This is a genomic window from Paenibacillus sp. A14 (assembly GCF_036864815.1).
GTDB lineage: Bacteria > Bacillota > Bacilli > Paenibacillales > Paenibacillaceae > Fontibacillus > Fontibacillus sanfengchensis.
In genome coordinates, this window is the sequence record NZ_JBAGJD010000015.1 from 1 (window position 1) to 57671 (window position 57671).

Consider the following 57671-nt stretch of genomic DNA (forward strand, 5'->3'; position numbering starts at 1 on the left):
TTCCAGTCCGCCGTCCAGATACAGGTCCGCTCTGTCTCCATTCAAGGTTCCGTAGCCGGTTGTAAACATACCGCTCGACACGCGGACTTGTCTTGCTATGCGGCCATCCAGGGCCTCACGTACAATGACGTCCCCCGTTCCCCACTGCACCGGTTCGTTAAACGTCATGCTCAGCCCTGAAACTAACATCGCTCCGCTGCCTTCCGGACTCTTGCTCACCATCTGCGGGGCCGTTTGGTCCGCCGTCCGGAAGCTCCACAATCCGGGTCCATAGATGCCGCCAAACCCTTGCCCCGCTCCATCCCGGAACATCCCCGAGCTCACTTGGACGTAATACGAAGTGTCATCCGCCAGCGGACCATTCAAACTGATCATCGCCACGCTTCCGCTCAGACGCACGTTCCCGCCGCTCAGACGTTCCACCACCTGGTTGTCCGATTTCCGGTTCACCGTAATCTCTCCGCTCCCAAGCCGAATCGCTTCGCTAAAGAGAATGGTCAGTTCCGGCTGTAATGTCGCACCGCTGCTTTGCGGCGACAGGCTCGTATAATACGGGGCCTCATCCCAGGTCGTAAACGTCCACTCGCTCGACCCCAGGATGCCCGCAAACGGGTTGCCGCTGTGGTCCATAAGCGTTCCCGGCGTCACTTCCACGTAGTACGATGTTCCGCTTTCCAGTCCGCCGTCCAGATACAGGTCCGCTCTGTCTCCATTCAAGGTTCCGTAGCCGGTTGTAAACATACCGCTCGACACGCGGACTTGTCTTGCTATGCGGCCATCCAGGGCCTCACGTACAATGACGTCCCCCGTTCCCCACTGCACCGGTTCGTTAAACGTCATGCTCAGCCCTGAAACTAACATCGCTCCGCTGCCTTCCGGACTCTTGCTCACCATCTGCGGGGCCGTTTGGTCCGCCGTCCGGAAGCTCCACAATCCGGGTCCATAGATGCCGCCAAACCCTTGCCCCGCTCCATCCCGGAACATCCCCGAGCTCACTTGGACGTAATACGAAGTGTCATCCGCCAGCGGACCATTCAAACTGATCATCGCCACGCTTCCGCTCAGACGCACGTTCCCGCCGCTCAGACGTTCCACCACCTGGTTGTCCGATTTCCGGTTCACCGTAATCTCTCCGCTCCCAAGCCGAATCGCTTCGCTAAAGAGAATGGTCAGTTCCGGCTGTAATGTCGCACCGCTGCTTTGCGGCGACAGGCTCGTATAATACGGGGCCTCATCCCAGGTCGTAAACGTCCACTCGCTCGACCCCAGGATGCCCGCAAACGGGTTGCCGCTGTGGTCCATAAGCGTTCCCGGCGTCACTTCCACGTAGTACGATGTTCCGCTTTCCAGTCCGCCGTCCAGATACAGGTCCGCTCTGTCTCCATTCAAGGTTCCGTAGCCGGTTGTAAACATACCGCTCGACACGCGGACTTGTCTTGCTATACGGCCATCCAAGGCTTCATGTACAATGACGTCACCCGTTCCCCACTGCACCGGTTCGTTAAACGTCATGCTCAGCCCTGAAAGTGAAATCGCTCCACTGCCTTCCGGACTCTTGCTCACCATCTGCGGGGCCGTTTGGTCCGCCGTCCGGAAGCTCCACAATCCGGGTCCATAGATGCCGCCAAACCCTTGCCCCGCTCCATCCTGGAACATCCCCGAGCTCACTTGGACGTAATACGAAGTGTCGTCCGCCAGCGGATGAGTCAGACTGATCATCGCCACGCTTCCGCTCAAGCGCACGTTCCCGCCGCTCAGACGTTCCACCACCTGGTCGTCCGATAGCCGGTATACCGTAATCTCTCCGGTTCCAAGCCGCAGTTCCTGATCGAACAACAAACTAAGCAAGGGGGTCAATGAAACCCCGCTTCCGTGTGGGAGTGTTTGCAAAAGCTCCATCGGATCGCTCGACATCATATAAAAAGTTTGAGGGATGTCATGAGGTAAATCATACGTCGAGTCCGTAACAGTTAATGCGCGGTCCGAGTAAGATTGATTTGCTTGATCTTGTTCTATCTTCCCACTCGCGCTGGCATAAAATGGGCTTGTCAAATTTATCACTTGAGTAGTCAACAAAGTAACTTTTATAATATGGTCTACTTTCTCCAGCTTTCTTTTTCTTCCGGCCATTACTATGTCTCCTAACCCCTATTGGAAATATGAAAACGACTTATAATATCTTTGGACTGCGCATAGTCCTGCTGACAGCTCCACACGAAATCCCCGAAATGTAAAACAACTTTTTGAGCCCTACTTAAAGCTTGGCGCTCATTTCTAATAGAATTCATCTTGCTGTATAAAAACTCGTAACCCGACCGATTTCTCGGTAATATGTATAACTTGAAGTACGGATTGCCTATCATCTCCGCAAATAGATCGTCGAACTCAGCCAAAGCCACATTCACCTTCTCATCCAGCCCAAACTTAACCCAATTAGCCAATTCCATCAACTTCTGCTGCAGTTGTCCAAAAATCTGCTGAAACAGCTCCCCCTCCCGCTGTAGTTTATCTAAGCTTCTCTTAAACTGAGCTATATCGTAACCGGAAGAAGCGTTGTCGAACATCCATGCGGCATCGACTGTTTTTGCTTGGAGCCTCAGTTTGATAACCTCATCCAGATGAAGGAATTTTGTTCCTGTAATTTGAGCGCCATCCCGGGTTGTATTAATAAACTCAATCCCCGGACTAGAATGAATGTAAAACTCCATTTCTCTCTTCATTTTTATAAAAGACGGGTTGCTGATGACCTCCCCCCCGTTTACGCCTTCCATTTGGGTCATTCCTTCCCCGTAGGGAATGCCTGTTGAATTCGTTATTCCGGATGCATAGTACTTCCGGTTGCGGTAAGCCAAGTTTTGCCCAACCAGAATAATCAGTCCCGCCTTCATACGAATCATACATTGTAACGCAATCACTGCGACTGAAGGAGCATCATTGATAAGAGGAGGCGTTTCGCCGGATTTGCTGCGAAGCAATTGCATCGATACTTCATCCTGGGTAATAATAACGTGCATTTTGGGGCCCGGATAAGAATCCAGCGTATTTCTGCCTACCGTACTTCCAAAAACGATAGGGATCTTATCTATCCGTTTATCAATTATTTTCTTAATTACATCAACATTATAAGGATTTGGATCGTAGCTGAAAGTAGCATGCGGGTAAATCCCATGTTCTATTAATGCATTCACGGCCGAACCTACCGAAAAAATATAGGCAAGCCCTTTCTCCTTAATCGTTCGGAGATGCTCTATTTCATCATTCAGTGAAGGCCCGGCGGAAACGATGACTACGGGCTTGCCTTCAAGGTGAGACTCACCCTTTTTCAGAAAATTGGGGGTATTCAATACAAAAGGCATATTATGTAAGCTGTTTAAGGCCCATTCTTTTTCATAGAACTGATTGACCTTGATTCTATGTTGCTTATAATTCACCAGTTGTCGAAGAGTATTATTAAATTGCTCGAGTTCTTTCGGAAACATCCGCATATAGGCGGGCCAAACGACAACCAGGATTCTGGAAACGCGGTCGATCAGCCCTGCAAGCGCCGGCGCGGCTTTCTCAAACGGGTCACCCAACATGATTTCATCAACCGATGATAAAATCTCCCACTCATTTGGAGAACTATGCTCTAAGAAAGCAGACATAATACCTGGACATGGCTCAAACACGGAAAAGGGAATCTCAGGATGCTTTCGTCGAAATGCCGAGATATGACCTCCAAGACCTACACCAAAAAATAGGACATGCGATTCCTTCATCACATGTTCAAATTGGGTCATCCAATTCGCTATTTCTACCTTGGGACTCACTTGGTCGTACATATAGTTTTCGACACCCTTATGAACCATCATCAAATTGCAGTCTCCCTTGCCCGCAGGGAGAATTTGAATTTCATCATTAGATTTCAACTGTAATAAGTGTGGAAACCTCTGCTGAATTATGTATTTAGGTTTAATTTCCATCGTCCGTGATTCTCCTTTGTATTCCATAAAAACAGTAAAACTGACTCACTCGCTGAATTTGACTTTACCCCATTTGGTAATTTCGACCTATTTCGAAAAAATCCCTTCTTTTTCGCGCTTATTTTTAACGACTCATTTTACAGAAAGCGATAAGAGACTATTTCCCTGAAAGCCTAGTGTCTTTAGTGATCATTTTGGCGAGTCAGTTGGCAATGGACTGCTGCCTGAATGGTCTTTCTCGCCCCCCAAACAAAAAAACCTCCTCTCCCTCCCGCAAAGTGCGGGACGAAAAAGAAGGTTGCGGTTTTCCGGGCGAGGCCTTTTGGATCACCGTCAGATTTTTAACTCCCCAAGCTTGATCAGCTCGACTACCGCTTGCGCACGACCCTTGACGTTAAGCTTTTGCATAACATTGGAAATATGGTTCCGGACGGTTTTCTCGCTGATAAACAGCTGGCCCGCAATGTCGCGCGTCGTTTTATCCTGCACGAGGAGTTCGAAAACCTCCCGTTCACGATGTGTTAACAGATTGCTGTTCCGATCGCTGCTCTTCAAAATGCGTCACCCCTCCTTGCTCGGGTTTTATGGTTTAACAAGGTTAAGGGATACAGTCAACACATCTTATGAAGAAACGGAGGCAACGGTGCCGTAACCGGATAAAATGGGCGGAGCACTGCGGAAATCCGCGCTGCTCGGAATGGACGATCTCCCCTTTGCTTCCTTCTCCACCCGACGAATGACGAAATCGCTGCCTGCACTACTCTTTTTCCGGCCGGGCCTGGGAATAGGTCTTCCGGAGAAAATCAACCGATTGGCGAATCAAAGCCTCCAGAATCTCTATACGAATATCCGCCACCTTACTAATATAAACGCATCCTTTCCCCGCGGTATGCTTGCCGAATTGCTGCAAGAGCCGTTCCCGCTCCGGATCCCCGGTCGCAAAATACAGGCTGATCTTGGACTTCCTGGGCGAGAAGCCGACGAGCGGCGCGTCTCCTTCATGTCCCGATGCGTACTTGTAATGATAGGAGCCGAATCCGATGATGGAAGGCCCCCACATTTTGGCCGGATACCCGGTCGTTTCCGAAAAAATAGCCAACAGCTTCAGGGCGTCCTCACGTTTACCCGGATGCTCCACATTTTCAATAAACTCCAGCACATCCTGGTCGGTTTCCTTCGTCTTTGGTTCATACATTCGCGATGTCCTCCTCCGGAACAATAGGCATGCCGATCTCCGGCATGAAAAAAGCTTGCCGAAAGCCAGGCAAGCCGCTCTATTCCGTTTGTGGTTTACGCCTCTTCGCCGTCCGGTTCGTCTCCTCCGGCAAATTTCTCTATCACGCCGATCAGCACTTCGAGCTCATGAGGCTCCAGGCCCGAAAGATACGATTTGAGCACATTACGCGACCGTTTTCTCGCCTCTTCGTATACCTCGTCACCGAGTTCGGTCACTGACAGCAGCACCGCTCGCCGGTCCTGGTCATCATGCCTGCGCTCCACGTATCCGCTCTGAACGAGACGGTCCGCCATCACCGTAATCGCGCTGGGCTTGACCTCCAGCTTGTCCGACAAATAGCTGACATTGCAGTTTTTGTTCTTGGCGATCAACGCGAGCATATGAAATTGAGGTCCGGTCAGCCCCAATTCCCGGTGGTGCATAATCTGGCTTTGCATTTTGCGGAACGTTTTGGACCACGCGGACAAGAGCCGCTCAATATATTCATCAAGATTAGAATCCACTATCCCTTTCACCTCTTCGGTTCATTGATGCTTACACTCAGTGTAGTATGCACCCGATGAAATGACAAGAAAATCTGTGAGTTTCCAGGAAAATCTTGCTTTCCGCCAGAGAAACGATTATGATGAAATCGAAATAATTTTCATTGATTTATAATAATAACCAAAAATAATTTTCATATCCGAAAAGAGGCGACGCCTTTTGCAGACACCCATCCTGCACGCGCTCTCCAACCATTTGGAAACGCTGCCTCCCCAGGAAAGACGGCTGGGGGAATATATTTTAAAATCACCGGCCTCCGTCATCCACCTCGGCATCACTGAGCTGGCTTATACCTGTGGAATCAGCCCCTCAACGGTGACCCGATTCTGCAAAACATTTCATTTTAAAGGATTTCCCGATTTTAAAATGAAGTTGGCCGGGGAACTGGCGCATCAGCCTTCGCAGGCCCAGTATCAGGATGTGATCGCGGGAAACGACCTGCACAAAATCGTGCAGGCGATGGAAGCCAACCATCTGGCCTCCATCACAGATACGACGCGCCTTCTCGACATGAACGAGCTGCGCCGCGCCATCGACGCCCTTTGCCGGGCCGGACGCATCGACCTTTACGGCGTCGCTACCTCATCGATCATCGCTCAGGATTTTTATCAGAAGCTGGTGCGGATCGGGAAGCACGCCACGGCGTTCGCCGATTCCCATATGCAGATTACCTCCGCTTCCTCACTCGGGAGCGGCGATATCGCTTTTGCCGTCTCCTACAGCGGCGAAACGCCGGAGACGATCGATGCCCTTCGCTGCGCCAAAGACAGCGGGGCTTTGACGGTATCGCTGACCCAGTATGGGAGCAATCCGCTCGCCTCCCTGGCCGACATATCGTTATTCTCCTCATCTTTGGAAGAAGGTATGCGCCGGGGAGACATGGCTTCGCGAATCGCGCAGCTGCATGTGATTGATATTTTATTTACGGGAATGGTAAGCATGGAATTTGAAGATTTCATTCCGAAGCTGGAAACTTCTTACCAGAACGTGCAAATATACAGAAAACAAAGGGAGGGCAATACGCATGCTTAACATTATCAAGGTAAAAGACGAACTGCAGTTCAATGAAACCGGGGCCGGCATTATCGCCAGTCTGCTTCAATCGAATCCCCGGGCCATTCTGGGACTCGCTACAGGGAGCACCCCGGTCGGAGTGTACGGCAAATTGATCGAGCTTTACCGGGAGGGCGTGGTCAGCTTCAAGCAGGCCAGCAGTTTTAACCTGGATGAATATATCGGGCTCGATGAGCAGCATCCGGAAAGCTATCGCCGGTTTATGAACGAAAAGCTGTTCAATCACATCGATATCCTGCCGGAAAATACCCATGTTCCCTCCGGAAGCTCGTCCGATCCCGAACAGGCGGCCGCAGGGTATAACCGGCTGCTGGAACAGGCCGGGCAAATCGATCTTCAACTGCTCGGCTTGGGGCATAACGGCCATATCGGCTTTAACGAACCTGCCGAGGAATTGACCGGGCCGACGCATATCGTCAAGCTGGAGGAAAGAACCCGCCAGGCCAATGCCCGGTATTTTCCTTCGATCGATGAAGTACCGACCCATGCGATCACGATGGGGATCGGTACCATTTTGCAGGCCAAGCAAATTTTGCTGATGGCCAAGGGAGCCGATAAAGCGGAGGTCGTGGCCCGGGCGCTGCGCGGACCGATCACCACCAAATGCCCCGCCTCGCTGCTCCAGACACACCCCAATGTCGTCGTGGTGCTTGACCAAGCTGCGGGAGGGCTGCTCTGATGCGGCCGGGAGCGGTGCAAATCATCCATGCTAACATCGTAACGCCCCGAGGGCGCATATCCGATGGAGCCGTCACCGTCAAGGACGGCGTCATCACCTACGTCGGCTCGACCGCCGGCGCGCCCGCGGAAACCCCCGGCTCCGTGGAAGTGGTCGATGCCCAAGGCGGCTTCGTCCTGCCCGGCTTCATAGACGTCCATGTCCACGGCGGCATGCTGCATGATTTTTCCGAACCGGGACAAGAAGCCTTCGACGCGATCACCAAGCTTCATTGCAGCCAGGGAACGACCTCGATGCTGGCCACGACGATGACGTTACCGAAGCCGGTCATCGAACAGGTGCTGGAGGAGGTTCAGCGCTACATCGAAAACGGAATGCCTTATGCCAAACTGGCAGGCGTCCATTTGGAAGGCCCCTTTATCAGTCCGAAATGGCCGGGGGCGCAAAATCCCGCACATATCGTTCCGCCAAACGCCGAGTGGATCGAGGCCTGGGAGGAGCGGTACCCGGGATTGATCAAACAGGTTACTTTTGCTCCGGAGCGTGAGGGAGCCCATGACTTGATCCGGTTTTTACGCAAAAAAGGAATCGTCGCGGCGGCGGGTCATACTGACGCGACCTACGAGGAAATGATGGCTGCCGTTGAAGTCGGACTGCATCACGCCGTGCACACGTTCAATGCGATGACGCCGCTGCATCACCGCAAACCCGGCGTAGTCGGGGCGATCCTCAGCTCTCCCGCCATCAGCGGGGAGATCATCGCCGATGGTATTCATGTGCATAAAGCCGGAATCCAACTGCTTGCCAGCGTAAAAAAGAACCATAATCTGATCCTGATTACGGACGCGATGTCCGCGGCAGGTCTCGGCGACGGCGAATATAAACTGGGCGATTTGCCCGTTGTCGTCAAGGATCATGTTTGTACGCTGCGTGACAGCGAGGGAACGCTGGCCGGCAGCACCTTGACGATGATCCGCGGGTTCCGGCATCTCGTCCGGGAAATCGGGCTTTCCGTTGAGGAAGCCTCGGAAGCCGCCAGTTTTAACCCGGCCAAACTGATTCGAATCGACCACCTTACCGGGTCGATCGAAACCGGAAAGCTCGGCGATCTGCTTCTGCTGGACCGGGAGCTTGAACTTCAACAGGTCTGGGTCGAGGGACGTAAGTTCAAAGAATAAGTTTAAAAGCGTGGCCGCAAGGGATATCTTTTCCCGCAGGCCACGCTTTTGCTTTAAATCGCCAGTTACCTTGTGACCCCGCCGGAGAAGCCGCCCGTATTCATCCCGCCGCGGTTCGCACCGCCGGTAAATCCGTTAGGCGTCGTAGGCGCATACCCGTTCGGCCCGGTCATCGTGCCGGCACGTCCCGGAAAGATCCGGTTGATCATGTTCTCAAAATCAGCAATATATCCTCTCAGCGTATCTCCCGTTCCCCCGTCGCGGGATTGGGTGGCGTAATTCCCGACCTGCGTCACGAAATCGGAGTTGCCCGAAACGTAGACGTTGCGGATATGAGGGGCTGTTCTTTTGACGGTTTCCGATATTTTGTCTTTGAGGCGCTGCGGTACATTGTCCGTCACCTGGCCGGCTTCGGTACCGTTGCCCAACCCGTTAAACGTACCGGTACCGGTTCCCGTTCCGAATCCGCTCATCCGGCCAGCCCCCGATCCGTATCCGCCCATCCCCATACTTCCATATCCTCCGGTCCCCGCCGTTCCAGGCGTACCCGCTCCGTTCATGTCGTTCAATCCCATGTTTCCGTTCGTGCCGCGCATCCCGGTTCCGGTAGTGCCGTCCATCAATCCGTTGCCCCGGGTCATATCGAACAGGCTGCCGGCGGTCCCCGAACGGCCCGTCAATCCCAAAGCCAGGCCATTGTCCCCGGCGCCGCGGGTTCCGTAATCGGCACCGTAAGGCCCGCCCATATTCGCGGTTCCCCGGTTGCCGCCGATACCGGTCGACATGCCCGTGGACATGCCGGTCATGTTGCCGCCAAGGCCGCCGGCGTTACTTGCACCGTGCATTGTAAGCGCCACATACGCATCACGGTCGGTGACTACAACGTGGGCCGTCTGCACGTCCCGAAGCTGGGCTACCTTGTTGCTCAAAGCAGGACTGTATCGGAGCGATTTAATCCGCTCACTCTGACCGTTACCGGCGCTGCGGGAAAAGTTTCGGTTGCCCTCAGGCAGGGAGTTCACGTCAAAGTTGCGCGCATTTTGCTGACGCAGGCCCTGAGTCCGGACATTGTTATTGTCCGTTCGGTTCCCGCAGCCCGTTATCCCCACCATACCGGCGATCATTGCAGCGGATAATGACAAGCTTACGATTTTGGCTCCTCGCATGAAGTCATCCCCTATCCATATAAAATTATGATGAACAGGACTTAGGATGCACCTCCGGGTTCTCCGGAATACAGGTAAACTTACCCGATCTCCTCTGTTGTCCCATGCCAAATTTAACCTTCGTTCATACGATACGTATTATGCGCTCATTCAAGGGAGGCCATGGGAATTGAAGACCGCAGTCGTTACCGGCGGAGCGGGATTTATCGGTTCGCATCTCGTCAACCGGCTAATCCGCCAAAACTTGAAGGTCATTGTCATCGATAACTTAAGCACGGGGCAAAGGAAAAACGTGCCGGAGCAGGCAACGCTTCATGTCGCGGATATCCAAAGCGAACGCACCCGGGAAATCATCCGGGAATCAAAGCCGGATTTGCTGGTCCACCTGGCGGCCCAGATTGATGTCCGGCAATCCATCGACCGGCCGTTTTTCGATGCCGATGTTAATGTGGCCGGCACCTTGAACCTGTTGGAGGCTTGCCGGGAAAACAAGGTGAGCAAGTTCATTTTCGCTTCCACTTCCGGTGTATACGGAGACCTTGCCAAAGAGGTGCTGACCGAACTCGATCCGGTGAAGCCGATTTCTTTTTACGGGCTGTCCAAATGGACCGCGGAACAATACATCAGGCTCTATGACAAATTTTACGGCATCCCCTACACCATCTTGAGGTTTGCCAATGTGTACGGGCCCGGACAAACCATAAAGGGAGAGGGCGGTGTGGTTGCCATATTTATGGACCGGCTTAAAAAAGGGCTTCCTCTTCCCATTTTCGGAGACGGAGAACAAACGAGGGACTTCGTTTATGTTCGGGATGTCGCGGAGGCCATTCTCGCTGCGGCGGAACACGGGTCGCGGGACACCATCCATGTGAGCACCGGAAAAAAGACTTCGCTGAATCAACTGATTGCGTATCTGCATGAGCTGCATCCCGAAGAAGTCGAGGTGCTGTACCAAGCGGGGAAACCGGGAGATATCCGGCACAGCTGCCTATCCAATCTTAAGGCACGCAACGACTTACACTGGAAGCCCTCATACGCGATTGAGGAAGGCCTCGCGGAAACCTACGCGAACTGGCCCGCTTTGCCCTCTTTATAATCCGTAAACATACCAAAAGGCTGACTGTCGCGATTCTGCGGGAGTCAGCCTTTTGGTATCAGCTTACGGGGAATACCGACCCTTGAAGCGAGTACGGCCCTGTAATGATGGCCCTGCTGTCCGGGGAACACGCGGTCAAATAGAAGTGCTGAACCGGGACGCTCCCGGTTTCCGTCACTATCTCCATCGTGTAGGCTTTTTCAAGACAAGTTTCCAGCGTCCGATAGATCACGGAACCATCGTGGGTATCCTTGCGAATCCTCAGCTCGATTTCCCCCTTATCCCATTGAACCGGCTTCTTCCACCCCACATCCAGCCTTAGAGTAACCCGGTCGCCGGGCGAGATGCTCATCAAAGTCACCGAAGTTAACACAATTTCCTCCTTGCCCACCAAAAAGGGCGGAAAGGTTCCGGCTGCCGTCCCTACTTTATGCGTATATTTCAAAGACCGTTCCCCTCCTTCCTTAAAGAATTTGGTCGAGCATACCGATAAAATTCCGGCAGTATACCTCCGCGTTAAACTCCGTCTGCACATGCAGCAACGCGGCCGCTTGGATATTTTGACGAAGCGGGCCGTTATCCATCAGTTCGATGGCTTCCCTGACCGCATGGTCGACATCCCCCAGTTTATAGTTCTTGCCGGTGACATTGTGAACAACGGAGGCAAACACGCCGTCACAATCCGCCGCCAGGACGGGGCACCTGCAGCTCATCGCTTCCAAAATGGCCAACGGGGAGCCTTCCGCTTTCGAGGTAGAGCACAGGAATCCGCCGGAATCTCCGATCTGTGAAAAGTAATGCATCATATGATCATTAGGCACATTGGAGCGGAGGATCAACCGGGGACTCAATTGCAAAAGCTCCACAATGCGGTCGAACTGTCCCCTTTCCTCCGGATTGGCTAAATTGGAATCTTCGAACATCCAAAGCTTGAGCTTGGGATAATGCTTCAGGAGTGAATACCCGATATACAAAAATTCCCGCCAGTTTTTGTTGTCTTCAATTCGACCCAGCCAGGCCATGATCGGCGAATCCATATGACGACCCGCCTGCTCCCGATAAGTGAACCGCTCATAATCAAAGCAGTTGTTAAATTGGAACAACGGGATTGCCGGATACATTTCCTGCAATAAAAAAGCGATATGAGGCGTATTGGGGTTGATCAGGGCGGAAGCATGGGGCTGGATCGACGAAGCTCCCTCCGTCAGCCTGTGACGAGCCAGCTCCGGCGGGCCGTATCCTTGAATTTCCAGCGCCATTTTCCCGTTGTAACCCAATTTTCTGAAACGCTCAAAACAAGTATAGTCCGAAGTCACGACGATAAAGTCATAGTTTCTTGACCGAAGAATATGCGCGGTTTCTTGGTCATCCCGGGTCAAGTAGACCGGAAAATCCTCCAGGCTTTGAAATCCCGCCCCCCAGTCGTAATACAGGCAGTCCGCCTGGATCCCGTTTCGACGCAGGGCGAGGCAACGCTGACGGTTTAAGGAATGGACGCCGCCGCTGGGTACGTAAAAAACGAACAGCACCTTCACCATCCCACCTCCCTGATGTTAAGTTTCCCGTATCGCATCATCCTGAGTAAAGATGGCCACGGTTTCTTGCTGGTTTCGGGCGAACATGGTCAAAGCGGTCGTGTGATAATCCAACGCGTTGGTGACCACGAGGATTTCAAAGGGAGCATATCGGGTCTTGATCGTCGGAATCGTCACGGTATCTCCCTGCCCCAAATGATAAAGCCCACGGTGAATCAGCCCTTGCGGCGCATATCCCAACAGTAAAAATTCAAAGCTGTCCCCTCCCAAATTGGTCAAAGATATGTCAACAGCTTGAATATATCGAGAATCGATTTTTCCGTTTTCCATCGCCTTGATTCTTAAAGTAGACATGCCAGCCCTCCAATGCAGATGTGCTTCTATAAGCCATGTTATGCTTTTCCTCTTCAAAGGGAAGGGCTCCGTCCCGCCCGGGTACAACCTTTTCTTCAGAGGCGTAACTCTTCTTCGGATGCGGGGATTTAATAGAACGACTTCGGAGTGCCAGTGGAAAGTAAACCCCCAGGCTGTCCCTGATGACGGGTTCAGACTGGGGTTTTTCGCTCAAAGATTTAGCGGGTGAGCTCCAAAACCTCCGAATCGTAGAGTGTATACTTTTGTGGAAGATTCTCCAGGATCCGGTTCCACACCGCGGAATCGACCAAAATTTCAGGATGAGCGGAGGGGACCGCAAAAATCCGGTTGTATAGATCGCCGCTTACTTTATGAGAATTGATAGGAGGGCTTGCAGCTTTCTCCGTCCGCTTATGGATAGGTTCAATTAGCGCCAAATGATAGACGGACAGCAGTCTTTGAATCATTTCATTCATCGACCAATGGACATTCCCCCAGGTCTGTGCGTTTCTTCCAAGTTCCCTGCGGAGGGCTTCATTTTCCAGCAGAAGCGACAACTGGGAGGCCAGGTTAGCGGGATCGTTTACCGGCGAGATCAAGCCGGTCTTCCCGTGTTCCACCATCTCCGGCAGTCCCCCTGCGTCCGAAACGCACACCGCCAGTCCCGCCATCTGCGCCTCCATTACCGAAAACGGCTGATTATCCTGGATGCACGAATGGACAAATATATCGGAGATCGCAAGCAGTGCGGGCACATCATCCCGTTCTCCCAGAAAACGGACGTCTTCCCGCAACTGCAGCGCGGCGACTTGCTCCTCCAATTCCTTGCGCTTCTCCCCTTCTCCCACGATCCAGCAAACCCAATCTCTCCGTGCGGACTTCAGGATTCCCAGCGCCGAAATGAGCACGTCGATGCCTTTTACCGCGGTCAGACGCGCCGGAAAAATAATCACTTTCTTTCTTTCGGGGCGTCTGATGGAGGTTCCGCGCATCACACTCTGCCGGAAAGCCTCGGCATCCAGTCCGTATTGAAAGGCGGCGATTCGTGAAGCGGGGACCCAGTATTCATGGATCAACTTGTTTCGCTGCACATGGTTGGCGGTAATCGCCAGATCTCCGGACATCGCTCCATAATGCTCCATGATCTCAAAATACCTCCAGGCCGGCGAGCCTGCATTCACATTCAAATGCGGGTTCTGAATGAAATGGTTTTTTAATTCCGCGGCTACCGACCCATGAAGATGAGCGATCAGGGGAATGTGCGGCGGCTTGACCCTGGCAAGCGCCCTGGCGGAAAATATATCCTGAGTATGAATCACATCGTATTGGTCCAAGCCAAAGTAGGCAGCCGACAGCTCCATCATATAGCGATCCAGCTCATAGAAATCGATGGGACTTTGCGCATGAAGCAAGGGGGCTTTGTTTTTGTCCAGCTTGGCAACCAACAGAGGGCGGAGTTCCGATTTGGAGAGCTCTTTGCCCCGGTTCCAAACATGGTATTTGCTATAATCCGGGCTGTTCCCCATTAAATCGACTTCATGGCCAAGCTCCTCCAGGTGCTGCTTGACCTGCATCATAAATTTCCAGACTCCGCCCACATGCGGGACGAGCCAATAAGTTGCAAGCAGGATTCTCATGCCTTCTCCTTCCCGGGCGATCAGCCTTCCGGCAGAGCGCGACTTAAGTGAATTTATGCGATAGTACAATATATTTCCCACCGTGAACCCACGGTCACGTCATTGGCCTTCCCCGGCGAAAAATCGCAGAAAAAACCGGCCCCCTTGATAGGGACCGGCATAAGAGAAAGTCGGGAATTGGACAAGAGGTTAAGCAGCGGGCTCGGAATAAGCGGCGGCGATCAGACTTTCCGGACCTACGCGAGTCGGCGTAGCCGTCGTGCTATCCACGGAAACAACCGCCTGGTAAATCAGGAATCCATCGGGATTCGGCGGCTGGTAATCGGCTCCGGTAATCGTGAAGGCAAATTGCCCGCCTTCGGCTGTGATATTCGGGAAGCCTTCCGTAACCGTGTAAATCGGCACTGTTCCCAGCGACGAAATCCGGTTAATCGTAATTGTTACATCGGTGGGTGCGGCACTTGCAACGGAGATCGTCACCATGGCGGAGAACTGGATTTCCAGGTCGGGACCCGCGTCGGAAGTATCCAAACCGAGAGTACCGAAAATGGCCGGTGTCGTAGTGACTGCGGTACCGCCCGTTGAGTTGACAGCTACCTTTGCATCGAGAAATTGATTTGGCATTAACATTCTACCTCCTTTCATAATGCTATATTATGCTGATAGAGAGACGATGCTTGGACGACTTTCCGTATAGCGAAAAAGAGGCTGTTTAATAGAATAGATTCGCGATTCCTTCCCTAATTAAACGGAGAACCGCCGGGATCAAGATCCCGGCGGTTCTTTGGGGAATGCGTTAAACAGGGGTCGGCAAGTCGGAATAGGCCACAGCCTGGAAGCTTTCCGGACCAACCCGGTTCGGGATGACGGCCAAGCCCGCTGGAATGCTGACAAAAGCTCGATAGCTAATGAAATCAGCAGCCGGCGGGATGTCGATACCACTAATCGTAATGACATCCGTCGTCAGCAGCAGCGTTCCGACCGGCAACGTTTTGGTGGCCGTATAGACCGTTGTCGAAACACCACCTATAACTCGGTTGATCGTGATCGTTACAGGGACAAGAATGGCGATGGTGGCGCTCAGCGTAACGGTAGCGCTGAAATGGACACGCAGGTTGGGGCCTGCCTCCGACGTGTCCAACCCGAGCGTGCCGAACAGCGCCGGCGTCGTTGACGCCGGTTCTGAAATGGCATTCGCGAACGAAGCGTTCTGAGAAAGCTGACTGTCTACTAAAAAGTTTGGCATTTGTTTTCTACCTCCTTTCTAGTCCTATTCTATGCAGTGTGCTAGAAAAGGGTTGGACGAATTCTCTAAGAATAGCAAAAGGGGCGAAAGGAGGTAGATTAACTTCTTGATTTGATAGACTGCTATATATCCGTTCGTGACAATAGCTGAATTATCGCTTCTCTAAAACGGCTTTGCGTGCTCAAGTACTCCGGCATGACCTTCTCTTGATGCCGCAGCGTCCCCATAGCATCGTGCCAGCGGTAGGCTGTCAGCGTTTCGTTCAAGAACGGAAAGCACGTGCCGCTCTTAATCGCCCTAATCCAAAAATCAAGGTCATGCGTATAAGGAAGCCCTTCGTCAAACAAGCCGATCGCCTGAAACAACTCCTTCTTCACCATCACCGTGCATCCGTTAACAGGATTCGCATTCAAAAAACTGCGGTAGAAATCGGTCATAGCCTTGAAACCCGGAGAAACATGATACTCAGTCACTTTTCCGGCTTGATCGATATAATTAAAATTCGTATGTGAAATTCGTGCGCGCTGCTCTCTCATAAATGCTACTTGACGAGCAACTTTATCCGGGTAGAACAAATCATCCGAGCTGAGCCAGGCGATATATTCGCCTGAAGCATGCCGGATGCCGTGGTTCAGCGCCGTGGCCGTGCCACCATTCGCTTTCCCCAAATAACTGATGGAAGAAAGATAGGGGGCAAGACGGTCGACATGCCGGGTGGAACCGTCATCCACCACGATGATTTCCAAAGGCTTATAAGTTTGGTTCAGCGCGCTCTGTATAGCCTGATCGATATAGGCACAATTGTAGAAAGGAATGACGATGGTAACTACGGGAAGCATCTCATTCTCCTCCTTCCTCCGTATCCCGGCAGTATTGGATTATATCTTCCAGGGAAGTCCGGAGGGAGAAGAGGGGGGCCCATCCTATCCTTTCCAGATACTCCGGCTTGATCGCCTCGGCCGTGGAATCGGCCGTCGGGCTATCCCCCCATTCCACCGCCATCCCGCTGCCTGAAAGGCTTATCATCATGTTCGTCACTTCTTCGAGCGTTCTGGGCTTTCCCGAGCAAACCTGATAGATTTCCCCGCTTGAACCATGAGCCAGCAAAAAGGCATAGGCCCTTACGGCGTCCCGGACATCCAGGAAATCCCTGCGTTCTTGCCGGGAGGAGACGCGAAAAGGGGGATTCCCCCCTCCTCTTTCCTCCTGCGCGATGCGGCCGCCCAGCAGCGAGCAGAAGCCCGTCGAACGGCCGGGGCCCATCAAATTGCCGGGTTCGGCCAGAATGACGTTCTGGCCGAACAGCTCTTTCCAGGACAGCGCGACCAGCTTCTGCAAACTTTTGCTCAGCCCGTAAGGATGGTGGGGACGATAGGAAGAAGAAATCGGCGGCCCGGATAACCGCGATCCCACCAAAAGCGTACGGCAATCGGGATGATCCCGCAGCGCGTCGAGTAAATACAAAACGGGGAGCACGTTGGATTCCATGTAAAGAATCGGGTCTTTCCATGACTCCGGCACGGAATTTTTGCCTCCCAAATGCAAAACGTAATCCGGCCCGATCCGGCTCACCGTTTCCCGAACCTGTTCGGACGATAGCAGGTCGCAGCGGTGGTAGGTGACCCCGCCCTGGTTCGCCTGCCCGGGATCCTCCCGCACCACCGCGGCCACCCTCATGCCTATGGAAGAAAAGTAGCGGCAGGCATGTTGTCCGGTAAATCCCGAGGCGCCCGTGATGAGAATCAGCTTGCCGCGCAGTACTTGCGTTCTCTCATCCATCTCTCCAACTCCTTCAGCATCTCCCGGTAAGGAGGGACTTGGTAGGTCCAATCGGTGCGGGTCGATACCAGCGTCCGATCCTGGACGGGCGTATCGCTTGGAACGACGGTGATATGCTTAAGATTCCAGGTCTCCCGGATCAACAAAAGCAGATCATGCTTGCTGACCGGGGCCGGTTGGGCCAGGTGAATCAGCCCGGAGAGGGACGAATCCATCACCGCATCGACCGCCTTCGCCAGCTCCAGTGTGGTAACCCCGTTCCACATGACACGCGTATACCCGGACACCTCGCCGCTTGAACTCATGAACCAGTTCATGAGCCCGATGCGCCGGGTCCGGATTTCCGGACCGATAATCGAGGTCCGGATCGTTAAATGGCCGGGCGCCCGGATTTCCCCGAGCGCTTTCGTTACGGCATACACGCTGCGGCCGTCCGGCTCATCCTCCTCGTTGTAGGCGCCCCGCGTTCCCTCAAAAACGCAATCGGTGCTGATATGAATCAGCCGGGCGCCCGTCAAGTCCGCCGCCCGCTGCAGGCGGTGCGGCAGAAAACCGTTGATATGGTAGGCGTTGATTTTATCCCGCTCGGCAAACTGGTTGAGCACCCCTACCGCATTAATTACGATATCCGGACGGACGGTTTCGACTACTTTTTCCACCATAAAGCTGTCGGCCGCATCCAGGTAGAGCCCTTGGGGATCCTTCGGATCCCGGCTCGTATAAAACACGTGGTGTCGTCCCTGGCGCCGGAAATAGTCTACCAGCACGTGGCCGGCCATTCCGTTCCCCCCGACAACAAGCAGCTTCATGACAGGAACCCCCCGCGCCGCAAAATGCCCCGGATATCCTCTTTGGACATGAGATTATGCTCCGAGCTGAAGCTGCTGAAAGAAACCGGAGAACAATGGCGGTAATGCTCCCGCAAGCCCGGGATGTTCAGCGTCGGCAAAATGACCAGATAGGCGTCATCGTAAACAACAGTCGTCATACTTTCGAAATCGCTCATCAGAATCTCATGAATTTTCTCCCCGGGCCGAATGCCGCTTTCCGTAATCTTCACACCCAGCACACCCGAATCCTCGATCAGTACCTCCGCCAGGTCCACAATCCGGCAAGTCGGCATCGTCATCACGAAAATCTCGCCGCCGACGCTTTCCACGGAAGCTTTAAACAAGAGCGATATCGCGTCGCGGAGCGTCAGGAAGAAGCGGGTCATTTTCATATCCGTAATCGTGACCTGCCCCTTTTGACGGATCTGACTCTTGAACAGATGGACCACGCTGCCGTTCGTACCGAGCACGTTGCCGCCGCGTACGGTGACAAAGCGGGTTTTGCTGCGGAGCAGGTTGGCGTAAACGATCAGCTTCTCCCCGATCGCTTTGGTCATTCCGTAAAAGTTGGACGGATTCGCCGCCTTATCCGTAGAGATGTAGATCACCTTATCCACTTCATTGGCAATCGCGGCTTCAATCACGTTTTGCGTCCCGATGACATTCGTTTTCAAGGCTTCGTAAGGCTGATCCTCGCACACCGGCACATGCTTCAAGGCCGCGAGATGAAACACGTAATCCACGCCCTGGGAGGCCTGGATGAGCGCCTCTTTGTCGCGAATATCCCCGATGCAGAACTTCAACCGGTCATCTTCAAATTGGCGGCTCATCGCTACTTGAGTGGACTCGTTCCGGGAAAAGACGATCACCTCCCGGGGCTGCTGCGGAAGCAGTTGCGTAATTAACTCATGTCCCCAGGAACCGGTACCCCCGGTTACCAAAATACGTTTATTCTCAAACATGCCGTTTCCCTCCAAGCAGAAATTTAACAACCTTCTCCGACACCTTTTCCGCCAGGTATCCCTCCGGACATTCCCACTTCCGATCCATCTCCGTCATGAGCGCCACCGACCGGGCGATACGCTCGGCATCCAGACCGGAAACGATGTTGCTTCCGCAGTCCACGGTCTCGGGACGTTCGGTCGTCCTGCGCAAGGTGACCGTCGGAACCTGCATGATGCAGCATTCCTCCTGCACCGTGCCGCTGTCGGTCAAAGCGCAGGAAGCCTGCTCCTCCAGCCGGACGAAGTCAAAAAAGCCGAAGGGCTCGTGAAATTCAACGAGCGGATGCATTTCCATCCGCAAATCGCTTGCGATTTTGGAGCGGGTGCGGGGATGGATGCTGCATATAAGCCTCCGCCCGTAAGTCTCGGCCACCTTATTTAAGCCGGACATGATTTCGCGTAAATGCTCCGGCCGATCCACGTTCTCCGCCCGGTGGGTCGTCACCAGGAAGTAGTCGCCGGGCCTGAGGTTCAAAAGCTCCAAAATGTCGCTGCTTGCGATTTTTTTCTCGTAATGGCGCATCACTTCGTAAATCGGATTGCCGGTCAGTACGATGTTTCGGCTCGGATAGCCCTCGGCGATCAAATGGCTTTTGCTTTGGGCTGTATATGGCATATTTATAGAGGAGATCGCATCGATAATTTTCCGGTTCTTCTCCTCCGGCACTTCCAAATCAAAGCAGCGGTTGCCCGCCTCCATATGCACGACAGGATAGCCCATCCGTTCCGCAAGGATGGCGCACAAGGCGCTGTTCGTATCGCCCAGGACCAGCACACGGTCCGGCTGCTCCTGCTGCAAAATGCGTTCCACTTGGGAGAACATCGCCGCCAGTTGCCCGCCGAGCGAAGCCTGGCGGTCCTGCAAAACATAATCGGGCGAACGGAGACCGAGCTGCTCAAAAAAAATACCGCTCAGGCTGGCCGTAAAGTTTTGGCCCGTATGAACCAGAACATGTTTGCTCGCATACCGGTCCAGCAAGGGAATAATCAGGCTTAAGCGGATGATTTCCGGACGCGTCCCCAGGATCGTCAAGACCTTCACCTTAATTCCCACCCCCTGAAGTTAAATGGTTTAGTCTGCCTTTACGGTTACCTTTTGGCCGACGCTTTGCGCCGGGAACGCCGCCGCCTCACCGCGCGGCGGCTCCGTCGCGGTTTTCGTCTTGCCCTCCGGATTGCGGAGGAACGGGCCCTTCTCCTTCGCAGCCATCCGGCGCGTCTCCCCCTCCGGCGCCGCCGATTTCGCGGCGCCGGCTCCGGTGCTGACGGTACGGGCCCGATCGGCTCAGGCAAAGGCGGAGAATCCTCCGGAGCAGTATATAAAACTTCCTCGATCGGAACGATTTGCCCGGAGAGGGTCGAAATATGTCCCAATATGCTGAGCAACCGGTTCTCATAAGCCACCGAGCCGAATATCGACTCCACTCGCCTTTGATTTTCCAAACCGACTTGCTGCAATGCATCCGGCAGTTCCAGCAGTTCCGAAATCTTGGCCGTTAACCCTTCTTTATCCCCGGTCGGTACAAGGTACCGCTCATTTCCCGTAAATTGGAGAATTTCCCGAAGCCCTCCGGAGGCATAAGCCACCACCGGTTTGCCGAAGATCATCGCTTCCATCGCCGTCATACCGAACCCTTCGCTGAGCAGGCTCGGGATGACCACGATATCCATCGCGGAATAGGCTCCTTCGATATCCTTCTCGTAATCAATGAAGATAAACTGAGCGCTCCGTCCCGAATCGGCGGCGGTCTTCCGGAGGGAGACGTAGTAGGTCCGGTCCACCTCGCCTCCGATTACGACAAAATACAACTCCGGGTGAAGCTTCGCCAGCCGCGACGCCGCTTCGACGAAATGATCCGCACCTTTCTCGGCGATCAGAAACGAAGAGATATAGCCGATCACCTTCGCATCGGCGGAGATGCCCCAAGCCTTCCGTTTGGCCAGCCGTTTGAGGGGCCATTGGTCCGGATGGAACTCCTCTCCCCAGGAGGGGTACAGCAGACTTACTTTGGATTCCGCGGGCTTACCTTGAAAAGGGCGGACCGCGGTTTCCGAAATCCCGATAATCCAGTCGCTGTATCGATCGATAATCGCCACGGCCCCATCCGTATGGGCATTCTCCCGGATGATCTCCGTAATGTGCCAGATGACCGGGATTCCCTGGGATTTTGCGGCCATCGTCGGCACAATGTTCACGCTCGTATTGACGAACACGTAAGCGGGAGCTTCCTGAACGAGCAGGCCCGCCAGTCCCGCCGTGGCCGGATGGCTCTTCAATCGCTGGGCATCCCGGTTCAGAAGGGCGTCGGGGGCGCACATGGTATAAAGCATAGGCGTCTCATAATAAAGGACCCGGATGCCGTATTCCCCGGCGAGTTTTGACAAGATACCCTCCTGCGGAACTACGATGACGCAATCGAAATGGAGCGACAGCTTCCTGGCCAGAAACAAGAGCAGTTTTTCCGCGCCCGTAATACTCCGGGTATTGCATACATGTGAAAAAAGCATCAGCTTTTTTCGTTCCGACATCTTCGATCACCTCTGAATCGTTGTGAGGATCTGCCGCCCCCTGATCAGGTCCGTCTTCGCGCAAAGTTACCCGAAGATTATGCGAAGCATCTCGTCGATCCGGTTGCCGTACGTGTGCTCCCGATACGTTCGCTCCAGGGCCCGGAGGGCGATTTCCTGTCTCTCCTTTTCATGGGTCAGGTAAAAATCCACTTTCTCAAGCAGTTCTTGCGGCGACGTGAACGTCTCGATTTCCACGCCGGGCACATAGAAGGAGGCCAGATCGTCCCGGGCATCCACCATTTGCAGCGTCGCGCAAGCCGATATTTCAAAGGTTCGGGGATTCGGAGATACCGCGGTAATGCCGGCCGCGTTCTTATTCGTATCATCTTCAAAAGGAGAGCGATGGAGATTGATCATGATTTTCGTGCTGCCATATACTCCCGACGTCTCTAACGGCCCCATCCATTTGCCAAGCTCGATCCGGTCGGAATACGCTTCGTATTCCGGAAGACGGTCCCACCAGATCCCGTTGATATTCAACCCCCGATCCATCAGCGGCCCGATGATCGGCTGAAAGAAGTTCACCCGGTTCCAATAAGCGGAGCCGATGAAGCCGACGTTCCGAGTATCGGGCACCCGCGTTACAATCGGCCGGTAATGATCGGGAAACGCTCCAAACGGCAAATAATGTACATTAGGGCATCCCATGGAGCGGTATAAGTCGATACAGTTGCGTTCCAGGGTGAACACATAATCATAATGGGGAGCCATCGAAAAAGTGATGTCGGTGTAATATGGATCGTCGGTCATCCATACGGCCGTCCGGATGCCGAGCGAACGCACCTGATCGATTTGCTCCAGCGATTGCTCCATTCCGTCCAGGACGAGCACCAGATCCGGCCGGGTTGAAGCCGCAAGCTCGGGCAGGGGAACGCCCGAATCGCAGATGATCGTCTCCGCGGTCAGCTGGCGCAGAGTGGATATTACGGCCTCATCGATCGGCGAGTAAGGAAAGCCCTTGCCGGAACCGACATATAGCACTCGGACCGGACGGAACGGAAATTGCGGTTTGACCTTCTCCACAATCGCATTGGAGCGCCCCCGCAAGTATCCTTCGAAGTATCCGTCTCTCAACCCGTTTTGTCTTCCCCGCTCCTGGGAGGTCAGAAGTTCCCCGCCCGCAGGCGAATAAACTATTGTGGTCATTTCGTCACTCCTTCTGTTATTTTTGCCAAAGCTTCCGCCCTCAGGCTAGCACCGCCCCGAGCAGCCGGTGGAGGCGGTCGGTGAACGTATGATATCTTCTCGTCGTCCAGAGAGACCGCCAAGCGATCTGAAGCCGTTCGTGCTCGTGGGTCAAATAGTACTCGATTTTGTTCCGAAGTTCGTCCGCGTCCTGAAACGTCTCGATGTCATATCCGGGCCGGTAATAGGTGGTCAGATCCTGGCGGATATCGGTGATCTGAAGCGTTCCGCATCCGCTGATCTCATAGGTTCTTGGATTGATTGAGGAACCCGGCACATTGTGGGAGTTGCGGTTGTCGTGACCGGCGTCGGTTGGCCGGTGCATATTGATCACGATCTTGGCTCCGTTATAGAACGACACCGTTTCTTCCACGGGAATCCACCCGTTGCGAATAAAAGGAGACAGCGGCTCATAATTAGGAAGACGATCCCAATGTCCTCCGGCGATCAATACTCTCTTGCCCTGCAAGTACGGCGCCAATTGGTCAAACAGCTCCACCCGGTTCCAAAACGCGTTGCCGATAAAACAGATGTCATACTGATGCTCCCGGGAAACCTGCAAGGGGCGAAAGAGTGCAGGGTCCGCGGCGAGCGGCAGATAGTGCACGTGCCCGCACCCGGCTTTCCGGTATAACGGGACGCACTCCAGTTCGTGGGTGAATACGGCGTCGTAATATTGCGACAGACGTACCGTATCTTCGGTGAAATAAGGATCGTCCACGAACCAAACCGCCGTCCGGATCCCCATTTGACGAATTTGCACAATCTGATCGGCATGGTTCTCCGGGAATACATGCAGCGCGTTCATGACAAGCACCAGATCGGGACGGTGGCTGGCGGCGGCCTGAAGCATCGTATCGGGGGAAGCCACTATGCATTCTTCCGTAATCGTTCGAAGCGCCTCGGCCACACCACCGTCGATCGCATCAAACCCTTGCTGAACATAGAGCACGCGGAGGTTCCGTTTGAGAATGGGGGAATACGGAATGCGGGCGAGAACCGCCTTGCATCCCCCGAAGCGGTAGCCTTCGGTATAACCGGCCCGGTATTCGTCTCCGGATCTCTCATCCATTACGTTGTTCAAGGCATTCATCCTATCCTTTTTTATTTCCTGGGTCCCTATAAATATATGCTCCACGGACACGTGCATCATGGACGACTACCCGGTAGCCTGAGAAATTGGCGAATGCCTGAATAGGCCAAAAATAAAGAACCCCCTATCCCGAAATGATCGGAATAGAGGGCTCCCTGACGGAACGCTGCCGATAGCCGGACTAAACGCGCTCGGTATAAGCCAGCGTATGCCCGTCTTCATATCCTTTGGCAAAGCCGGAATTGAATCCTTCCTGGTACGCTTCGTTGTAGGCCTGTTCATAAGCGGCCGGATCTTCCGGAACGGCGGTCGGCGTCGGCGGGGGCGGTTCCGGAGCGGCGGGCACGCTCTGGGGCAATGGCTGCTCCGGAACGGGCGGAAGTGCGACAGGAGCGGGGGCGGGAGCGGGAGCCGAATACTGGCGGCGTTTGCGCCGAAGCTGTCTTTTGCGTACCCGCTGCAGGCCAAGCCTCCGGCTGCGCCGCACAAGCCGTTTACGCTTGGGCACCCGTCCCTTAACCAGCTTTCTTGTTTTAAGCCGGCGTCTCCGCCGCAATTTCGTCATCGTTGTCATGTTTTCACTGATCCTCCTGTTCTCCTCGGGTAGCGGATGCTGCTGGATAGCACAAGTTCATAATCCATGGCGATGAAGGAGTTCCGTAATTTACCCGATGCACGCGGATGCCGCATACCGTCCGCGCCATCGCGTCTTGGTATTTTGCCAGAATGGAGATATTGGCGGCCAAATGCCGGGCCGTTTCCCCGGAGTGGACGGAGACATCGGCCAAGCTATCCAGAATGCGGGCCATCGCCATCTGGCTTTTCGCAATCGACTCGATTAATTTGAGTTTCACTGCTTCTTCTTCCTGAAGGTTCCAGGTCATTTGTCCGAATCCTCCAGGTCAAAGTTGCCGCTGAACAAGCCGCCAAAACCGCCTTCGTCCCCCCCGGATTCCTCTTCTTCCGGAGGAAGAACCGTCTTTAAATTGCTGCACAATCCGTTCTGCAGCTTGGTGAGCCCCTCGATCACCTCCACGAGCTGTTCATGGACATCCAGCGGGTCGGATAACTGCTTCTCATGCGTTTCGAAGCTGTGCGCGTGCACATGATTCAATATCCAGTTGCGAACCTTCTCCGCCTCCACCGCCTTCGCTTCCAAAATCATCGCGACATTCCACTGGATTTTGGAGGCGGCGTCCAGTATTTGCAAATACGCCTGTTCTCTGCTCATCCCATCATCCCCGCAATCCTCATCCTACTCTTCCTCCTGCCCCCGAATCTCCTTCAGAACGAGGCCGAGATTTTCGGCCATGGCCTCCTGAAGATCCGCAATGGCATTCAAATAGGAGATCACGCTCTTGTTTACGCGACCCGTATTTTCCAGCAAGCCCGGCGTTCCATCGAAAGCCGGTTCCCCATCAGGAATGGCATGCACAATCTGAGCCATGCGGACGGCGACTTCCCGTTCGGCATCGATGATTCGCGCCATTTGCTGGTGGGAATTTGACATATGAACGATGATCTCCGATATTTTTTGCTCCATCCTGATTCCTCCAACTAAGAGCTCGGATTTCCCCGCAGGAACCATGACCTTCCGCCGGTACGATCCTTTTTTAACATATGCCGAAAAGAACGGGGCCGTTCCTTCGCCCTTCTGGGTTACAGCACATCCGATGCCAGAACGACGGGAGGCAAAACCGGATGGCCTTCGGGTAACTCGGACAACCCGGGGCCGGTAACCGGTGAAGGCGAAGACGGCAGCGGCAGCCCCCAGACCCGGCTGGTATAGGCCGAAACTATTTCCCGGCGCGTTCCCCGGTCGTTTATATAGAGTCGCTCTTCCGCATCCTGAAATACCGCCAGTTGCTCCCTTTGCTTCCGCTGCAAGCCAAACAGTTCCTCCGGGGTTGAAATTTCGGGCCCGACGGGAATCTGCAGCAGATCAACGACGGACAACCGCACGGCCTGCTCTCGGATGCTCCCTGTCATCAATTGCGGGGCCAGAAGTCTGCGGGTACCGGCTTCAAGCCAGTAAATCCGTCCCGTAGCGCTCCGGACCCAGCAGAATGGCGGATAAAAATCGGGCATGCGCAGGAAACTTCCGCCTGACCTCAGCCCCTCTTCCCGGCTTGACAAATACGCATGGATTCGGCCCCACTTTTCCTCGAAAAAACCGCCGTTCTTGACGTTCACCTCGGCAAACTTCCGTTCGCCCAGTTCCTTCATCGTCATGCTCCCATAGTGGTGAACGAAGGTGTCCCCGGCGATTTTCAGCTTTTTCCCTTGAAGCCGCAGCCGGAGAATCCAGTCGTCGTCCTCGAAATTACCGAGTTCATAACCCTCGTCAAAATACCCGATTTGTTCAAAAGTACTCCGCGGAAAAAGCAGGCAAAATCCAACTAGCCGGTCCGCATCACGCCACTTTCCCGGATCGCTCCGGTTATGGGCGGCCGCGAAGGCGCGCATTCCCGTGATATCGCCGTACGCCGTCTCAATCTGCTGTTCGCCGCTAATGTAATTTGTAACCGGACCGACGGCGGCGGCATCCGGGGATTCCCGCAGGCATCTTAACAGTTGGACGATCCATCGCTCCGTAACCAGCACATCATTGTTCAGCAGAACCAGATAGCGCCCCTTGGCCATCATCAGGCCGATATTGACCGCGCGGGCAAATCCCAGGTTGGCCTGGTTAACGGCAAGGCGAAGCGGACCGCGCCGCCTCCGCAGTTCCTCCGCCGTACCGTCCCGTGACCCGTTATCAACGACGATAAGCTCGTAGGGGTAATCGGTAAACGCCTCGATGCTGTCCAGGCATTCCAGCAGCATTTCTTTCTTGTTGAAAGTGGGGATAATGATGCTGACCCCGTCAAAACGCTCGCCGAAGCCTTGCCTCCCTGCCGCGACCCCTTTGGCGTACCCCGCTTCATATCCTCTGTGAAAATCAGCCTGTCGATCCGGCATCCGGCCCTCCACCTCCATTCATCAATTCAACGGGACCTCCCCGCTCACGAGTTTGTCGGCCAGATGGCCGAAATCCAGCGCGGTCTTTCCACACTCGGCGGCGATGCCGACGCACACGCTCACGGCGGCGATGCCGGCGGCCACGAGGGCAAGATCGAATTCGATCCCCGCCGCCTGACTGACGACCCGGTTTGCGTCATGGACCCCGTTGACCGGGGAGATCACGCCACTGATCCGGAAGCCTTCGCCCGACAGCCGCTCGGCCAAAGCCGGCGCGGTGTTGCCGACGAGGAGCAAGCCGCGCCCGGCAATCAGTCTTCGGAGCCAGCCTTCCTCATTCAGCGCATAATTGATCGTTGATGACGTCATCATCAGCGTTCGATAATTCAGGCCGTAATGCCGGAGAACCGGAAACAGCAGACCTTGAAAAAAAGGGTGCCTCGACTCCGGCACACCGATCACATCGGCTCGGCGCAGCGCGCCGGCAAGCGCCTCCCGAGCCGCAGGATCCGGCAAATGAACCCCGGCATAGGGGAGAAACGAACCGTACCGCTTGACCAGTTCGGCCGGGAGGACGGTATCGTGAGCCAATGTGAGCAGTTCTCCGTCGCCCAAGCGGACGAGGGAAAGCGGTTTTCGCGCGAGCAAAGCCCGATCGAAGGCGTCATACACTTCGGAAGGTGATTTGAGCCGTACCAACAAGGAAGACAGCGCTCCCAGCCCCGCGTAAATTACGTCATCCAGTCCAAGCTCGGGCAGGATCATATGACGGGGAAGCTGACGTCCCACCCGCGCTTCGCCGCCGTCGAACAGTCCCTGACGGTAACCTTCATCATAGGCTTCGGCCCTGACCGACTCCAGCAGGGCAAACTTCTTGCCGTTAGCCGATGCGGAAGACCCGTCCGGCGGCAGGCCGGCGGTTATGCCGGAGGGCGGATCGGAGGGCGGTGGCGGCCCGGCGCCGCCAGCTCCTGCTCCCCCCTCGCGGTTTGCCGCTTCCGTTAAAGCGCCGCCCTCCTGCTCTTTCCTCCGGCCCCAGGCCCCGCTTCCTTGCCGCGAGCCGGCCCGGAGACTCCCGTTCCGGTTCCGTCCGGACCTGCGGCTTGCGGCGCGGCGATGTTTGCGCCACGCTGCGGTCAGGCCGGGCTTCCTTCGTCCCGGGCGGCGCCGCGAGCCGAGCCTGGGTAGCCCCCTGGGGTGTCTGGCTCGCATCCACATCCTCCTCCCTTCCTTTGTTAGGGCAGTACCCCTTTCATATGCTCGGCGGCCTCCTTCAGCGATTCGAAGGTCCCGGCATCTCCCCACCACAGCTGCAATACGTCGTATTCCAGCTTTCCGTCACGGGCATACCGATTGTTTACATCCGTAATTTCCAATTCTCCCCGCGCGGACCGGCTAATTCCCTGAATCCACCCGAATACCGCGTCGTCATACATATAAATACCGGTGACCGAATAATTCGATTTCGGGTTCTGGGGCTTTTCCTCGATATAGGAGATCAGATCCGGACGGTCCGGGTCAAAAACCGGAACCCCATACCGCTGAGGATCCTTTACCGGTTTAAGCAAAACCCTGGCGCTGCCCGGCGGCTGCCGTTTAAATTTATCCACGTAGGACGTCAAGTCGTCCAGAAACAGGTTGTCGCCCAGGAGAACCACGAATTTTTCGCCCGAAGCGATGAATCCTTTCGCCAGTTCCAGCGCCTCCGCGATGCCCCCCGCCGATTCCTGTACCCGGTAAGTCAAGTTCACTCCAAAATGTTCCCCGCTCCCGAAATATTGGGTGTACAATCCACCCGACTGCTTTCCGATCACCATGAGAATATCGGTGATTCCGGCTTGACGCAGCCGTTCTATCCCGTAACTAACCATGGGATGATTCCCGACAGGAAGCAGATGCTTGTTGATCAGCCGGGTTAGCGGGTATAGACGTGTACCGGTGCCTCCCGCCAAAATCACACCTTTCATGAGTTTCCCTCCCAGTGAAGTTCCTTGATATGGGGGCGGGTTTCCCCAGGATTTCGGACTACATGAGCTCCCACGGATCCACTCCCCATTTATCGATAAACAGCTTTCGGTTTCTCCTGATCAGGTTGTTCCAGCTCTCCGGATTCTCGTTTTTAAAGCTGGCGCTCCCCGCATGGTAGACCAAGGTATCCCCGCATACGAGCAGCTTGTAACCATACTGTCTTGCCCTGTAGCTGTAATCATCATCTTCATAATGCCCCGGTGAAAAGCGTTCGTCCAAATAGCCGACTCTTTCGAGCACCTCCCGCTTCATTAAAAGACACATGCCGATAAGACGGCGGACCTCCTGCCATTTCGTAGAATCCGACCGGTTCAACCGCTCCGCGAGCGCTGTAAAATCCGCTTCTCCGGACCACGGCAGATCGATTTGCTGCTGGCCGCTGGCGAAATTGGTGACCGGGCCGACAAGTCCCACCTTCCCGGAGCTCCAGAGCGCCGCCAACATGTTGGAGAGCCAGCGCGGCTGCACCTGCACATCGTTATTGAGCAGGAGCAGTTGATCCCCTGAGGCGATCGACATTCCCCGGTTGCAGGCCTCGGGAAATCCCTTGTTCCCGGGAAGTGCAAACAGCGCCAATTTCTCCTGCACCGCGTAAGCCACCGTTTCATCGGAGGAGCCGTTGTCCACGATGATGATTTCATAAGGAACTTCCGTGTGGCGCCTGATCGACTCCACGCAGGAACGAAGCAGATGGAGCCCGTTATAGGAAGGAATGATAATGCTGGTCAGACCGAACTCACTCATCTAAAATTCCTCGCTTTCGCCAGCTCGCTTCGCGACAGCCGCGTTGTATCGAGCCGGATTCCCTTCCATTGCATCACCGTCCCCAACGCCTCGATATGGTCGCCCACGATCAGCTTCGCCACAGCGTTCCCGGCGCCCGTATTCCCGGCGCGTATCCGGTTTTTGCGCAGGACGTTGACCGCGGCGGGAGCCGTTACCTCAAAGCCGCCGGCTATCGCCAGAGCCTGGGCTTTCGGGGGAACGGCCAAGGCCGAGGTTCCGATGGCGTCGAGCAGCTTTCGGGAAAGGGCATGAGGCACCGCCGTCAGCGAATTGGCCTTCAAATCCGGGCGACCCAGCGACAGATTGAGAAACGTTTTGCTTCGGGTTACCTCATCATGTTGGGAAAAGGGCGGGAGAAAGGGTGAAATATCGTTCAACGCCATATCCGCCCCACGGTCGACAGCCAGCAGAAACGATGCCAGTTCCTCGGCCTGGACGGGAAGATCACCGTCGACGAACAGGATCGTTTCCCCTCGAACCGCCTTGGCTCCGACCGCCCGGCCGACGTCATGGCCGAGACGCATCGGAAAGTTGAGCCTCAGCACCCCAGGATGGCGGGAAACGGCTTCGAAGCTCCTGTCGGTGCAGCCATTGAGCACCACAACAATCTCCTGAAGCGGCAGCTTTTCCAGTTCGGAGAGCACGAGAGACAATGTCTTCTCCTCATTGCTTGCGGTGACGACCGCCGAAGCGGGGTTTTTCAGCGGAAGCGGGACCTCCTTCCAAAGAATGCCCGAGCCTTGGGAATACCCCTGACGAAAAGCAAGAGCACAGTCCGTGGTTTCCCGGGCCCATCCGCTCCCCTCCCGCGGCTCGGCCGCTGTGGAAAACCAATCGTTAAAGGCCTCCTGGAGCGATCGTCCGCAGCTTTCCGGAGCGGCGCTGCGGGAGCCTGCCATAAAACCTGCTTTTCTCGCGGCTGCTTCCATCCGTCCCCGCCGTCCGGTTTCATCGGGCGCCGCGCGTTTTTTTTGCAGCGGAGTTCGGCCGGGTCCTTTCCGATTCCGTCCCGTGCCATGGGCACGGTATGCCGGCGGGGTCCGGCGAAATCCCTTGCGGTTCATGTGATCACCTAACCTTATCGCGCAATCGTCCAAGATCGTCATAACCGCCCCTTGGGCCCTTTTCCCGAATCAGCCCGTGGATGGCCTGCAAGTGATCCCCCAAAACCAGCGAGGTCAGCAGATCGCGTCGGCCCTTCCGGCGGCGGCGGGGGTTTAATTTGCCCACCTGAACCGTATGCATCGCCCGGACCTCCAACCCGCGGGTCACCGCCAGCGCCAGCGCCAGAGGCGGCACATCCAGTGCGGATAAACCGATCGTCTCCAGCGCTTTCCGGCTTAGCGCGTGGGGGACCGCGGTCAACGAGGCGCCCCGGAGGTCCGGGCGGGCAAGCCAGGCGTTCAGCACATGCTTGGCGATGACCACCGGGTGGGGTTCCCGCCGGTCCGTCGGCCCGGAATACCCGTTAAGTGCCACGTCTACACCGCCTTCAAGCACGGCGTCCACGAAGGGGCGCAGCTGCCCGGCGGGAATGACCATATCGGCGTCAATGAAAAGGAGCGCACGGCCTTTGGCCGCCTCCGCCCCCACCCGACGCCCCACGTCATGGCCGAGCGGGTCCGGACTCCAAATGACCTTGGCGCCGAGCCTCTGCGCCACACCCGGCGTTCCGTCGGTCGACCCGTTCGCCACCACAATCGTCTCGCTTCTCGGATGAACCCGTCCCGCTTCACGCAGGACAGCCGGAAGCGTGGCCTTCTCGTTCAAGGCCGGAATAATGATAGAAACCAGGGGCTCGGGATGATTGACGAGCGGCTTCCGCTTTTTTGGACGAATCGTTTTTTTCCGGATCGTTCGGATGCGGGATGTTCGCTTACGAATCAAACCTGTCACCTCCCAGTCCTGTTTATACTGAGCATATACCTCAGTGTATGTCGCTTCCGAGGGGTTGCAACGGCAAACGTACAGCCGCACGGCTACCTTTCTGCACAAGAAAGACGCGGGGGACATCCCCGCGCCTTAAACCTCCAGACTCCTGTAGAAGGCAGGAATCCCGTTATATTCAGCTCTCGCGAATCAGTTGGACCCAACGCTCCGCGGTATGATCCCAGCGAAAATGCTCCCTGGCAAGCTCCCTGCCGAAGCAGCCCATTCTTCTTCGTAAATCCCGGTCTTCGAGCAGGTGCGCTACGCGTTCGCTCAATTGCTCTCTCCAGGCTGCCGGCGAATAAAGCAATCCGGATTTCCCGTCGGCCACGACTTCGGGAATGCCCCCGACCCGGGCCGCCACCACCGGAACGGCCGAAGCCATGGCTTCAACATTGACCAGACCGAACGCCTCGTCCTCCCCCGAGGGGACGACGAGAACATCGGCCAGATTGTACCAGTCGGCCACTTTCGGATACGGGACGAACGGCAGAAAACGGACCGAACCGCCATAGGTCGCAGCCATCGCCTTTAGCCTCTTCGTATATCCCGTCTCCCGGTCATCCCCGTAAAATGCACTGCCGATAATAAGCAAAATAGCTTCAGGCACCGCCTTCACGATCTCCTCCCAGGCCATGAGCAGGTGATGTCCCCCTTTGGAAGGAATGAGCCTGCCGACGAACAAAACGATTTTGGCGCCTTCCCAGCCGAAATCCTTCAACCTGGCCTCCCGCAGCGCTTCTCCCGCCGGGGTCCAGCGGGGAACGAAATCATCGAGACTGACTCCCAGCGGGTTGACATTAATTTCCCTGGCGAGGGAAGGGAACCTCAGGCGGACCTCCCGCTTCAGATAATCGCTGTTCACGATCAGGCCGTCCAGCGCTTCCAAATAACGTAAAGCCCGGTCGGACCGAAGGCGGGGCGGCGAAATGAAAGTCGTCGAATGGAGTGTGAGAAGAACCCGGGTGTGCGGAAGTTTTGCCTTTAACCGGTAAGCCAGCGCGGGGCGGTTGTGGACTTCCACCGTATCCGGCCGCCATATTCTCAAGTGGTGTAATATGGAAGGGATATACCGTGATCCTCCCGGCAGCCGCCAGCATGGGACACCGGCTACCTCTCCTCTCGTCGGAAGCCCCGAGCCGGCCACTCCGTAGATCCGCACATCAAGCAGCCCGGCCGCCAGAGGCGCCACCTTTTCCACCACCCGCTCCACCGAGCTGCTGCGCCCGGAAGGAATGACGAAGGACCCCGGGGTAACGATCGCCACCTTTCGATTTGCCATTTTCATCCCCCTTTTGAGATCCTTTATCCATAAACCCGCGCCCCCGCCACGGACCGCACATATGAAAACAGGCTGCCGCCGGAGTACAGTCGTCCACGCTTTCCGGCCCATACCACATATAGTAAAAAAAGAAGCCGTATCGAGGAGGAGACACCTATGGGACAGAACCATGTCGGTATTCTGCTTAATTCCAGCATGTACAGGGGGATCCCCCGGCGAAAGACCGGTCAGGAGTCGCTTAGCAACTATGAAGAAGCCGCACGGAGATACGGACTAATCCCCTGTTTTCTTCGTCTCGGGGATATGGACTTAAGACAAAACAAATGCATCGCCTATGTCTGGAACGGCCGGGACTATGCCAAAACCGTCATGCCCATCCCGTCCGTCATTCATAACCGGGCGCTGTACAGCGAACAGATCGCCTTTCGCAAATTGGCGGCGTTAAGCGCTCGGGGAAAAATCGTATTCAACACGAATAATCGTTACGGGAAAGACGTTATTCACCGGATTTTATGGAACGATCCCGATCTGCGCCCCTACCTGCCCGAAACGGTAACCGCGTCGGCCGGTTCGCTGCAGACGATGATGAGAGGGTATTCCGACCTTATTTTGAAACCGGTCCGCGGATCGGTCGGCCGGGGAATCATGAGGCTGCGGGACGCCGGCGGCGTGTGGGAGGTTCTGTATTCCTCCTCAAAAAAGGCAGCCTTTCCGCAGCCGTCCACCCGCCTGAAGCGGGAGGATGCCGCAGCCTGGTTCAGACGCCAGAGGCTCCCGGTTCCTTACCTGATCCAGGAGCGCATCCCGCTGGCGGAGGTGGAACGCCGTCCCGTCGATCTTCGCGTAACCGTGCAGCGCGGGCTTCGGGGCACCTGGACGGTCACCGGCCTCTTCGCCAAAGCCGCGCCGCCGGGCAGCTTCGTCTCCAACATCGCCAGAGGCGGCGGCGCTTATCCCGCGACGGAACTGCTGCCCTCGGTACTCCCGGCGCATCTCGTGCCCGCCATCATCAACCATGTGGAGGCGCTGGCCTTGGCGGTGGCTCGACGCCTATCCTCCAGTCTGCCGCTGCTAGGAGACCTTGGGATGGATATCGGGATTACCTCCAAAGGCCATCCTTACTTTATAGAATGCAATGGTCGAGACCAGCGTTACGGTTTCCGCAAAGCCGGGATGGAAAAAACCTGGAAGGAGACTTACATTCAGCCCGTGGCATTTGCCGGCTACTTGCTGGAGCAGCGGGGCTTATGACCCCCGTTTTCCCCGCGGTGACCGGGAGCCCGGACAGCAAAATGGCTGCCTCCTGTAATGGGGCAGCCGTTTTATATTTCGGGATGAAGCAAATGACGAAGAAGTTGGACCATGTCCCGCCAGCTTGGGATAATCCCGATTACTGCGGATAGAAGCTTCTGATATCCGCAATATGGAAAACCGGCAGCATGCCGCCGAGCAGCAGCGCCAGGCCTAAAGCGCCGAGCAAAAGCGCGGCGATCAACAGATCGAACCGCGTGAAGACCGAGGGATAATAGTAGGTTCTTCCTCCTTGGCCGTCGAACGCTTTGGCTTCCATCGCCACGGCCACCCGGTGGGCCCGGCGGATGCTTTGGGAGAGCAGCGGCACCGCGTACAGCTGGATCGCCGCCATCCATCCGCGGGGGCCCCGCAGCCGCTGTGCTCCCCGGATTCGCAGCGCATTTTTGCGGATAAGGAGCTCCTCCCAAACCATGGGAAGAAGACGGATGGACGCCATGAAGCTGTATGCGAATTTGGATGGAAGCTTTGCATTTTGCATCAAAGCGTAGAATAAGCGCACCGAGGATGTGGTCAAAACAAAGAGCAATCCCTCCGCAGCCAAAGTGACCGACTTGAGCCCGATATGGATCCCCCGGTAAAAGCTTTCTTCCGTGACCCGGATAAGTCCCCATTCCCACCACAGCGTCTCCCCCTTGCCGAACAACATCATGGTGGAGGAAGACGAGACAAACACCAGCAAGAACGACAGGACCACCAAAAGGATTTTCCAGAACACATATCCGCTTTGCCAAAACAACAGCAAAATGAACACGACGGCCTGGTACAGCATAAAATCGGGGCGATGCGTAAACAGGGCGACAAAGAACAGCAAAATCGATCCTCCCAGCTTCAGAACCGGATTGGCGCGATGCATCCAGGTCCGGTACGAAGGGGTAAACAGGCCTTTCATCATACGCTCACCCTTTCGCCCTTCGGGATGTCCGTTCCCAGAGCGGAAGCCGGATCGGCGTCGTCCAGCCACATCCCCATCCGCATCCCGCTCCGCTCCGTCAATCCGCAGTCGGTCAGCACCCCGTCTCTCACTTCCCACTTCCGGGTGGCGACCGTCTCCGCGATTTTTTCTTCGTGCGTGACCATGAGGATAGCCGTCCCCTCACGCCGAAGCTCTTCGCATAGATCCAAAATCGCAAAGGTATTCACCGCATCCTGCCCAAAAGTAGGTTCATCGAGCAGCAGCACCGGTCTTTGCAGCACGGCGGCGCCCGCCACGCTCAGCCTCCGCTTCTGCCCGAGCGACAGCTGATACGGATGGCGCATCTCCAAACCGGCGAGTCCGAATCGGATCAGCGCCTCATCGACCCGGCGCGATACTTCTTCCGCACCAGTCTTCTCTTCCTGCAAGGAAAAGGCGATTTCCTTGGCTACCTGGTTCTCGACAAACTGAAACTCCGGATTTTGGAACACAAAACCGATCTCCCGGGCGGCGGCTTGAACAAACTTTTTGCGGAGCTTGCTCCAGCTCATGTCTCTGCCGGACAGCCGATAGCTCCCTTCCGAGGGGAGCAGTCCCATCAGGCTAAGCAACAAGGAGCTTTTCCCCGCCCCGTTCGGCCCCGTCACCGCGATAAAATCCCCAGGGTATACGCTAGCCTGCCCGGCATGGATGACCGGCCGACCTTGGCGAAATCCGCGAAAGTCCGACAGGACGATGACGGGTTGCTCCACGGCTTCCCTCCGCGTCAACGGAGCGGCTTGCCCCGGCTTTTCCGCGACTTGCCCCGGCCCCCGGACGACTATCGCTTGCTCATGCGGGTTCGCCACCCGCTCACACTCCTTCGGGATGCAGCGCCCATGTGCTTCCGGGAAAGCGGAAATATAGCCGTTCCATACCCCCGGATGCCAGATCCCGTACGCCAGCAGCTCCTGGCGGTAATGGCGGAACAGCTCTTCCGGGGTTCCCTGTCCCAACAGACGGCCCTCCGGACCAAACAAGGCGACCCGGTCGACGAGCTCCAGCTCCAGCAGTTCTTCAATCCGATGCTCAACGATGATCAGCGTCCGCGCTTCGGCCACCTCCCGCACCGCCTGCCAGATCTGCCTCCGTCCATCCGGATCGAGCAGGGCGGACGGCTCGTCGAGAAACAGCACCTCCGGCTCCATCAGCAGAATGGACGCCAGGGCCAGCCGCTGCTTCATCCCTTGGGACAGCGTGTCGATCGGCACATGCAGCTCTTTCAGCCGGAGTCCCACCTTCCTCAGGACATCCAGCATCCGCGGCACCATTTCTTCACGCGGCACACGCCGGTTTTCCAACACAAACGCCAGCTCCTCATCGACATAAGGCATGCAAAACTGGGTGTCCGGGTCCTGGAACAGCATGCCCCAGGAAGAGGGAAGCACCCGTTCCGAATACCGCAAAGGGACATCGACAAGCTCGGGGATCATGCCGGAAAGCACCTGCAGGAGGGTGGATTTCCCGCTGCCGCTTGGTCCGAGCAGCAGCAGCTTCTCGCCGCGCCGCACCCGAAACGTTAGATCTTTGAAGACAAACGCTTCTTCGCCGGGGAACTTTAACCGGAGGTCCCTTACCTCTACTGCCGTCGGCTCGGAAACCGGCGTTTCCGCTTCATCCGCCGGCAGGAGATCCACCTTCAGGCCGGCCATCTCAATCGTCCAATGCCGCCACGTCTTTGGCGGTAACGGGACGGAGCAGCGACGTAACCCCGGTGGCCTCGACCGCCTTGGCCAGCGCATAAGCCAGATACCCGGCAAACAACATGGAGCTTATGGCGCGCATGCCATATTTGGCGAACAGCATCCAGGTTTCATAGTCTGCCACATAACCGTAGTAGATATCGGGAATGAGCGAACCTATGGCCGATCCGACCCCGGCTATGGCCGCCACCGTCCCCGAATAGTTGCGGTAGCGGAACAAAGCGAAGACCAGTTCGGCTCCAAGTCCTTGCAAAACGCTGTAGAGAACGAGTTGGATTCCCCACTCGCTGCCGAACAAAATCTCCACATGGGCGGCCGCCACCTCCGCCAGCAAAGCGACCCCGGGTTTGCGAATCAGCAGAAACACAAGCGTCGCCGCAATAAACCACATGCCGTAAACAAGCTCATCCGCTTGAAAAAATACCGGAGGCACCAGGCTGTAAACGGAACTCCAAAAATGATAGACGACCCCGATCACCAAAGAAACGAGCACGGTGACCAGAATATCGCTCAGCTTCAAACCTTTTTTTGCTGCCGTACCCCCCGGGGTCGATTGAATGCTTTCTTTTCCATTTTGATTCATGCTCTACCTCTCTCCTTTTTCGTAAACATATCGTTCGGGATAAAACAAAAAAGCCGCCTGAATAAGCTCAGGCGGCTGCTAAGTCACAGGGAAATACATCCTAAAGCATGCATTTCGGACGACAGATTCTCTACGCTGGCATTATCCAGTTCAGATTAACGGTCCGCAGCGGAATATGCTGCCATCTCAGCCTGATTCACTCAAGCCCCCGTATCCCTTATGCGATTGCCAATAATATACTCCAGATGTTTCCGCTTAGGCAAGGAAAATTTTAAGCAACCGCTTCCATGGTTGATTTCGAGCCTATTCTGTGTCAATATAAGCGGAAGTGGAAACGGGGTCCCGGCGACCCCGTTGAACCTGATTTTTAGGAGGAAACAACTTGGCTGCACACTGGATGAAATGGATGACTGAACTAACCTCCCGGAAGTGGATCTCCGGGCTAATGGGCAGGTTCTCGCATTCCGGGGCGAGCCGCCACATGATCCCGTGGTTCGCCAAATCCTATCGGATTCCGCTGCATGAAGCGGAAAAGGAACTGAAAGAATACCGGACGTTAAACGAATTTTTTACGCGCAAGCTCAAGAGCGGGATGCGCCCGATCCACCCGGAACCCGGGGGACTGATCAGCCCGGTCGATGCACTCATCACGTTTATGGGCGAGATTCAATCCGGCACGATCTTTAATGTAAAAGGGCAGGATTACACCCTGGACGATTTGTTGAATCATTCTCCCCGAACAGAAGCCTACGCGCACGGATATGCCTTCGTGCTCTATTTAAGCCCGACCGACTACCACCGGATTCACGCGCCGGTAGCAGGTACCCGGCTGGAAAGCGAGCACATCAAAGGAAGAGTCTACCCGGTTAACGACTTCGGGATGAAGCATATGAAAGGCGTGCTCAGCCGGAATGAAAGACTGATTACTTATCTGTCCCATGAACGCGGCGAGATCGCCTTGGTCAAGGTCGGGGCGATGAACGTCAGCAGTATCCGCTACAGCGACGAAACCGCCTCGGCCTGGAATCAGGGCGATGATCTGGCCTATTTTGAATTCGGCTCCACCGTCGTCCTGTTGATGGAAACCGGCACTTTCGAACCGCTGCCCGGCAGGGCCGTCGGCCAAAAGGTCCGGATGGGCGAACCGCTGGGACGGTTTTTCGCGCCCTCGACCAACCAACCCTAATGGGGCTGTAAAAGGGGAAGAGCCATTACTGTACCGTAATGGCTCCCACGGAAGCGTTCAGCGACAACAGCGGTCCGCCGCTGCCCCGCCGGCTCCGGCCATCCGAAACCCCGCTGATTCCGCCCAATTCGGCCTTGGCCTCGACCTCGCAGTTCAAGGAATCGGCCAGCTTCGCTTCGATGCTGCCGATTTCCGCCTCGACCTGCAAATCCGCCGTTTTGTCCATCCGTGCAATTCCGAGCTCAATGCTTCCCGTGGAAGCGTTGATAGCGGAAGCTCCCGTAATTCCCGCTTCCGCCAATTGCACGGAGCCTACTTCACTCTTGATGCGGTAACTTCCTTCAAGCCCGGTCATGGTCACATCGCCAACCTGGCTTGTAATATCGTAGGAGACGATGTTCTCCGGAAGCTCAAGCGTATAATCGATGCTGAAATCCGAGAACCCGTATTTCTTTTCGGCCCATTTCCACAGATTCATACCGGGGTCTTCCTTGGCTTGTACGGCGATATACAGGTCTTGGCCTTCGGAAGTCACCGTAATCTCCGCCTGGTCGAACACCTTAGTCAACACATCCTGGTTAGCCGGCTTGTTCGCCGACCAGATTTGTGCCTCGATTTTGAGGTCGCTGCCTTCCGCGGCCCGGATCGCGATATCTCCCACCTCATTCTCCATCCGGATTCCGGTCGCCCCGACCGGTTGTGCGGTTGAGGACAAGGACAGAGAAGCACCGTCCTCTTTCAGTTTTCCCACATGGGCGTCCACCGTATTGCTGACGGCTTGCTCCAAGCTTCCCGCCGTCTGGCTTACGATTTGCTTCACATGCTCCTCCACTTTCGCGGATTCCGTACATCCGGCCAACAAAAGCAGTACGGCTGCTGCTCCCGCCAAAGCCGCGGGCTTGTATTTCGTTTTCATTTTTGTCCTCCTAACCAGGATAAGGTCGGGTCCGATGCGTCCACGATTTTCCGGCCCCGCCGTTATGTATTTCCTCTCACAAAACCGATACCCCTATCATAATTGTTCTCTAGCCCGCCGGACACAGCCTGCGGACCGGAATCCACCTGGACTTAAGTCGGAACCCGTGCCTAACTTGCTAGACTAGAAAAAATCATGCAGACGTCTACCTCAACACTGGCATTGCATTAAGCAACTTGAACGCCTTGCAGATAAGGGCATGATGCGGCGCGATTTTGTCAAATTCGGCTGAGCGGCGTGAAATAGAGGCTTTTCAGGTCTTTTCAGGTCTTTTCAGGGCCTAATTTCTGGGGAAAAGCGAACCAAACCTGATTTTGGGGTCCACACCGGGGCAATAACGGCCATTCTGACCGCTAAGATTCCCCCGCAGCCGAATCGGGTCAAAATAACGCCCCAAAACGCACTGAAGTTGCATCAAACCTGACAGGGCGCTGCTTATTTTGAAACTTGTCGCCTCGGTGTGGCGAGTTGGTTCCGGCGTGCCCCATTTCCCTAACCGCCGTCGCATGAGCAGCCTTGCAAGAAAGACGAAAATTGACGCTAACGGTTGCCACAGCCGTTATTTGTCCTGAAAACGCCGATCTCCCATTCTAACGGTCGCCACGGCGCTTATTTTCGCATAAACAGGCTGTTAAGGCGAGAATCCAAGAGAATAACGGCGCTCACGACCGTTAGAATTTCGAAAGGGCTACTTTTCGTTAAATAGCGGCTGCCACAGCCGTTAGACTCCTCTCAGGCGTTAGTACCAGCCGGAAAGCCTGACCTTTTACAGGAATTCATACTCGATTACATCAATGCAGGTAAGTCTTGGAAGGCAAAAGGAAATTCCCCGAAAAAAAGAAAGGCTACGCCACGCGTAAGATAGGGCTCCCATTTTTAACCACACTCTTCTTTCATGTTAGAGTTAGTGCATCGCTAGTGCCCAAAACGCCGCTATTTCGGCGGGAGGCTGAGGAAATTGCGATTGCGGGACGCCGCAGTAACCAACCGGCCCCCTGCTCATAACTCACCGTTCGTTATACAAATAAAGACGGCCGGCAGGTCCCCCCGCACGGCCGTTTCTTTCGGTTTATTACTTATATGAAGACCGGGAAATACGTCCCCGACTTAATATTAAACTGTATTAAAACCAGGTTTCTTCTTCCCGTTCGGGACGTCTCCAATGCCGGAAACGATATCTGAATATGCTGCTGCCCGGCACCGAAATTCCCCGGTTGCGCATCCGCCGTCTTTTCCCCATAATGTAACACCTCCTCCCAGACTCCGGCTATAAAATGGATTTACCCGCCAAGAATTGGGGTGAAACAGCCCGGGAGAAATTTTTTTGCGAATCAGCGAATTTCGGAGGGACTTTTGCCGGTGTACTGCTTGAATTGGCGGCTGAAGAAGAAGATATCCCGGTACCCGAGCGCATCCGCCACCTCGGTTACATTCATGCCCGCATGCAGCAGGAGATGCTGCGCCCGGTCGATCCGCGTCTTGATGATATAAGACTGGACGGATTGCCCGATGATTTCCTTGAATTTTATGGAAAAATACCGCGGGGACAAGCCGGCCCGGGCCGCCAGGTCTTCCACTTTATGCGGTAATCCGGGATGCTGGAGGCAATAATTGGCTACCTCTTGAATCACTTCATTCAACTGGTTGCTGACCTTCTTCTCTTTCGGCGTTTCCCGTTCGGCACGCAACAGGTAAATGAGCAGCTGCTTCAGAATCAGCCGGGCCTCTTCCTCGGCGCCATACGCTTTGACCAGAAACAAACGCACGTACCGGGAAAGCATATATTCAAAATCAAGCGTCTCCTCCAGCTTGCGATAAGGGCCGGGAATTTCATGAACCGGTTCGTCGATATCAAAATGGATGTACGTTAACACCAGCGGACGCTGAGGATTATGCGTGGCGCTGGTATGGTCCCCTTTCCGGAACAAAAAGCAGCTGCCCGGGCCGACCGGAATCGGTTGATCGTTCAACACCACCGTGCCTTCTCCGCTCCATACATAAAACAAATCGTAGTTTTGCAGCGGCTTTTCCCGCTTATGCCATTTCCAGCCGGGCTCGCACACGATTTTGGCAAAGGCCGGCTTCAGAATAAATGAAGACGGGGATATGTGAAGCATCTCCTCACCTCCTTGGATTTAAACGAAAGAGTTCATTACCTGGTCTTAAAACCGGATTAAGCCGATTATACTCTTATTTTTTCATTTCATAAATATCTTTCCACGCTTGGCCCATGCGGTATACCCCCTCGACCAAAGATGCGTCGTCCAGGTGGGAAAGACTGAAACAGGCCGCGGGGGGTCCCGGAGTCAGCCTGTACAGCTCACCGTCGCGAAATGTCACTCCCCGCCGTCTGGCCGCTTCCCGGAACGCTCTGTACTCCGGCGGGGACTGCTTCCAGTCGGCATAGACGAGCAAGCCGGCTTCGGCCATCCGCAGCCCAAACAGTTCCGGGATGACCTCGGCCAGCGTTTGACGGAACAGCTCGTGCTTGGCGCTGTAGATCCGGCGCATCCGGCGCAGATGGCGCTCGTAATCGCCCCGGCGCATAAAGCAGGCGAGCGCGCGCTGCTCCAGCCGCGCGGGGGAAACCGGCTCGTACAGGGCTTTGGCCCGTACGGCCGGGCCGACCAGGCCGCGCGGCAGCACGGCATATCCAATCCGCAGGGAGGCGAACATCGTCTTGGAGAAAGACCCGATGTACACGACCCGATCCTCGCGGTCCAGCGCCTTGAGCGGCTCCAGCGGGCGGCCGCGCCAGCGGAACTCGGTGTCGTAATCGTCCTCGACGATGACCGCGTTCCGCTTGGCCGCCCAGGCCAGCAGCTCCTGCCGCCGCGTCGGCGACAGCACCGCCCCGGTCGGGAACTGCCGGCCGGGCGTGACGTACAGCACCCGCGCGTCCCAGTCGCGCGGGATGATGCCGTCCCCGTCCACGGGGGCGGGGACGGCCACCCCTCCGCAGGCGGCAACCGCCCTGGAGATCCCGTGGTAGCACGGGTCCTCCAGCACGGCCGGCTCGCCCTCCCCCAGCAGCAGCTGGGTGAGCAGCATAATCGCCTGCATCGAGCCCTGGAACAGGCAGATTTGCTCCGCCTCTGCCGCAATGCCCCGGCTGCGCCGCAGATGCGCGGCAATGGCGGCGCGCAGCTCCGGGTCGCCGGCGGCTTCCGCCGCGCCGGCCGCGCCCGGGGCCGCGGGCGCGGCAGCCCGCTCCCGCGCGGCCCAGGCGAGCGCGCTCTTCCAAGCCGCCTGTGGGAACCCGGCGGCGGGCGGCCCCGCATCCTTGAACGAGATGGTCCCGGCCGGGTCCGGACCATGCGGCGGAGCGGATGCGGCCAGCGCCTCCGGCGGCCCCGCCGGCTCCATCACCCTTTGTCCCCAGGGGGACAAAGGAATGGCCGCGGCGGCCCGCCCGGGCAACGTCCGCCGGGGCTCGGCGCGGGTCACGAAGGTCCCGCTCCCCAAGACGGAACGGACGTAGCCTTCCGCATGAAGCAGGTCGTAGGCATGCGCCACACTTCCGCGGGATAAGCCATAGGCTGCCGCCAAATCGCGGGAAGAGGGGAGGCGGGTGCCTTCCCGCAGCGTCCCGTCCAGGATCGCCGCCCGGATCGCATGATAGAGCGCCTCGTATTTGTAGCGGTATTTCCGGCCTTGCGTTTCCAGCGGAATCGAAAAATTCAACGGATGGTCCTCCATTCCTTAATTATGTTGCTATATAGGTTAAACAAAAAATTGGCGTTAGATAAGGATGTGAATTGGTTTCGGAGATACAGATACGTTGCTAACATCCACAATTGTAGATAAAAAGCGCCAGCGTCGGGGTATACACACTAACGGGAAAACCTCCCGTTAATATACCACTCTTGACCCTTGGATCGGATTTAGCTGGAAAAGCTCCATCTATATCGCGGCCCAATGGCAGATATACACAATTTCAAGCGGATTAGCGGGAGGTTTTCCAGCTAAATCGCCTCTGCCGCCGCATAGGCACCGAATTAACGGGAAGATTTCCCTTTAATTTGAACCAAACCATGGGCTGTAGGGCCAAGAGGGTGAAAAGAACCCTATACACCGCTGTCTAATATGCAATAGCTCAACCTATATAATTGGACTATTAAAAATAGTGTAGATTGGTTCTTTTTTTATGTCAATTAAACGACTAGACTGGTAAAAAACCTATAAACAACCAGCCAGGAACCGGATCAGGTTCAAAATCAGGAGGAACTACAGATGAGAAGAAAAGAATTTGCCGTGGAAGATGACAGGGAGGTCGAACAATTTTTACGCGAGATGAGCTTCGGGTTTCTTGGCACCGTAGGCGCGGACGGCTGGAGTCGGGTCACGCCGCTTAATTTCGTTTATGACGGCCGCTGTTTTTATTTTCACGGCAGCCTGTCCGGCGAAAAAATGAAGCACCTGAAGCAGGATCCCCGGGTCAGTTTCACGGTTGCCAAGGAGTATGCGATTATCCCCTCTTATTTCACCGATCCGCAGCTCGCTTGTCCGGCTACGGCTTTTTTTAAGAGCGTTATGGTCCGAGGGCTCGCGGAGCCTGTGCAAAGCCCGGAGGAGAAGGCCGCCGCGCTCACGCTCTTCATGCAGAAGCTGCAACCGGAAGGGGAATACGATCCCATCACCGTCGAAGACCCTAAGTATATCGGCCAGCTCAAGGCGGTTTCCCTCTACAAAATCGTTCCCGAGGAGATCAGCGCCAAGTTTAAATTCGGACAAAATCTGAACGAGGACCGTTTTTCAAATATCGTGGCCGGGCTGGAACACCGAAATCTGGAGTTGGATTCCGAAACCGCCGCGCTGATGAAGCGGTTTTGTCCGAAGCACGCCGGCGGCGCCCCCGGGAATACGTGAATTGACCGTGACGGTGGAGGGACGAAATGATATAATGTTGGCAGTCAAAACGGCATTGTCCCTTAAAAACCGATTGGAAGGATGAACACGTGATGAACCCACTTGCGGAGCAGTTAAACGAGAATCTGAAAGCCGGCAATATCCATGTGTACGAAATGCTGTCCACCCTGGGGAAGGAAATTTATTTTCCGAAGGAAGGCATTTTGAGCCAATCCGCCGAAGCGGCGGCCGGAGCGAAAAAGTACAATGCGACGATCGGGATCGCCACCGAGAACGGCGGACCGATGCATTTGGCGGCCATTCAGGAAACCTTGTCCGCATACAAACCCCAGGATTTGTACCCGTATGCGCCGCCGGCCGGAAAACCGGAACTCCGCAGCGTCTGGCGCGAGAAAATGGTCGCGGAAAATCCTTCGATCGCGGATAAAAGCTTCGGCAACCCGGTGGTTACGAACGCGCTGACCCACGGCCTCAGCATCGTAGCCGATCTGTTCGTGGATGAAGGCGACGCGGTTATTTTTCCGGACAAGAACTGGGAAAATTATGAACTGACCTTCGGCATCCGCCGCCATGGCGCGATCATCAACTATCCGCTTTTCACGGAGGACATGAAGTTTAACAGCCAAGGGCTTCGTGAAGCTCTGCTGTCCCAAAAGGACAAAGGAAAGGCCATTGTCATCCTTAACTTCCCGAACAATCCGACAGGCTATACGCCGGGAGCGAAGGAAGGCGATGAGATCGTCGCTGCGGTAACGGAAGCCGCCGAAGCGGGCATCAATGTTGTCGTGGTCACGGATGACGCTTATTTCGGTCTGTTCTTTGAAGATTCCTTGTCCGAATCGCTCTTTGGCAAACTGGCCGGACGCCATCCGCGGATCCTCCCGGTGAAAGTCGACGGCGCGACCAAGGAAGAATATGTCTGGGGCTTCCGGGTCGGGTTCATCACTTATGCCGCCGAAGATGCGGCCGTGCTCTCCGCGCTTGAGCAAAAGACGATCGGCATCATCCGGGCTACCGTATCGAGCGGCGCCCATCCTTCCCAAACCTTTGTGCTGCATGCCTTGAAATCCCCGGATTTCGATGCCCAGAAGGCGGAAAAGTTCCGGGTCATGAAAGGCCGGGCCAACAAAGTCAAAGCGCTGCTGGACAGCGGCAAGTACGGGAATGTATGGGAATACTATCCGTTTAATTCGGGATATTTTATGTGTCTGAAGCTGAAGACCGTAAACGCTGAGGCACTGCGTCAACACCTGATCCGCGAGTACGGCGTGGGAACGATCGCTTTGGGCGATACCGACCTGCGGATCGCCTTCTCCTGCATTGCCGAAGAGAATCTGGAGGATCTGTTCGATCTGGTGTACCGCGGCGTCCAGGATCTCCAGGCGTAAACCCAATTGTGGGAGAACGTTATGTACGCCCAAGCATGCTTTACCCCCGGCTCATAGAATACTGTGTACTAAATGATCACAGTGAGAAAGGGGAATTGTGCAATGAGCGGTATTGGAGAAGACAGAGGTGGATACGGCGGCGGCGGCTTATGGACCAGCACTGCTGTTATTCTGGTGCTCTTCATCCTGCTGGTTATCGTCAGCCGTTCGATTTTGTACTAATTGATATGCCGAAAACCGTCGGAGCTTCGTGCTCCGGCGGTTTTTTTAGGTTCGGGAGTAGTTGGTTTCCTCCGAGCATCTGAACTGGAAACTGCACAAACTCTAGGGGATTTGCCCGTCTTGAATACCGCATGGCGGGGTAAATATAACGGGATTTCCTCCCGTTAATTTGGTGCGTATGCGGCTGCAGAGGCGATTTAGCTGGAAAACCTCTCGCTAATTCGCCTGAAATTGTGTATATCGGAAATTGGGGCGCGAAATAGATGGAGCTTTTCCAGTTAAATCCGATCCAAGAGCCAAGAGCGGTACATTAACGGGAGGTTTTCCCGTTAGTGTGTAGACTCCGACGGTGGCGCTTTATATCTCCCGTTAATGGTTGCCCGCTCCCTCACTCTTCCTCTTCCTCCTGCCATTTGCGTTTCCAGGTGGAGTGGAGGCCAAAAACAAAGGCGACTCCCAGGCCGAGGCTGCCGAGCAGATACGTTAGGTTACTGCCGGGGCCGAAGATCATCGGAATCCACAGGATCACGGTAATTCCTGAGAGGACGCGGGTCGCGAGATTCACGATTTCCTTCGGGCGGGAGCCGGTCGGAATCGGGTAGTAGGCGTCCGCGGGAGTATCGCTATGAACATGCCGCAGCGCGCTTAGCTGGGCTCCGATAAGAAAGATGAAGAACAAATAAATCGTCGCGCCTAGCCAGGTCTGTCCGTTCCAGCCCACAATCAGCATCCCCAGCAGGGTCAAGCGGGCGATGATGCCCAGCAGTTCGCTGCGCAGGAACGTCTTGGTCAAAAGGTACCGGTAAGCCCCGGTCCGATTCCACGGGATGCGGTTCCCGATCCCGGAGAGCCAGCGGCGGCGAATGACTTTTTGCCCTTCCGCGGGCACCTCCACAAACCAGCCGAGCAGCAGCATGACCCGGGCGGCTCCCGCTTTTTCCGCGGCGATGAGATTTTCCCACGGCACGTTGTGCTTCATCGGGAATCGTAAAGCCAGGATATAGTTGACCCCCACCAGCACCGTAAACAAGGCGCTTTTCCACGCCGGCTGCCATAACCAGGCGGCCAGCATCAGCCACAGGAAACACCAGCGCAGCAGCTTGTAGCCCATGCGGGCACGGGCGGTCGAGATCCGTAGCTCCTGCCAGGCGCCGTAGGCGCTGAGCAGCTTCAACCCAAACAATACCAGCATGATCAGCCAGAGCGGATGCCGCATTTCGAGTTCCGACCGTACATAAAGCGGCCACAGGATCAAGAGAAGGATATAAAGGCCGATTAGTTTATATACGATTCCGTTGCGGTAAGCAGGCTTGAAGTATTCGCCCATCTCCGTTTCCCGAGGCCGCAGAAAGATTACATCGGCCGGCTGCATGTAGGTCCGGAAACTGGAATACACCGTCAGCGGCCCAAGCAGAATCAGCAGAATCCAGAGTGCGGGAAGATCCGGCGGCAAATTCCGTAAAAAATTCGTATACCAGGCGGAGAAAACAATCAGCAGCAGCAGGAACAGGACCGCCACTCCGCTCTGGAATATATAAGGCACAAACGGGAGCACTTTGCTCCAAAAAGACGATTTACGCTGCCTGTACAGATCTTGAAGCTTCATTTTCTAATCTCCGCCTTTAACTAAGCTATAGAAAATATCTTCAAGCGCGGCCCCGGGCATCCCGGCCTGCTGTGCGATCTCTTCCAGGGTTCCCCGGGCGATAACCGCCCCCCGGTGAAGCACGATAAACCGGTCACAGTAATTTTCGATCGTGGACAAAATATGCGAGCTGAGCAGAATCGAAGCCCCGCTCTCTTTCATCTCCAGCATGAAATCAAGCAGGGAGCGGATTCCCAGCGGATCAAGGCCCAAAAAGGGCTCGTCGATGACGTATAGCGAAGGCCGGGCCACAAAGGCGCACATGATCATGACCTTCTGTTTCATCCCTTTGGACAGATGGATGGAGAGGCTGTCGGCCTTTTCCTCCATATGGAACAGTTTAAGGAGCCGCTCCGCTCTTTCCCGGTAATCCTCGGGATTGACCCCGTAGGCGCGGGCGGCGAATTCAAGATGCTCCCGAACCGTCAATTCCTCGTACAAAAGCGGTGATTCCGGGACGAACGCCAGGGAAGACTGATAGCCTTCCGGGTCCTCCACCCTCGTCTTCCCCCGGACGGCCACCCCGCCGCGATGCGGTGTCATCAGTCCGAGGATATGCTTCATCGTCGTGCTTTTGCCGGCACCGTTCAGGCCGATCAGGCCGACCATTTCGCCCGGCATCACCTCGAAGTTGATATCGTGAAGGACCGGACGTCCGAGACTGTACCCCCCGGTTAACTCTTCTATTTGCAAAACGGGCGTTTCACTCAACACAGGCTCCCCCTCTAACCAAACTCGTACTACCGCCGGAAGCGGCGTCTAGCGTCCTCAGCCGACTAGCTCCGCGACTGCTTTTCTTTCAGCCATCTTGGAGCCCCTTTGTTCTTTCCGTCCTTTTTCCGGTCGTTCTTGCGGGAAACCGGAGGTTTCGGCGCGGCTTTGCCCGAACGGGCGGACAGGCCGGGCTTTCCGCGTCCCGGTGAAACTCCCGCCGTCCGGTCGGAGGCCAGAATGCCTTCTCCCGCCTCACCGGCTTTAAGCGTTTCTCCGCCACCGGGCTTCCCGCTTCCGCCGTCTCTCCGCTTCTTCCCGGCCGCCGCCGGTGCCGGACTGCTCCGTCGCGCTCCGTGCGAAGCTTGCGGATCCACCACTTGTCCGCCGTACATGCCGCGCTGCCGGATTTCTATACCGAGCTCCTTCGAGAATTTGCGCATGATGAACTCTTCCTTCGGCGCGATAATGGAGACGGCAAGACCGCTTCGTCCCATCCGCCCGGTCCGTCCCACCCGGTGGACATAATGCTCCGCATCGATCGGCGGATCGAGATTGACCACGAGCGATAAATCCTCGATATCGAGCCCGCGTGCCGCCACATCCGTAGCGACCAGCACCCGGATTTTCCCTTCGCGGAATTTACGGAGCGTCACGCTTCTTACGGTTTTGTCCGCATCGCCATAGAGAGCTCCCGCACTTAGGCCCATAAAGTTCATCTTCGCCTCCACCTCGGCAATATCCGAGGTATTGTTGATAAACACGATCGACCGCGCAGGTTCATAATGACGAAGAACGCGGCGAAGCAAATCGATTTTGTCCCGCTCGCTGATGAAGTAAACATGCTCCACCGTTTTGGAGGTCCGCTGCTCCGGCTCGATGCCGATCTCCACCGCGTCCTTCATCTCCTGTCCAGCCAGTTTGCGGATTTCCGGGTTGATGGTCGCGGAGAGAAACATCAGCTGCCGCTCGCGCAGCGTACCGCGCAAAATATGTTCCAGGTCGGCGGTTCCCCCCAGTTGGAACATCTGGTCCACCTCGTCAACGACAACGGTACGGAGCGTGTGGAGCTTTAATTTGCGCAGCGCAAGCACCTCCCGGATCCGGCCCGGCGTGCCGACGATGAGCTGCGGATGCTGTTTCAGCCGCTCCAGTTGGCGCTTGATGGCAGCGCCTCCGATCAAGGCCTGTACCCGGATGCCCAGCGGCTCGCCGTATTTCTCCGCCTCCCGGACGATTTGCATCGCCAGTTCCTGGGTCGGCGCCAGAATCAGCCCCTGCAATTTTTTTTCGTCGGGGATGATGTGTTGCAGCAGCGGGAGAAGGTAGGCCAGCGTCTTGCCTGTCCCGGTTTGCGATTGCGCCAAAATATTCCGGCCTTCCAGAGCGGCGGGTATGCACTCGGCCTGCACCGGGGACGGTTGTGTAATTCCGAAGTCGGCTAATCTCGCAGTCAGCGCCTCGTCAAGGCCCAGACCGGTAAACGTAGTTATCGTCATGTAAGTTCATCCTTTATCAATTCAATCATTATTCTCATTATATGCGAAAAAACCGCACCAACCAAATCCATCCAACCTTTCGAGGCTTGCCCGACCGAAAAATAAAGGGACGCTGCGCAATTAACGCGCAGCGTCCCTTTCCATCGGCACTATTTTATTGGATTAGTGATCTGGCGTGTACGGACGAACCACCCATACGCTGGCTCTGTAAGTATGTCCGTTAAAAGTTGCCGTGATCTGCGTTACCCCGGGGCTAATTCCCCGAATATTCCCGGCCTCGTCCACGACGGCGACGGCAGGGTTATCCGCAGCAAACACGGTATCTTCCGTAACCTTGGAGGTCAGGCCCGTTTCATCCGTGTAAAAGGCGGCTATATCCAGTTCGGTTCCTACCGACAGGGAATATTCGTCAGAATCGAGGAAAAAGCATCCGGGGCCCGTTTGTCTTTCCGCCACTTCCACCGTTACGCTGGCCTGCAATCCTTCATAGGTTGCCGTAATTACCGTCGTTCCGGGGCTGATGCCGGTAATATTTCCGAGCGGGTCAACTTTGGCAATGCCCGGGTCCTGCGAATTGTAGCTCGAGGAATAGGTTACGTCCGTTACCGTAGCGTCGGAGTAAACCGCCTCAACGACGCTATCCGTGGATTGTCCGACGGCTACTTTAAGCTTATCCGTTTGAAACCGGAGCTTGGAAAACTTCGGGTTAGTCGGGGCTTGGCCGGGCACGGCGATTTTTGCCAAAGGAAACGTTGTTTTAGAGCCCGTTTCCGTTATTGTTAGGAGGGTCCCCGTGTAGACAAGGCCGCGGTCATCCAGGGAGATGCCGCCTTGTGAAATGTACAATTCGGGCGTTCCGAACAAGTATTTTTTGATCGGAATCGCATTTTCATCCGTCAAGGTGACTTGATATTTATAAGACTTTCCGGCATGTTCCGCAGACTGGTTGGAGATTACGGCAAACCCGTCCTCCATAGGCTGAGCTTGAACTATATCGCCGATCGCTGAAGCGGATAACGCATCCGAAACTTTTTCCCACAAAATGTCCCCGGTTTCGGTCATATTTTGAAGATAGTATTTCTTCTCCTCCAAATTGTATCTGGTCAGCAAAAAGGTTCCGTCCTCGGAAGGGACCACCGCGCGAATTTCGTCGGTCTCCTTCATTTTTTGCCACTCCTGATCTCCATCCGGGCCGAATTTGGTTATGAACCAATGACTATTCAGGCCCCATCTGGAGCTTACCTTCTCACCGGTTACAATAACTCCGTCGTCGGGAGTGACGACCATGTTATGAAAATAGGTATAGAACCCGAATGAATAAGTTTCGTACCAGGCTGCATCTCCATCCGCATTTATTTTTAGAAGGAATGTGTGCGTCGGATACCAGTTGTCTGTTCTGGCCTCCCCGCTGATGATCGCCCCTCCATCCGAGGTTTTTTGGATCAGCTCCGCCTGTTGAATGTAGTATGAGAGGTCAGGATAATTTTTTTCCCACAACAATTCCCCGTCGGGACTCAGCTTAAAGACAAACGGAACCGAACGGCTCCTCCAGTCAATATCTTCCCGGATTTGTTCTCCGGCGATCAGGATACTTCCGTCGGAAGTCTCCGTCACGGCAAAGGCTCTATTGGTTGAATATTCTCCGTGTTGATCCAACACATCGATGTCTTTTTTCCAAACGATCTCACCGTTGCCGTTTACCTTAACGACATGGGAAGCCCCCTTCTCGGTGAGTGAGGAACCACGATAGCCTACGAAAACATAGCCTCCGTCTGAGGTCTTAGTGACAGCGCTTCCCTTCGCATCTGTTTTCGAGACATCGATGCCTTCCAACTCATGCGACCATTGCACAGAAGCTGCTTCTTCCGGAGCCTCGGCGTGACCGCTTCCGGTCCACCCCATCCAAAGTAGAACGGACGAAAGCATTACGACAAAGGGCTTGTACAGGTATTTCCGCATGAACTGCACTCCTCCTAAAATGGAATATTTGGGAATAACAATGTAATGCCATTCCATTATTCACAAGGATATAAAGTTATGGAAATCCTTCCAATTACTCAATTTTTTAGGACTCTCCCGCGAGGTCCTGTCGTGCCGATCCTAGGCCTTCCGGATAACCCGGGATCCGTGGACAGAAGGCCGGATAGCCCCTTCCTTAACCACCCGAATCATCGCCATAGACACGGCCCTTGCCTCAACGGGACCATGAGCCCGCAAAGGGCCTTTGAAATAAAGGGGCCAAGGTTACGTCCGTTAGAGCAACCACCGTGAGCGCTGCAACCAGCCCGATGGCCGATCAAAAAATCTAACGGAAGCCATAGCGGCTATTTCGGCCTATCAGGGCGAATGGCAATTCTAACGGACGCAGTAGCTGCTATTTCGGCAAAATGAGCTCAGTTAGGCGATGAAATCCGCAAATAGGCGCTACTATTTCCGTTAGGATCCAACAGAAGCCTTTTCTGACGAAATAGCGTCTGTTACGTCCGTTAGAGCAACTGTCGTGAGCGCTCCGCCCAGCCCGAAGGCTGATCGAAAAATCTAACGGAAGCCATAGCGGCTATTTCGGCCTATCAGGGTGAGCCGAGCCGCCGGACCGAAGCGGCCAAAAGGCCGCTAATCCGCATTGCGGGCGGACCAAAAAAACACCGACTGCTACCAGCCGGTGTTCACTCTATTTCTTATTCAACATGCGATAACTGAGACGATCCGCCAAACGGGGGAACATCTGATAAAATTTCGCTCCAGCCCCCGCGATCCACGGCAGATTGATTTCCGTCGTTCCCGTGCGAACCGCATGAACCATCGCCTTCGCCACCCGTTCGGGCTTCATCATGAACCATTTGACATTGTTGACGTAATGTCCCTCGGGGTCGGCCAACGAGAAAAACGACGTATCGATCGGACCCGGATTGATCGTGGACACAGTGATGCCGTAAGGGCGGACTTCCTGGCGAAGCGCGCTGCTGAAGCCCAGCACGGCATGCTTCGTGGCCGTATAGGCCGTAGATTTCGCCGTTCCGATCTTACCGGCAATGGAGGCGATATTCACGATCCGGCCGGACCCGGCCTCCTTCATCCGCGGCAAAACCGCTTTCGTGCAGCGGACCATGCCCATATAGTTCACGTTCATCATGGCTTCAAACTCATGAAGCGGCATCTCGTCAATGGCGGTGAATTTCCCGTACCCCGCATTGTTGACGAGGCAATCGACCCGCCCGAACTCGGCGTAGATGTCCCTGAAGCCCGCTGCGACGGATGCCTCGTCGCCGACATCGAGCTCCACCGTCCTGCTGGGTCCCATCATTCCCGCACTGACTTCCTTCAGCTTATCCGCCGACCTGGCCGCCAGCACCAGCGTAGCCCCCTGTTCCGACAGCATGCGTGCGGCCAAAGCCCCGATGCCGCTGGACGCGCCCGTGACGACGATTACTTTATTGTTGAGCGACATGCTACCCTTCCCTTCAGATCAGTTACCTCTATTTTAGGAGATCATGACCTGAATATCCAATTCGCCGATTCCGTCCATCAACAGCGGAATACAAAGCGCCTTGCGGGGAGCGGCCGGGTTGCCCTCGCTCTTGATCACCTTCGGCGGCGTAATATCCACAACATATCCTTGATTGGACAAAATCGTGCTGGCATTGCCGCTGATCATATTACCCAATTCAGAGATCGCGCTTTGACCCATTTCGTCCATTTCCGTCAGCACAAACCCGCCCATCATCGCCGAAACGATCCGGAGGGCTACTTCTTCCTGCAGTCCGAAAACCACCATCCCGCTAAAATGTCCCGTCATGTCGATTTGAATCCAAATATGATCCTCCACCGGGCGGATTTCCTTGACCCCCAGACTTCCCGTGGAAGGAGAGACCTGAACGACTTGCTGAATTACTGTACGAGCCGATTCCAGAAAAGGATTGATTACTTCCGCTTTCACTATTACGCCCCTTTTCGCATAGAAGTTTAACGGTGTATTACAAAAGTCCCGAGCAAGTTTGGAATTTATTATACTTTATTCCTAGGTATAAGTCATTAAAAATCGAACAATCGATATCGAGTAAGTCTTATATCCTGAAATTCCTGCGAAAGGTTGTCATCTCCGCGTCATTGATTTAGCCTAAAAAAATCCTCTATAATTAATGAATACGAAGAGCCTTGAGGAAAGGAGGATTCGGGTGAATATCAGTCAATTGGAAACGCTGATCACAATTTCGAAAACAAAGAGTTTCCGTAAAGCCGGAGAACTCCTGAATTTGACGCAGCCCGCCGTTTCCGCCCAGATCAAAAGCCTGGAGGATGAATTCCGCACGGTGCTGGTCGACCGGAATCAGCCGGTCACGCTAACGGACCGGGGGCAAGTATTTCTGGAGAAAGCGGAGCAAATACTGGATATTGTCGAAGAGCTGAAGCAAAAACTGACCGATTTGGAACATACGCCACAAGGGCATATCGTCCTGGGTACAACAACCTCCATTGCCATTCAAATTTTGCCGCGTATCCTGTCCTATTTTCAGGACCAGTTTCCCCTGATCAAAACAACGATTCAGTCGATGCCCTCCAGTTTGATTTATCAAAATGTGGAGCAGGGTCTGGTCGATATCGGGATCGGCTATTTGATCGAGAACAACCCGCAGGTGCTTTCCACGGTGCTCTATTACGACACTTTTGAGCTCGTCGTCTCTCCGCTCCACCCCTTGGCCGGCAAAACCATTCCCACGCTCGATTCACTGCGCGAAGTGCCGTTAATTATGCTGTCCCCCGACACGGTCGGACGCCGCTTCGCGGATGAAGTATTCCGGGAGCACAACATCGAGCCGCATATCGTGATGGAGCTGTCCAGCAGCGAGGAAGTGAAACGGATGGTGGAGATCAACCTGGGGGCGGCCATTATTTCGAAGCAGTCCGTCCTGAGGGAGCTGCGTCAAGGCTCCTTAAAGGTCGTGCCGATACCGGAACTGGAAGTCACGCATCCGGTGGGAGTGATCTACAAATCGAGCAGATACGTCAATTCGGCCATGCAGCAATTTCTCGGAGACTTGAAAGGCATGCCGGAGAACCGCTTTATCAGTTCCGAGTAAATTTCAGCCAGAAGGTTAACCAGGAAGGAGCATAACAGCATGAAGTTTGATTTGCATACCCATCACTTTCGCTGCGGCCATGCCGACGGCAACATCCGCGACTATGTGGAAGCCGGGATTGCGGCCGGCCTGGCGGTGATCGGGATCAGCGACCATACGCCTTATTTCGGAAACCTTGAAGAGCACCCTTTTCCGCATATCGCCATGGCCAAGAAGGAATTCGTCAATTATGTCCATGAAGTGCTGAAGCTGAAAGAGGAGTATGCCGGGAAGATCGATGTCCTGCTCGGGATCGAATCCGATTATTTTCCGGCTCATGCCGAGACTTACCGGCAAATCCTTGCCCAATATCCTTTCGACTACGTTATCGGGTCCGTCCATAGCGTGAAGGAAGTCAGTATTTTCAACAAAAGACGCTGGAAAGGTCTGAATGAACAGCAGCGTATTGCGGATAAGGAAGCCTACTATGCGTTGATTCGGGATTCGGCCCGCAGCGGCATGTTCCAGATTTTGGGCCATATCGATGCGATGAAAGGGAATTATCCCGCTTTTTCCGACATTCCGGCCGCGGTGGCGATCGATGAAACCCTGCAGGTCATTGCGGATAACAAAGTGGCGATCGAAATTAATACGTCAGGCAAAACCAAGCTGTCCGGGGGCTGGTATCCTTCCGATGAAATTCTGGAGCGCGCGTTATTTTTCGGTGTGGATGTCACTTTCGGGTCCGACGCCCATACGCCGAAGCGTGTCGCCGATGAATGGGAGGATGTGGCCAAGCGTCTGAAAGAGATCGGCTTTACCGAATGGGTGTATTATAAGAACAAAGAGAGAATGCCCGTCCCGCTGTAGGCAAAAAAAAGGGAACCCGTACGCTACTCGCCGGATTCCAAGAGACAAATATATTCAAAAGGGGGTCATGTAATAAGTTTACCCTCTGACTATTAGAGATTGATCACAGATATATTTCATTTGTGTAACAAATGCTCGCCGGCTTGCTTAAATAAAAGAAAAGGATCTCATCCCCGGGTGCGCTGCCGTACTCCAAATCGGGTTGAATTCGCCCGCCCGCGTTCCTGCCCGGCGCAAATCCGCACTTTCGCAACACCCTTTCCGATGCCGGGTTATGAATGCTGCATCTCGCCTCGATCCGGCTTAATCGCAAGGTGTCAAATCCGAATTGGACCACGGACCGGGCCGCTTCGGTGGCAAGGCCCCGGTTCCAACGGCTCGGAGCCAGCAGATAGCCCAATCGGGCCCTGCCGGCCTCCCGATCCCAAAACTGCAAGGAGCAGATGCCGATCAGCCCCTTCTCATTCTTTCGTTCGATCCCGAAGTGAAGGTCACGCAGACTTTGATAAGTTTCGTCAAAATACCGAAACAGGCGGTCGGGAAACAGTAACGTCCCCTGCCGAAAGGAAGAATGGCGCCTTACCAAAGGGTCGTTAACACAAGCGAACAGCAGTTCCGCATCCTCCCTCTCGATTTTTCTTAGCCGCAGACGTTCACTTTCGAGCACCGGAAACTGTTCCCTCAAGCGATTTCGCAAATCCAAACCGACCGTCTCCTCTCCGGATTTTTCGGGCTATGCCCCGGTGTCTTCCTCAAGCTCCCTTTCGTTGCTCATCCGATCCGCGGAGCTGTTCCCCATCTCCTTATTGAAAATTTGCCGAAACACCCCGATCATCGAAAGCGCGTAGGCGACCGTAATAAAGCTGAAAAAAATCTCCATCACCACGATCAGCCGTGACGTATTGTCCACCGCTTTGATATCTCCGTATCCTACCGTCGTAAATGTCGCTACGCTGAAATAGAAGAATGTAATCAATTGGGAAAGCGTATCCTCCCCCATATGATCGCCCGCAAAGCTCGCACCTTGGAACAGCTTGTAAATCGAAGTATACACGACTGTAAAAAAAACAATGCAGCTCATAGCGGCAATGCTGATCCGAATCACGGCGGACTTGAGACTGACCTCCCGCTTTACGGCCGACTCCGCGATCTCATGAAAAATGAAGAGAATATAGAAGATGACCGATCCCAGTACAAACAACAAGATCACGGCTCTTAACGCCGCCTCGGATTGAAAAACCGCACCGAAATCAACGAAGCCGAGCAAATCCTCCAGCGAGACGGCGACGTAAACCAGAATCGGTGCCAGCAAGATCACCCGGCTGGACAGTTTTTTATCGAGCAGGTAAAAGAGCAGGATCAGGCCGATTAGGCCAGCCGCATTGATCCATAGCACCCAGGATTGCAAAGAAATCCCCTCCCCTATTATCGCGTTTGGGAACCTAGTTATCATTACCCAAACAGGGGAGGGAAAAATCCGGAGCATCCCGCGCGTCTTTTATTTCTGTTCCGGCGGCGGAACCGGCTGCCGCTTGAGGCGG

The 57671-nt window shown here is 55.1% G+C and carries 57 protein-coding genes (1 of these 57 running past the window's edge); 11 read left to right on the forward strand and 46 right to left on the reverse strand.

Annotated elements, in window-relative coordinates; genetic code table 11:
* The 5 genes from V4U88_RS24065 to V4U88_RS24085 all read right to left on the reverse strand — a co-directional run.
* On the reverse strand, positions 1-2130 hold a 2130-nt coding region (locus V4U88_RS24065; RefSeq protein ID WP_334075742.1), incomplete at its 3' end, for an Ig-like domain-containing protein.
* An 11-nt stretch (positions 2131-2141) separates the two neighbouring features.
* A complete protein-coding gene (locus V4U88_RS24070; protein ID WP_334075743.1) occupies positions 2142-3962 on the reverse strand; it encodes a motility associated factor glycosyltransferase family protein in 1821 nt (606 codons plus the stop codon).
* A gap of 333 nt (positions 3963-4295) precedes the next feature.
* Positions 4296-4517 carry a helix-turn-helix domain-containing protein gene (locus tag V4U88_RS24075; protein ID WP_263639291.1) on the reverse strand — a complete coding sequence of 74 codons (222 nt, stop codon included), beginning with the start codon at positions 4515-4517 and terminating at the stop codon, positions 4296-4298.
* Positions 4518-4719: 202 nt separating this feature from the next.
* The gene (locus tag V4U88_RS24080) at positions 4720-5157 is read right to left on the reverse strand and encodes a DUF1801 domain-containing protein (protein WP_334075744.1); all 438 of its coding nucleotides are present in this window, start codon (positions 5155-5157) and stop codon (positions 4720-4722) included.
* 95 nt (positions 5158-5252) lie between these two features.
* Complete coding sequence (locus tag V4U88_RS24085; RefSeq protein WP_334075745.1) at positions 5253-5702, reverse strand: MarR family winged helix-turn-helix transcriptional regulator; 450 nt, start codon at positions 5700-5702, stop codon at positions 5253-5255.
* Positions 5703-5901: 199 nt separating this feature from the next.
* Between V4U88_RS24085 and V4U88_RS24090 the strand changes: the two genes are divergently transcribed.
* Genes V4U88_RS24090 through nagA form a run of 3 tightly spaced genes read left to right on the forward strand, consistent with a single transcriptional unit; the run spans position 5902 to position 8673 of the window.
* Positions 5902-6774 (forward strand): MurR/RpiR family transcriptional regulator, encoded by an 873-nt coding sequence (locus V4U88_RS24090; protein ID WP_334075746.1) that lies wholly within the window; start codon positions 5902-5904, stop codon positions 6772-6774.
* Positions 6767-7495, forward strand: coding sequence for a glucosamine-6-phosphate deaminase (gene nagB / locus V4U88_RS24095; protein WP_334075747.1), 729 nt, complete (start codon positions 6767-6769; stop codon positions 7493-7495). Before V4U88_RS24090 ends, nagB begins: the two co-directional genes overlap by 8 nt.
* The gene (gene nagA / locus V4U88_RS24100) at positions 7495-8673 is read left to right on the forward strand and encodes an N-acetylglucosamine-6-phosphate deacetylase (protein ID WP_334075748.1); all 1179 of its coding nucleotides are present in this window, start codon (positions 7495-7497) and stop codon (positions 8671-8673) included. Before nagB ends, nagA begins: the two co-directional genes overlap by 1 nt.
* 65 nt (positions 8674-8738) lie before the next feature.
* Here the strand turns inward: nagA and V4U88_RS24105 are convergent, their stop codons facing one another.
* Positions 8739-9839, reverse strand: coding sequence for a YhcN/YlaJ family sporulation lipoprotein (locus V4U88_RS24105; RefSeq protein WP_334075749.1), 1101 nt, complete (start codon positions 9837-9839; stop codon positions 8739-8741).
* A gap of 169 nt (positions 9840-10008) precedes the next feature.
* Here V4U88_RS24105 and V4U88_RS24110 point away from each other — a divergent pair, with 169 nt between their 5' ends.
* Positions 10009-10935, forward strand: coding sequence for an NAD-dependent epimerase/dehydratase family protein (locus tag V4U88_RS24110; protein WP_334075750.1), 927 nt, complete (start codon positions 10009-10011; stop codon positions 10933-10935).
* Between the two features lie 58 nt (positions 10936-10993).
* Here V4U88_RS24110 and V4U88_RS24115 read toward each other — a convergent pair whose 3' ends face one another.
* From V4U88_RS24115 to V4U88_RS24235, 25 genes are all read right to left on the reverse strand, one after another.
* Positions 10994-11380, reverse strand: a complete 387-nt coding sequence (locus tag V4U88_RS24115) for a hypothetical protein (protein ID WP_334075751.1) — start codon at positions 11378-11380, stop codon at positions 10994-10996.
* 19 nt (positions 11381-11399) lie between these two features.
* Positions 11400-12473 carry a glycosyltransferase family 4 protein gene (locus V4U88_RS24120; RefSeq protein WP_334075752.1) on the reverse strand — a complete coding sequence of 358 codons (1074 nt, stop codon included), beginning with the start codon at positions 12471-12473 and terminating at the stop codon, positions 11400-11402.
* Between the two features lie 15 nt (positions 12474-12488).
* Entirely contained in the window at positions 12489-12824 is a 336-nt protein-coding gene (locus V4U88_RS24125; RefSeq protein ID WP_334075753.1) for a hypothetical protein, read from the reverse strand.
* Positions 12825-13042: 218 nt separating this feature from the next.
* Positions 13043-14530, reverse strand: coding sequence for a glycosyltransferase family 4 protein (locus V4U88_RS24130; protein WP_334075754.1), 1488 nt, complete (start codon positions 14528-14530; stop codon positions 13043-13045).
* 120 nt (positions 14531-14650) lie between these two features.
* Entirely contained in the window at positions 14651-15085 is a 435-nt protein-coding gene (locus V4U88_RS24135) for a hypothetical protein (protein ID WP_334075755.1), read from the reverse strand.
* 172 nt (positions 15086-15257) lie between these two features.
* Positions 15258-15707 (reverse strand): hypothetical protein, encoded by a 450-nt coding sequence (locus V4U88_RS24140; protein ID WP_334075756.1) that lies wholly within the window; start codon positions 15705-15707, stop codon positions 15258-15260.
* Positions 15708-15829: 122 nt separating this feature from the next.
* The gene (locus V4U88_RS24145) at positions 15830-16546 is read right to left on the reverse strand and encodes a glycosyltransferase (RefSeq protein WP_334075757.1); all 717 of its coding nucleotides are present in this window, start codon (positions 16544-16546) and stop codon (positions 15830-15832) included.
* 1 nt (position 16547) lies between these two features.
* Positions 16548-17486: an NAD-dependent epimerase/dehydratase family protein gene (locus V4U88_RS24150; RefSeq protein WP_334075758.1), complete on the reverse strand. Its 939-nt coding sequence runs from the start codon at positions 17484-17486 to the stop codon at positions 16548-16550.
* The gene (locus tag V4U88_RS24155) at positions 17450-18295 is read right to left on the reverse strand and encodes a dTDP-4-dehydrorhamnose reductase family protein (protein WP_334075759.1); all 846 of its coding nucleotides are present in this window, start codon (positions 18293-18295) and stop codon (positions 17450-17452) included. Before V4U88_RS24155 ends, V4U88_RS24150 begins: the two co-directional genes overlap by 37 nt.
* Positions 18292-19278, reverse strand: a complete 987-nt coding sequence (locus V4U88_RS24160) for a polysaccharide biosynthesis protein (RefSeq protein WP_334075760.1) — start codon at positions 19276-19278, stop codon at positions 18292-18294. The genes V4U88_RS24155 and V4U88_RS24160 overlap by 4 nt, the downstream gene beginning before the upstream one ends.
* Entirely contained in the window at positions 19271-20362 is a 1092-nt protein-coding gene (wecB, locus tag V4U88_RS24165; RefSeq protein WP_334075761.1) for a non-hydrolyzing UDP-N-acetylglucosamine 2-epimerase, read from the reverse strand. Before wecB ends, V4U88_RS24160 begins: the two co-directional genes overlap by 8 nt.
* Before the next feature lie 47 nt (positions 20363-20409).
* Positions 20410-21849, reverse strand: a complete 1440-nt coding sequence (locus V4U88_RS24170) for a glycosyltransferase family 4 protein (protein WP_334075762.1) — start codon at positions 21847-21849, stop codon at positions 20410-20412.
* Positions 21850-21915: 66 nt separating this feature from the next.
* On the reverse strand, positions 21916-23037 hold the full coding sequence (locus V4U88_RS24175) for a CgeB family protein (RefSeq protein WP_334075763.1): 1122 nt from the start codon (positions 23035-23037) through the stop codon (positions 21916-21918).
* A 40-nt stretch (positions 23038-23077) separates the two neighbouring features.
* Positions 23078-24160 (reverse strand): CgeB family protein, encoded by a 1083-nt coding sequence (locus tag V4U88_RS24180; protein ID WP_334075764.1) that lies wholly within the window; start codon positions 24158-24160, stop codon positions 23078-23080.
* Positions 24161-24350: 190 nt separating this feature from the next.
* Positions 24351-24743 (reverse strand): hypothetical protein, encoded by a 393-nt coding sequence (locus V4U88_RS24185; protein WP_334075765.1) that lies wholly within the window; start codon positions 24741-24743, stop codon positions 24351-24353.
* A 4-nt stretch (positions 24744-24747) separates the two neighbouring features.
* A complete protein-coding gene (locus tag V4U88_RS24190) occupies positions 24748-25053 on the reverse strand; it encodes a hypothetical protein (protein WP_334075766.1) in 306 nt (101 codons plus the stop codon).
* Positions 25050-25400, reverse strand: a complete 351-nt coding sequence (locus V4U88_RS24195) for a restriction endonuclease subunit S (protein WP_334075767.1) — start codon at positions 25398-25400, stop codon at positions 25050-25052. The genes V4U88_RS24190 and V4U88_RS24195 overlap by 4 nt, the downstream gene beginning before the upstream one ends.
* Positions 25401-25424: 24 nt before the next feature.
* Positions 25425-25712 (reverse strand): nucleoside-diphosphate sugar epimerase, encoded by a 288-nt coding sequence (locus V4U88_RS24200; protein ID WP_334075768.1) that lies wholly within the window; start codon positions 25710-25712, stop codon positions 25425-25427.
* A gap of 116 nt (positions 25713-25828) precedes the next feature.
* On the reverse strand, positions 25829-27130 hold the full coding sequence (locus V4U88_RS24205) for a glycosyltransferase family 2 protein (RefSeq protein ID WP_334075769.1): 1302 nt from the start codon (positions 27128-27130) through the stop codon (positions 25829-25831).
* Between the two features lie 21 nt (positions 27131-27151).
* Positions 27152-28342 (reverse strand): GT-D fold domain-containing protein, encoded by a 1191-nt coding sequence (locus V4U88_RS24210; protein ID WP_334075770.1) that lies wholly within the window; start codon positions 28340-28342, stop codon positions 27152-27154.
* Positions 28343-28365: 23 nt separating this feature from the next.
* The gene (locus tag V4U88_RS24215) at positions 28366-29097 is read right to left on the reverse strand and encodes a sugar phosphate nucleotidyltransferase (RefSeq protein ID WP_334075771.1); all 732 of its coding nucleotides are present in this window, start codon (positions 29095-29097) and stop codon (positions 28366-28368) included.
* Between the two features lie 58 nt (positions 29098-29155).
* The gene (locus V4U88_RS24220) at positions 29156-29902 is read right to left on the reverse strand and encodes a glycosyltransferase family 2 protein (RefSeq protein WP_334075772.1); all 747 of its coding nucleotides are present in this window, start codon (positions 29900-29902) and stop codon (positions 29156-29158) included.
* A complete protein-coding gene (locus V4U88_RS24225; protein ID WP_334075773.1) occupies positions 29899-31008 on the reverse strand; it encodes a glycosyltransferase in 1110 nt (369 codons plus the stop codon). Before V4U88_RS24225 ends, V4U88_RS24220 begins: the two co-directional genes overlap by 4 nt.
* A gap of 4 nt (positions 31009-31012) precedes the next feature.
* The gene (locus V4U88_RS24230; RefSeq protein ID WP_416367292.1) at positions 31013-31831 is read right to left on the reverse strand and encodes a glycosyltransferase family 2 protein; all 819 of its coding nucleotides are present in this window, start codon (positions 31829-31831) and stop codon (positions 31013-31015) included.
* A 178-nt stretch (positions 31832-32009) separates the two neighbouring features.
* Positions 32010-33155, reverse strand: a complete 1146-nt coding sequence (locus V4U88_RS24235) for a glycosyltransferase family 4 protein (RefSeq protein WP_334075775.1) — start codon at positions 33153-33155, stop codon at positions 32010-32012.
* A 156-nt stretch (positions 33156-33311) separates the two neighbouring features.
* Between V4U88_RS24235 and V4U88_RS24240 the strand changes: the two genes are divergently transcribed.
* Positions 33312-34406, forward strand: a complete 1095-nt coding sequence (locus tag V4U88_RS24240) for a YheC/YheD family endospore coat-associated protein (protein ID WP_334075776.1) — start codon at positions 33312-33314, stop codon at positions 34404-34406.
* 139 nt (positions 34407-34545) lie between these two features.
* On the opposite strand, the gene V4U88_RS24245 is transcribed toward V4U88_RS24240, so the two are convergent.
* Genes V4U88_RS24245 through V4U88_RS24255 form a run of 3 tightly spaced genes read right to left on the reverse strand, consistent with a single transcriptional unit; the run spans position 34546 to position 37707 of the window.
* Entirely contained in the window at positions 34546-35361 is an 816-nt protein-coding gene (locus V4U88_RS24245) for an energy-coupling factor transporter transmembrane component T family protein (protein WP_416367291.1), read from the reverse strand.
* Positions 35358-37073: an ABC transporter ATP-binding protein gene (locus tag V4U88_RS24250; protein WP_334075777.1), complete on the reverse strand. Its 1716-nt coding sequence runs from the start codon at positions 37071-37073 to the stop codon at positions 35358-35360. Before V4U88_RS24250 ends, V4U88_RS24245 begins: the two co-directional genes overlap by 4 nt.
* Position 37074: 1 nt before the next feature.
* Positions 37075-37707: an ECF transporter S component gene (locus tag V4U88_RS24255; protein ID WP_334075778.1), complete on the reverse strand. Its 633-nt coding sequence runs from the start codon at positions 37705-37707 to the stop codon at positions 37075-37077.
* A gap of 382 nt (positions 37708-38089) precedes the next feature.
* Here V4U88_RS24255 and asd point away from each other — a divergent pair, with 382 nt between their 5' ends.
* On the forward strand, positions 38090-38893 hold the full coding sequence (asd, locus tag V4U88_RS24260) for an archaetidylserine decarboxylase (protein WP_334075779.1): 804 nt from the start codon (positions 38090-38092) through the stop codon (positions 38891-38893).
* A gap of 25 nt (positions 38894-38918) precedes the next feature.
* On the opposite strand, the gene V4U88_RS24265 is transcribed toward asd, so the two are convergent.
* From V4U88_RS24265 to pdxR, 3 genes are all read right to left on the reverse strand, one after another.
* Positions 38919-39809: a DUF4097 family beta strand repeat-containing protein gene (locus V4U88_RS24265; RefSeq protein WP_334075780.1), complete on the reverse strand. Its 891-nt coding sequence runs from the start codon at positions 39807-39809 to the stop codon at positions 38919-38921.
* A gap of 1391 nt (positions 39810-41200) precedes the next feature.
* Positions 41201-41986 (reverse strand): AraC family transcriptional regulator, encoded by a 786-nt coding sequence (locus V4U88_RS24270; RefSeq protein ID WP_334075781.1) that lies wholly within the window; start codon positions 41984-41986, stop codon positions 41201-41203.
* Positions 41987-42059: 73 nt separating this feature from the next.
* Complete coding sequence (gene pdxR / locus V4U88_RS24275; RefSeq protein WP_442951912.1) at positions 42060-43568, reverse strand: MocR-like pyridoxine biosynthesis transcription factor PdxR; 1509 nt, start codon at positions 43566-43568, stop codon at positions 42060-42062.
* 534 nt (positions 43569-44102) lie between these two features.
* On the opposite strand from pdxR, the gene V4U88_RS24290 reads away from it, so the two are divergent.
* From V4U88_RS24290 to V4U88_RS24300, 3 genes are all read left to right on the forward strand, one after another.
* On the forward strand, positions 44103-44738 hold the full coding sequence (locus V4U88_RS24290) for a pyridoxamine 5'-phosphate oxidase family protein (RefSeq protein WP_334075782.1): 636 nt from the start codon (positions 44103-44105) through the stop codon (positions 44736-44738).
* A 92-nt stretch (positions 44739-44830) separates the two neighbouring features.
* Positions 44831-46126 (forward strand): aminotransferase class I/II-fold pyridoxal phosphate-dependent enzyme, encoded by a 1296-nt coding sequence (locus tag V4U88_RS24295; protein WP_334075783.1) that lies wholly within the window; start codon positions 44831-44833, stop codon positions 46124-46126.
* A gap of 102 nt (positions 46127-46228) precedes the next feature.
* Entirely contained in the window at positions 46229-46348 is a 120-nt protein-coding gene (locus V4U88_RS24300; RefSeq protein ID WP_334075784.1) for a sporulation protein YjcZ, read from the forward strand.
* Positions 46349-46736: 388 nt separating this feature from the next.
* Here V4U88_RS24300 and V4U88_RS24305 read toward each other — a convergent pair whose 3' ends face one another.
* The 6 genes from V4U88_RS24305 to V4U88_RS24330 form a co-directional block, all read right to left on the reverse strand.
* Positions 46737-47954 (reverse strand): ABC transporter permease, encoded by a 1218-nt coding sequence (locus tag V4U88_RS24305; RefSeq protein ID WP_334075785.1) that lies wholly within the window; start codon positions 47952-47954, stop codon positions 46737-46739.
* Positions 47955-47957: 3 nt separating this feature from the next.
* Entirely contained in the window at positions 47958-48704 is a 747-nt protein-coding gene (locus V4U88_RS24310; protein WP_213507797.1) for an ABC transporter ATP-binding protein, read from the reverse strand.
* Positions 48705-48769: 65 nt separating this feature from the next.
* Entirely contained in the window at positions 48770-50203 is a 1434-nt protein-coding gene (locus tag V4U88_RS24315) for a DEAD/DEAH box helicase (protein ID WP_334075786.1), read from the reverse strand.
* Positions 50204-50365: 162 nt separating this feature from the next.
* Complete coding sequence (locus V4U88_RS24320) at positions 50366-52162, reverse strand: Ig-like domain-containing protein (protein ID WP_334075787.1); 1797 nt, start codon at positions 52160-52162, stop codon at positions 50366-50368.
* A 712-nt stretch (positions 52163-52874) separates the two neighbouring features.
* Positions 52875-53651 (reverse strand): SDR family NAD(P)-dependent oxidoreductase, encoded by a 777-nt coding sequence (locus V4U88_RS24325; protein ID WP_334075788.1) that lies wholly within the window; start codon positions 53649-53651, stop codon positions 52875-52877.
* Between the two features lie 33 nt (positions 53652-53684).
* Positions 53685-54140, reverse strand: coding sequence for a chemotaxis protein CheX (locus V4U88_RS24330; protein WP_334075789.1), 456 nt, complete (start codon positions 54138-54140; stop codon positions 53685-53687).
* A 238-nt stretch (positions 54141-54378) separates the two neighbouring features.
* Here V4U88_RS24330 and V4U88_RS24335 point away from each other — a divergent pair, with 238 nt between their 5' ends.
* Entirely contained in the window at positions 54379-55281 is a 903-nt protein-coding gene (locus tag V4U88_RS24335; RefSeq protein ID WP_334075790.1) for a LysR family transcriptional regulator, read from the forward strand.
* Between the two features lie 39 nt (positions 55282-55320).
* Positions 55321-56130, forward strand: coding sequence for a histidinol-phosphatase (locus V4U88_RS24340; RefSeq protein ID WP_334075791.1), 810 nt, complete (start codon positions 55321-55323; stop codon positions 56128-56130).
* Positions 56131-56233: 103 nt separating this feature from the next.
* On the opposite strand, the gene V4U88_RS24345 is transcribed toward V4U88_RS24340, so the two are convergent.
* The 3 genes from V4U88_RS24345 to V4U88_RS24355 all read right to left on the reverse strand — a co-directional run.
* Positions 56234-56833: a GNAT family N-acetyltransferase gene (locus V4U88_RS24345; protein ID WP_334075792.1), complete on the reverse strand. Its 600-nt coding sequence runs from the start codon at positions 56831-56833 to the stop codon at positions 56234-56236.
* A gap of 30 nt (positions 56834-56863) precedes the next feature.
* The gene (locus V4U88_RS24350) at positions 56864-57538 is read right to left on the reverse strand and encodes a potassium channel family protein (RefSeq protein ID WP_334075793.1); all 675 of its coding nucleotides are present in this window, start codon (positions 57536-57538) and stop codon (positions 56864-56866) included.
* A gap of 90 nt (positions 57539-57628) precedes the next feature.
* Positions 57629-57671: the end of a DUF1361 domain-containing protein gene (locus V4U88_RS24355; RefSeq protein WP_334075794.1), read on the reverse strand. It continues 707 nt past the right edge of the window; the window shows 43 of its 750 coding nt (coding positions 708-750); the start codon falls outside the window, past its right edge; the stop codon is at positions 57629-57631.

Excerpts from the sequence above, each read along its gene's own strand:
- V4U88_RS24245 (WP_416367291.1), bottom strand. The coding sequence starts at position 35,361 with ATGATGAAAGGCCTGTTTACCCCTTCGTACCGGACCTGGATGCATCGC.
- pdxR (WP_442951912.1), bottom strand. The coding sequence starts at position 43,568 with ATGGAGGACCATCCGTTGAATTTTTCGATTCCGCTGGAAACGCAAGGC.
- V4U88_RS24195 (WP_334075767.1), bottom strand. The coding sequence starts at position 25,400 with ATGAGCAGAGAACAGGCGTATTTGCAAATACTGGACGCCGCCTCCAAA.
- nagB (WP_334075747.1), top strand. The coding sequence starts at position 6,767 with ATGCTTAACATTATCAAGGTAAAAGACGAACTGCAGTTCAATGAAACC.
- V4U88_RS24305 (WP_334075785.1), bottom strand. The coding sequence starts at position 47,954 with ATGAAGCTTCAAGATCTGTACAGGCAGCGTAAATCGTCTTTTTGGAGC.
- V4U88_RS24185 (WP_334075765.1), bottom strand. The coding sequence starts at position 24,743 with ATGACAACGATGACGAAATTGCGGCGGAGACGCCGGCTTAAAACAAGA.
- V4U88_RS24255 (WP_334075778.1), bottom strand. The coding sequence starts at position 37,707 with ATGAATCAAAATGGAAAAGAAAGCATTCAATCGACCCCGGGGGGTACG.
- V4U88_RS24140 (WP_334075756.1), bottom strand. The coding sequence starts at position 15,707 with ATGCCAAACTTTTTAGTAGACAGTCAGCTTTCTCAGAACGCTTCGTTC.
- V4U88_RS24190 (WP_334075766.1), bottom strand. The coding sequence starts at position 25,053 with ATGACCTGGAACCTTCAGGAAGAAGAAGCAGTGAAACTCAAATTAATC.
- V4U88_RS24125 (WP_334075753.1), bottom strand. The coding sequence starts at position 12,824 with ATGTCTACTTTAAGAATCAAGGCGATGGAAAACGGAAAAATCGATTCT.
- V4U88_RS24225 (WP_334075773.1), bottom strand. The coding sequence starts at position 31,008 with ATGAACCGCAAGGGATTTCGCCGGACCCCGCCGGCATACCGTGCCCAT.
- nagA (WP_334075748.1), top strand. The coding sequence starts at position 7,495 with ATGCGGCCGGGAGCGGTGCAAATCATCCATGCTAACATCGTAACGCCC.
- V4U88_RS24120 (WP_334075752.1), bottom strand. The coding sequence starts at position 12,473 with ATGGTGAAGGTGCTGTTCGTTTTTTACGTACCCAGCGGCGGCGTCCAT.
- V4U88_RS24295 (WP_334075783.1), top strand. The coding sequence starts at position 44,831 with ATGAACCCACTTGCGGAGCAGTTAAACGAGAATCTGAAAGCCGGCAAT.
- V4U88_RS24325 (WP_334075788.1), bottom strand. The coding sequence starts at position 53,651 with ATGTCGCTCAACAATAAAGTAATCGTCGTCACGGGCGCGTCCAGCGGC.
- V4U88_RS24070 (WP_334075743.1), bottom strand. The coding sequence starts at position 3,962 with ATGGAAATTAAACCTAAATACATAATTCAGCAGAGGTTTCCACACTTA.
- V4U88_RS24235 (WP_334075775.1), bottom strand. The coding sequence starts at position 33,155 with ATGGCAAATCGAAAGGTGGCGATCGTTACCCCGGGGTCCTTCGTCATT.
- V4U88_RS24160 (WP_334075760.1), bottom strand. The coding sequence starts at position 19,278 with ATGTTTGAGAATAAACGTATTTTGGTAACCGGGGGTACCGGTTCCTGG.
- V4U88_RS24205 (WP_334075769.1), bottom strand. The coding sequence starts at position 27,130 with ATGCCGGATCGACAGGCTGATTTTCACAGAGGATATGAAGCGGGGTAC.
- V4U88_RS24200 (WP_334075768.1), bottom strand. The coding sequence starts at position 25,712 with ATGGAGCAAAAAATATCGGAGATCATCGTTCATATGTCAAATTCCCAC.
- V4U88_RS24320 (WP_334075787.1), bottom strand. The coding sequence starts at position 52,162 with ATGCGGAAATACCTGTACAAGCCCTTTGTCGTAATGCTTTCGTCCGTT.
- V4U88_RS24175 (WP_334075763.1), bottom strand. The coding sequence starts at position 23,037 with ATGACCACAATAGTTTATTCGCCTGCGGGCGGGGAACTTCTGACCTCC.
- V4U88_RS24105 (WP_334075749.1), bottom strand. The coding sequence starts at position 9,839 with ATGCGAGGAGCCAAAATCGTAAGCTTGTCATTATCCGCTGCAATGATC.
- V4U88_RS24080 (WP_334075744.1), bottom strand. The coding sequence starts at position 5,157 with ATGTATGAACCAAAGACGAAGGAAACCGACCAGGATGTGCTGGAGTTT.
- V4U88_RS24220 (WP_334075772.1), bottom strand. The coding sequence starts at position 29,902 with ATGAGTGAGTTCGGTCTGACCAGCATTATCATTCCTTCCTATAACGGG.
- V4U88_RS24340 (WP_334075791.1), top strand. The coding sequence starts at position 55,321 with ATGAAGTTTGATTTGCATACCCATCACTTTCGCTGCGGCCATGCCGAC.
- V4U88_RS24215 (WP_334075771.1), bottom strand. The coding sequence starts at position 29,097 with ATGAAAGGTGTGATTTTGGCGGGAGGCACCGGTACACGTCTATACCCG.
- V4U88_RS24270 (WP_334075781.1), bottom strand. The coding sequence starts at position 41,986 with ATGCTTCACATATCCCCGTCTTCATTTATTCTGAAGCCGGCCTTTGCC.
- V4U88_RS24145 (WP_334075757.1), bottom strand. The coding sequence starts at position 16,546 with ATGCTTCCCGTAGTTACCATCGTCATTCCTTTCTACAATTGTGCCTAT.
- V4U88_RS24315 (WP_334075786.1), bottom strand. The coding sequence starts at position 50,203 with ATGACGATAACTACGTTTACCGGTCTGGGCCTTGACGAGGCGCTGACT.
- V4U88_RS24265 (WP_334075780.1), bottom strand. The coding sequence starts at position 39,809 with ATGAAAACGAAATACAAGCCCGCGGCTTTGGCGGGAGCAGCAGCCGTA.
- V4U88_RS24240 (WP_334075776.1), top strand. The coding sequence starts at position 33,312 with ATGGGACAGAACCATGTCGGTATTCTGCTTAATTCCAGCATGTACAGG.
- V4U88_RS24135 (WP_334075755.1), bottom strand. The coding sequence starts at position 15,085 with ATGCCAAATCAATTTCTCGATGCAAAGGTAGCTGTCAACTCAACGGGC.
- V4U88_RS24155 (WP_334075759.1), bottom strand. The coding sequence starts at position 18,295 with ATGAAGCTGCTTGTTGTCGGGGGGAACGGAATGGCCGGCCACGTGCTG.
- V4U88_RS24300 (WP_334075784.1), top strand. The coding sequence starts at position 46,229 with ATGAGCGGTATTGGAGAAGACAGAGGTGGATACGGCGGCGGCGGCTTA.
- V4U88_RS24150 (WP_334075758.1), bottom strand. The coding sequence starts at position 17,486 with ATGGATGAGAGAACGCAAGTACTGCGCGGCAAGCTGATTCTCATCACG.
- V4U88_RS24290 (WP_334075782.1), top strand. The coding sequence starts at position 44,103 with ATGAGAAGAAAAGAATTTGCCGTGGAAGATGACAGGGAGGTCGAACAA.
- V4U88_RS24250 (WP_334075777.1), bottom strand. The coding sequence starts at position 37,073 with ATGGCCGGCCTGAAGGTGGATCTCCTGCCGGCGGATGAAGCGGAAACG.
- V4U88_RS24210 (WP_334075770.1), bottom strand. The coding sequence starts at position 28,342 with ATGCGAGCCAGACACCCCAGGGGGCTACCCAGGCTCGGCTCGCGGCGC.
- V4U88_RS24170 (WP_334075762.1), bottom strand. The coding sequence starts at position 21,849 with ATGTCGGAACGAAAAAAGCTGATGCTTTTTTCACATGTATGCAATACC.